Annotated in this window: 50 protein-coding genes, 1 other RNA gene and 2 pseudogenes (2 of these 53 only partly in view); 28 read left to right on the top strand and 25 right to left on the bottom strand. The window is 72.1% G+C overall.

What is annotated here, in order from left to right; translation table 11 throughout:
- From J7F03_RS23270 to J7F03_RS23255, 4 genes are all read right to left on the bottom strand, one after another.
- Nucleotides 1-153: the beginning of a class I SAM-dependent methyltransferase gene (locus J7F03_RS23270; RefSeq protein WP_214952462.1), read on the bottom strand. 492 nt of this gene lie to the left of the window's left edge; 153 of the gene's 645 nt are visible here — the first part of the coding sequence; its start codon is at nucleotides 151-153; the stop codon falls past the left edge of the window.
- 123 nt (nucleotides 154-276) lie between these two features.
- Entirely contained in the window at nucleotides 277-1,710 is a 1,434-nt protein-coding gene (locus J7F03_RS23265) for an FG-GAP and VCBS repeat-containing protein (RefSeq protein ID WP_214952460.1), read from the bottom strand.
- Between the two features lie 242 nt (nucleotides 1,711-1,952).
- Entirely contained in the window at nucleotides 1,953-2,399 is a 447-nt protein-coding gene (locus J7F03_RS23260) for a hypothetical protein (RefSeq protein ID WP_214952458.1), read from the bottom strand.
- Between the two features lie 195 nt (nucleotides 2,400-2,594).
- Entirely contained in the window at nucleotides 2,595-8,834 is a 6,240-nt protein-coding gene (locus J7F03_RS23255; RefSeq protein WP_214952552.1) for a DNRLRE domain-containing protein, read from the bottom strand.
- A 602-nt stretch (nucleotides 8,835-9,436) separates the two neighbouring features.
- Here J7F03_RS23255 and J7F03_RS23250 point away from each other — a divergent pair.
- On the top strand, nucleotides 9,437-11,569 hold the full coding sequence (locus J7F03_RS23250) for an acyl-CoA dehydrogenase (RefSeq protein WP_214952456.1): 2,133 nt from the start codon (nucleotides 9,437-9,439) through the stop codon (nucleotides 11,567-11,569).
- 83 nt (nucleotides 11,570-11,652) lie between these two features.
- Entirely contained in the window at nucleotides 11,653-12,840 is a 1,188-nt protein-coding gene (locus J7F03_RS23245; protein ID WP_214952454.1) for a lipid-transfer protein, read from the top strand.
- Nucleotides 12,841-12,947: 107 nt separating this feature from the next.
- On the opposite strand, the gene J7F03_RS23240 is transcribed toward J7F03_RS23245, so the two are convergent.
- The gene (locus tag J7F03_RS23240; RefSeq protein ID WP_251072356.1) at nucleotides 12,948-13,304 is read right to left on the bottom strand and encodes a DNA-binding response regulator; all 357 of its coding nucleotides are present in this window, start codon (nucleotides 13,302-13,304) and stop codon (nucleotides 12,948-12,950) included.
- A gap of 252 nt (nucleotides 13,305-13,556) precedes the next feature.
- Between J7F03_RS23240 and J7F03_RS23235 the strand changes: the two genes are divergently transcribed.
- Genes J7F03_RS23235 through J7F03_RS23225 form a run of 3 tightly spaced genes read left to right on the top strand, consistent with a single transcriptional unit; the run spans nucleotide 13,557 to nucleotide 16,543 of the window.
- Nucleotides 13,557-14,429 (top strand): MaoC/PaaZ C-terminal domain-containing protein, encoded by an 873-nt coding sequence (locus J7F03_RS23235; protein WP_214952451.1) that lies wholly within the window; start codon nucleotides 13,557-13,559, stop codon nucleotides 14,427-14,429.
- A 58-nt stretch (nucleotides 14,430-14,487) separates the two neighbouring features.
- Nucleotides 14,488-15,564, top strand: coding sequence for a Zn-dependent alcohol dehydrogenase (locus tag J7F03_RS23230; protein WP_214952449.1), 1,077 nt, complete (start codon nucleotides 14,488-14,490; stop codon nucleotides 15,562-15,564).
- A 34-nt stretch (nucleotides 15,565-15,598) separates the two neighbouring features.
- On the top strand, nucleotides 15,599-16,543 hold the full coding sequence (locus J7F03_RS23225; RefSeq protein ID WP_214952446.1) for a 3-oxoacyl-ACP reductase: 945 nt from the start codon (nucleotides 15,599-15,601) through the stop codon (nucleotides 16,541-16,543).
- A gap of 74 nt (nucleotides 16,544-16,617) precedes the next feature.
- Here J7F03_RS23225 and J7F03_RS23220 read toward each other — a convergent pair whose 3' ends face one another.
- A complete protein-coding gene (locus J7F03_RS23220; RefSeq protein ID WP_251072337.1) occupies nucleotides 16,618-17,757 on the bottom strand; it encodes a hypothetical protein in 1,140 nt (379 codons plus the stop codon).
- A gap of 156 nt (nucleotides 17,758-17,913) precedes the next feature.
- On the opposite strand from J7F03_RS23220, the pseudogene J7F03_RS23215 reads away from it, so the two are divergent.
- The 4 genes and pseudogenes from J7F03_RS23215 to J7F03_RS23200 all read left to right on the top strand — a co-directional run.
- Nucleotides 17,914-18,024 (top strand): annotated as a pseudogene (locus J7F03_RS23215) (iron-siderophore ABC transporter substrate-binding protein); the annotation flags it as partial.
- A gap of 97 nt (nucleotides 18,025-18,121) precedes the next feature.
- Nucleotides 18,122-18,982, top strand: a complete 861-nt coding sequence (locus J7F03_RS23210; RefSeq protein WP_214952442.1) for a Nif3-like dinuclear metal center hexameric protein — start codon at nucleotides 18,122-18,124, stop codon at nucleotides 18,980-18,982.
- Nucleotides 18,979-19,722: a zinc ribbon domain-containing protein gene (locus tag J7F03_RS23205; protein ID WP_214952550.1), complete on the top strand. Its 744-nt coding sequence runs from the start codon at nucleotides 18,979-18,981 to the stop codon at nucleotides 19,720-19,722. The genes J7F03_RS23210 and J7F03_RS23205 overlap by 4 nt, the downstream gene beginning before the upstream one ends.
- The gene (locus J7F03_RS23200) at nucleotides 19,722-21,059 is read left to right on the top strand and encodes a bifunctional RNase H/acid phosphatase (RefSeq protein ID WP_214952440.1); all 1,338 of its coding nucleotides are present in this window, start codon (nucleotides 19,722-19,724) and stop codon (nucleotides 21,057-21,059) included. The genes J7F03_RS23205 and J7F03_RS23200 overlap by 1 nt, the downstream gene beginning before the upstream one ends.
- Before the next feature lie 86 nt (nucleotides 21,060-21,145).
- On the opposite strand, the gene J7F03_RS23195 is transcribed toward J7F03_RS23200, so the two are convergent.
- Both J7F03_RS23195 and J7F03_RS23190 read right to left on the bottom strand, forming a co-directional pair.
- Complete coding sequence (locus tag J7F03_RS23195) at nucleotides 21,146-21,802, bottom strand: response regulator transcription factor (protein WP_214952437.1); 657 nt, start codon at nucleotides 21,800-21,802, stop codon at nucleotides 21,146-21,148.
- On the bottom strand, nucleotides 21,799-23,019 hold the full coding sequence (locus J7F03_RS23190; RefSeq protein WP_251072336.1) for a sensor histidine kinase: 1,221 nt from the start codon (nucleotides 23,017-23,019) through the stop codon (nucleotides 21,799-21,801). Before J7F03_RS23190 ends, J7F03_RS23195 begins: the two co-directional genes overlap by 4 nt.
- Nucleotides 23,020-23,152: 133 nt before the next feature.
- On the opposite strand from J7F03_RS23190, the gene J7F03_RS23185 reads away from it, so the two are divergent.
- Together J7F03_RS23185 and J7F03_RS23180 are read left to right on the top strand one after the other, a co-directional pair.
- Nucleotides 23,153-24,073 carry an ABC transporter ATP-binding protein gene (locus J7F03_RS23185; RefSeq protein ID WP_214952435.1) on the top strand — a complete coding sequence of 307 codons (921 nt, stop codon included), beginning with the start codon at nucleotides 23,153-23,155 and terminating at the stop codon, nucleotides 24,071-24,073.
- Entirely contained in the window at nucleotides 24,070-24,924 is an 855-nt protein-coding gene (locus tag J7F03_RS23180; protein WP_214952434.1) for an ABC transporter permease subunit, read from the top strand. Before J7F03_RS23185 ends, J7F03_RS23180 begins: the two co-directional genes overlap by 4 nt.
- An 87-nt stretch (nucleotides 24,925-25,011) precedes the next feature.
- Here the strand turns inward: J7F03_RS23180 and rnpB are convergent.
- From rnpB to J7F03_RS23165, 3 genes are all read right to left on the bottom strand, one after another.
- An RNA gene (gene rnpB, locus J7F03_RS23175) (RNase P RNA component class A) lies at nucleotides 25,012-25,413 on the bottom strand.
- A gap of 204 nt (nucleotides 25,414-25,617) precedes the next feature.
- Complete coding sequence (locus tag J7F03_RS23170; protein ID WP_214952432.1) at nucleotides 25,618-26,619, bottom strand: LuxR C-terminal-related transcriptional regulator; 1,002 nt, start codon at nucleotides 26,617-26,619, stop codon at nucleotides 25,618-25,620.
- A gap of 107 nt (nucleotides 26,620-26,726) precedes the next feature.
- On the bottom strand, nucleotides 26,727-27,632 hold the full coding sequence (locus J7F03_RS23165; protein ID WP_214952430.1) for a helix-turn-helix domain-containing protein: 906 nt from the start codon (nucleotides 27,630-27,632) through the stop codon (nucleotides 26,727-26,729).
- A gap of 291 nt (nucleotides 27,633-27,923) precedes the next feature.
- Here J7F03_RS23165 and J7F03_RS23160 point away from each other — a divergent pair, with 291 nt between their 5' ends.
- The 7 genes from J7F03_RS23160 (at nucleotide 27,924) to J7F03_RS23130 (ending at nucleotide 32,499) form a co-directional block, all read left to right on the top strand.
- Entirely contained in the window at nucleotides 27,924-28,253 is a 330-nt protein-coding gene (locus tag J7F03_RS23160) for a hypothetical protein (RefSeq protein WP_214952428.1), read from the top strand.
- A complete protein-coding gene (locus tag J7F03_RS23155) occupies nucleotides 28,250-29,011 on the top strand; it encodes a peptidoglycan-binding protein (protein ID WP_214952426.1) in 762 nt (253 codons plus the stop codon). The genes J7F03_RS23160 and J7F03_RS23155 overlap by 4 nt, the downstream gene beginning before the upstream one ends.
- A gap of 109 nt (nucleotides 29,012-29,120) precedes the next feature.
- Nucleotides 29,121-29,639 (top strand): hypothetical protein, encoded by a 519-nt coding sequence (locus J7F03_RS23150; protein WP_214952425.1) that lies wholly within the window; start codon nucleotides 29,121-29,123, stop codon nucleotides 29,637-29,639.
- A gap of 290 nt (nucleotides 29,640-29,929) precedes the next feature.
- Nucleotides 29,930-31,267, top strand: a complete 1,338-nt coding sequence (locus tag J7F03_RS23145; protein ID WP_214952422.1) for an IS4 family transposase — start codon at nucleotides 29,930-29,932, stop codon at nucleotides 31,265-31,267.
- 65 nt (nucleotides 31,268-31,332) lie between these two features.
- The gene (locus J7F03_RS23140) at nucleotides 31,333-31,665 is read left to right on the top strand and encodes a hypothetical protein (RefSeq protein ID WP_214952420.1); all 333 of its coding nucleotides are present in this window, start codon (nucleotides 31,333-31,335) and stop codon (nucleotides 31,663-31,665) included.
- Between the two features lie 14 nt (nucleotides 31,666-31,679).
- Nucleotides 31,680-31,904 (top strand): hypothetical protein, encoded by a 225-nt coding sequence (locus J7F03_RS23135; protein WP_214952419.1) that lies wholly within the window; start codon nucleotides 31,680-31,682, stop codon nucleotides 31,902-31,904.
- Nucleotides 31,905-32,097: 193 nt separating this feature from the next.
- The gene (locus J7F03_RS23130; protein ID WP_214952417.1) at nucleotides 32,098-32,499 is read left to right on the top strand and encodes a hypothetical protein; all 402 of its coding nucleotides are present in this window, start codon (nucleotides 32,098-32,100) and stop codon (nucleotides 32,497-32,499) included.
- A gap of 104 nt (nucleotides 32,500-32,603) precedes the next feature.
- Here the strand turns inward: J7F03_RS23130 and J7F03_RS23125 are convergent, their stop codons facing one another.
- Complete coding sequence (locus tag J7F03_RS23125; protein ID WP_214952415.1) at nucleotides 32,604-34,049, bottom strand: RNB domain-containing ribonuclease; 1,446 nt, start codon at nucleotides 34,047-34,049, stop codon at nucleotides 32,604-32,606.
- A gap of 106 nt (nucleotides 34,050-34,155) precedes the next feature.
- On the opposite strand from J7F03_RS23125, the gene yaaA reads away from it, so the two are divergent.
- Nucleotides 34,156-34,956, top strand: a complete 801-nt coding sequence (gene yaaA / locus J7F03_RS23120) for a peroxide stress protein YaaA (protein ID WP_214952414.1) — start codon at nucleotides 34,156-34,158, stop codon at nucleotides 34,954-34,956.
- A gap of 58 nt (nucleotides 34,957-35,014) precedes the next feature.
- Here the strand turns inward: yaaA and J7F03_RS23115 are convergent, their stop codons facing one another.
- Both J7F03_RS23115 and J7F03_RS23110 read right to left on the bottom strand, forming a co-directional pair.
- Entirely contained in the window at nucleotides 35,015-35,764 is a 750-nt protein-coding gene (locus J7F03_RS23115; protein ID WP_214952412.1) for a bifunctional DNA primase/polymerase, read from the bottom strand.
- A 247-nt stretch (nucleotides 35,765-36,011) separates the two neighbouring features.
- A complete protein-coding gene (locus tag J7F03_RS23110) occupies nucleotides 36,012-36,644 on the bottom strand; it encodes a TetR/AcrR family transcriptional regulator (RefSeq protein ID WP_214952410.1) in 633 nt (210 codons plus the stop codon).
- Nucleotides 36,645-36,741: 97 nt separating this feature from the next.
- Here J7F03_RS23110 and ddaH point away from each other — a divergent pair.
- Nucleotides 36,742-37,578: pseudogene (gene ddaH / locus J7F03_RS23105) on the top strand (dimethylargininase); the annotation flags it as partial.
- A 54-nt stretch (nucleotides 37,579-37,632) separates the two neighbouring features.
- Here ddaH and J7F03_RS23100 read toward each other — a convergent pair.
- Together J7F03_RS23100 and J7F03_RS23095 are read right to left on the bottom strand one after the other, a co-directional pair.
- Entirely contained in the window at nucleotides 37,633-38,652 is a 1,020-nt protein-coding gene (locus J7F03_RS23100; protein WP_214952406.1) for a small ribosomal subunit Rsm22 family protein, read from the bottom strand.
- Between the two features lie 95 nt (nucleotides 38,653-38,747).
- Nucleotides 38,748-40,046, bottom strand: coding sequence for a Bcr/CflA family multidrug efflux MFS transporter (locus J7F03_RS23095; protein WP_214952404.1), 1,299 nt, complete (start codon nucleotides 40,044-40,046; stop codon nucleotides 38,748-38,750).
- 107 nt (nucleotides 40,047-40,153) lie between these two features.
- Here J7F03_RS23095 and J7F03_RS23090 point away from each other — a divergent pair, with 107 nt between their 5' ends.
- The gene (locus tag J7F03_RS23090) at nucleotides 40,154-40,924 is read left to right on the top strand and encodes an SDR family oxidoreductase (RefSeq protein ID WP_214952402.1); all 771 of its coding nucleotides are present in this window, start codon (nucleotides 40,154-40,156) and stop codon (nucleotides 40,922-40,924) included.
- Nucleotides 40,925-41,008: 84 nt separating this feature from the next.
- On the top strand, nucleotides 41,009-41,869 hold the full coding sequence (locus J7F03_RS23085; protein WP_214952400.1) for a PhzF family phenazine biosynthesis protein: 861 nt from the start codon (nucleotides 41,009-41,011) through the stop codon (nucleotides 41,867-41,869).
- A 74-nt stretch (nucleotides 41,870-41,943) separates the two neighbouring features.
- Here J7F03_RS23085 and efeU read toward each other — a convergent pair whose 3' ends face one another.
- The 6 genes from efeU to J7F03_RS23055 form a co-directional block, all read right to left on the bottom strand.
- The gene (gene efeU / locus J7F03_RS23080; RefSeq protein ID WP_214952398.1) at nucleotides 41,944-42,786 is read right to left on the bottom strand and encodes an iron uptake transporter permease EfeU; all 843 of its coding nucleotides are present in this window, start codon (nucleotides 42,784-42,786) and stop codon (nucleotides 41,944-41,946) included.
- Between the two features lie 18 nt (nucleotides 42,787-42,804).
- Nucleotides 42,805-44,115 carry an iron uptake transporter deferrochelatase/peroxidase subunit gene (gene efeB, locus J7F03_RS23075; protein WP_214952396.1) on the bottom strand — a complete coding sequence of 437 codons (1,311 nt, stop codon included), beginning with the start codon at nucleotides 44,113-44,115 and terminating at the stop codon, nucleotides 42,805-42,807.
- 35 nt (nucleotides 44,116-44,150) lie between these two features.
- Complete coding sequence (efeO, locus tag J7F03_RS23070) at nucleotides 44,151-45,290, bottom strand: iron uptake system protein EfeO (protein WP_214952394.1); 1,140 nt, start codon at nucleotides 45,288-45,290, stop codon at nucleotides 44,151-44,153.
- 198 nt (nucleotides 45,291-45,488) lie between these two features.
- On the bottom strand, nucleotides 45,489-46,385 hold the full coding sequence (locus J7F03_RS23065; RefSeq protein WP_214952393.1) for a heme ABC transporter ATP-binding protein: 897 nt from the start codon (nucleotides 46,383-46,385) through the stop codon (nucleotides 45,489-45,491).
- Nucleotides 46,382-47,578 carry an iron ABC transporter permease gene (locus J7F03_RS23060; RefSeq protein WP_214952391.1) on the bottom strand — a complete coding sequence of 399 codons (1,197 nt, stop codon included), beginning with the start codon at nucleotides 47,576-47,578 and terminating at the stop codon, nucleotides 46,382-46,384. Before J7F03_RS23060 ends, J7F03_RS23065 begins: the two co-directional genes overlap by 4 nt.
- 1 nt (nucleotide 47,579) lies before the next feature.
- Nucleotides 47,580-48,596, bottom strand: a complete 1,017-nt coding sequence (locus J7F03_RS23055) for an ABC transporter substrate-binding protein (protein WP_214952389.1) — start codon at nucleotides 48,594-48,596, stop codon at nucleotides 47,580-47,582.
- Nucleotides 48,597-48,737: 141 nt separating this feature from the next.
- On the opposite strand from J7F03_RS23055, the gene J7F03_RS23050 reads away from it, so the two are divergent.
- The 3 genes from J7F03_RS23050 to J7F03_RS23040 all read left to right on the top strand — a co-directional run bounded on the left by J7F03_RS23050 (nucleotide 48,738) and on the right by J7F03_RS23040 (nucleotide 52,520).
- Entirely contained in the window at nucleotides 48,738-50,234 is a 1,497-nt protein-coding gene (locus J7F03_RS23050) for an HtaA domain-containing protein (protein WP_214952386.1), read from the top strand.
- A 190-nt stretch (nucleotides 50,235-50,424) separates the two neighbouring features.
- On the top strand, nucleotides 50,425-51,840 hold the full coding sequence (locus tag J7F03_RS23045; RefSeq protein ID WP_214952384.1) for an HtaA domain-containing protein: 1,416 nt from the start codon (nucleotides 50,425-50,427) through the stop codon (nucleotides 51,838-51,840).
- Nucleotides 51,841-51,860: 20 nt separating this feature from the next.
- Nucleotides 51,861-52,520: a PhzF family phenazine biosynthesis protein gene (locus J7F03_RS23040; protein WP_214952382.1), complete on the top strand. Its 660-nt coding sequence runs from the start codon at nucleotides 51,861-51,863 to the stop codon at nucleotides 52,518-52,520.
- 100 nt (nucleotides 52,521-52,620) lie between these two features.
- On the opposite strand, the gene J7F03_RS23035 is transcribed toward J7F03_RS23040, so the two are convergent.
- Nucleotides 52,621-53,268, bottom strand: coding sequence for a heme oxygenase (biliverdin-producing) (locus J7F03_RS23035; RefSeq protein ID WP_214952380.1), 648 nt, complete (start codon nucleotides 53,266-53,268; stop codon nucleotides 52,621-52,623).
- Between the two features lie 140 nt (nucleotides 53,269-53,408).
- Nucleotides 53,409-54,266: a type I methionyl aminopeptidase gene (gene map, locus J7F03_RS23030; protein ID WP_214952378.1), complete on the bottom strand. Its 858-nt coding sequence runs from the start codon at nucleotides 54,264-54,266 to the stop codon at nucleotides 53,409-53,411.
- 59 nt (nucleotides 54,267-54,325) lie between these two features.
- On the opposite strand from map, the gene J7F03_RS23025 reads away from it, so the two are divergent.
- The gene (locus J7F03_RS23025; protein ID WP_214952376.1) at nucleotides 54,326-54,565 is read left to right on the top strand and encodes a hypothetical protein; all 240 of its coding nucleotides are present in this window, start codon (nucleotides 54,326-54,328) and stop codon (nucleotides 54,563-54,565) included.
- 118 nt (nucleotides 54,566-54,683) lie between these two features.
- Here J7F03_RS23025 and J7F03_RS23020 read toward each other — a convergent pair whose 3' ends face one another.
- Complete coding sequence (locus J7F03_RS23020; RefSeq protein WP_214952374.1) at nucleotides 54,684-55,289, bottom strand: hypothetical protein; 606 nt, start codon at nucleotides 55,287-55,289, stop codon at nucleotides 54,684-54,686.
- Between the two features lie 123 nt (nucleotides 55,290-55,412).
- Between J7F03_RS23020 and npdG the strand changes: the two genes are divergently transcribed.
- Both npdG and J7F03_RS23010 read left to right on the top strand, forming a co-directional pair.
- Nucleotides 55,413-56,129 (top strand): NADPH-dependent F420 reductase, encoded by a 717-nt coding sequence (gene npdG, locus J7F03_RS23015; RefSeq protein WP_214952372.1) that lies wholly within the window; start codon nucleotides 55,413-55,415, stop codon nucleotides 56,127-56,129.
- Nucleotides 56,130-56,292: 163 nt separating this feature from the next.
- Nucleotides 56,293-56,306, top strand: the beginning of a protein-coding gene (locus J7F03_RS23010) for a hypothetical protein (protein WP_214952370.1). Its footprint extends 169 nt past the window's final position; 14 of the gene's 183 nt are visible here — the first part of the coding sequence; it begins with the start codon at nucleotides 56,293-56,295; its stop codon lies beyond the right edge, outside the window.

Here is a 56,306-nt window from a genome sequence, read left to right as displayed (position 1 = left end):
GCGGCCGCAGTAGGTCCCGACCTCCAGCAGCGGCAGCCCGAGCCGTCCCGCGTCGGCGGCGGCCGCGTACAGGGCGAGGCCCTCCCCGGCGGGCATGAACCCCTTGGCGGCCTCGAAGGCGGCGAGGGTCTCCGGCTTGGGGGTGGCGGCCATGGTTCCTCCGGCGGTGAGCTGGTATTCGGCGGCCCATGCTGCCCTACCGCCGGGTAGCGGTCCATGCCGGGGCCCTGTGGTTCCCGAGGGGTGCCCGCGTTCGTACGGGCACCCCCGCGGTGGTCAGTGGTCGAAGTGGGCGCCGAAGGCGAGCCCGCCCATCGGGGTCAGGCCGACCTCGGCGGGGAGGATCATCCGGGAGCCGGTTCCGCCGACCTTCGCCCCGCTGGACGGCAGGTAGGTGACGGAGCCGGCGTTGACGCCGTCCGCGTCGGACGCGCCGACGATCAGGTCCGCCTTGCCGTCCTTGTTGGCATCCGTCAGCTTGACCTTGACGCCGAACTGCTCGGCCCGCCGGGCGTCGCCGGGGACCCCCGCGGAGTTGCGGGTCAGCCCCACCACGCCGGTGCTGGTGACGAGGCCGGACGCCGATCCACGGAACAGGTGGACCCCTCCGGCGAGATCGGCCGTGTCGAGGGACTCTCCGTAGGATCCGACCGCCACGTCCTGGTACCCGTCGCCGTCGACGTCGCCGAGCGCGACGGAGACGCCGAAGCCGTCGCCCTGCTCGTCCGCGCCGGGCACTCCGGGCGTGTCCTGGTCGACGGCGACCGGCGTCGCGGACGGCCCGGCGGCCGAGCCGTAGGAGACGAGGATCTGGCCGCCCTTGGCCCCGTACCTGTTGCCGATGACGACGTCGCCGTACCCGTCGCCGTTGATGTCCCCGACGGCCGGGGCGTTTCCGGGCCCGACGGGCTTCGCGTCGGCCGGGAGGAGGCCGGTGGGGCTGCCGGGCACGAAGTGGTTCAGGCTGTTCGCGGTGCCGGCCAGCACCAGGTCGTCACGGCCGTCGCCGTTGACGTCCCCGGCCGCGATGCCTGCGAGGGACGTCGTGAGGCGCAAGCCCAGCTGGGTCTTGGCGGGCGCGGCCTGCGTGCCGGACTTCGCGAGGTTCTTGAAGGTGTAGAGCGTGCTGTTCACGTTCGCGTTGGCCGAGGCGGCCACGACGAGCTCGTCCTTGCCGTCCCCGTCGAAGTCGCCGGCGGCGAGCTTCGCGCCCCACGTGCGCCGGTTCTGGGGGGTCTGAGTGGCGAGCTTGTCGGGGTCGGCGAGCGCGACGCCGGTGGTCAGGCCGTCCTTGGACCCCCACACGACGGTGAGCAGGCCGGCGAGGTCGTCCTCGCCGTGTGCCGTCACGGCCAGGTCGGAGAAGCCGTCGCCGTCGAAGTCGCCGACCGCGCTGACGCCGCCGAAGCCGTCGCCGTCCTCCGGAGCACCGGGAATGCCGGGCGAGGCCTGGGTGAGCAGCTGGCGCTTGGCCGCCGTCACCCCGGCGGTGGACCCGTAGAGCACGACCGCCTGGCCGGCCGCCCGCACCTCGCCGACCTTCGCGTTCGGCGTGCCCACGACCATGTCGGCGAAGCCGTCGCCGTTGAAGTCGGCCTTCGGGGCGGGGATGGGGGCCGCGGCCGCCGTCCCCGCAGGCAGGAGCAGGCCGCCGCCGGTGACGGCGGCCACGGTGAGGGTGGCGAGGGTGTTCCGCAGGTACGGGCGCATGTACGGTCCTTCGGCTCAGCAGGGAGTTCGCTGGGGTAGACCGGCCGTGCCGTCGAATGGTTGTACGCGGTGTGGCCGGATGTACATGAAGATCCGGCGCGATCCAGTGCTCCGTTCCGCGCCCGCGCCGCGCCTCAAGTACCGCCGGGGCCGGGGGCGTCGCACTCGAACCACACCATCGGGACCGGTGCGTGCGGCTGGGCCCGGCCGGCCGTCGGCGGGTCCTTCGGTGTGTCCGGCACTCAGAGGTGCCAGAGTGCGAAAACGGCCGCGAAGAAGGCCACCGCCGACACCGGTACCACCCACGGCGTCCTACCGGACTCCCGGGCGGAGCGGGACCAACGCGCGAGGAGACGGGCGTTGAGCAGACCCGCGGCGAGGCAGTAGACCACCCAGAGGGGCTCGAAGAGCCAGGCGGGTGACTCGAAGTAGAAGTTGTAGCCGAGGAGCCACGAGTCGATCCGGGCCAGGGCGAGGAACAGGACCACGACCAGCAACCAGGGCATGGACAGGATCACCGCGAGGTGGCGGGCCGGCCACCACTCTGCGACCAGCCCGGTGCCGCCGGCCGCGGCCCACAGCGCGAACACAGCGAAAAGGCCCAGGTATGCCCGTGACACCGGCTCGCGCCAGGCGGATATCACCGTTCCTTTGACCCGGACGGGCACGATTCTGTTGACGGGTTTCATCGGGTACCCAGCCTCGTAATGTCGGTGAATCCAGAAGATGAAGCATATGAAGACGGGGGTGGTGCGCAGTATGTGCACACCACCCCCGTGAAGGGCGTCGTCTTTCGGCGCTCCTCAGTCGTACTCGTGAAGCGGTTGTCGGAATGCCGCGGTCAGAAAGCGACCGTCAGGCAGACGCAGGCCATCGGAAACCGGTTACCAGAGGATCCGGTTCAGGTTGCTGGCCAGCCTCTGCCAAGTGCTGCCCGCACCCCGCTTGTACATCCAGCCCGGGATCCAGCGGTCGGCCAAGGTGTTGCCTTCTGTGTGGCCGTGGACGTTGAGGTAGAGGTAGCCCCACCTTCCGCCGGTCCACCACTTGGTGATCCAGAACTCGACGTAGGAGTTCCGGCCGTAGACGACGCTGCCGGGGGCGGCCCAGAGCAGGAGGTAGGTGGAGCCGATGTAACCCACGCGGACGTTGAAGTTGATGACTCCGAAGCCGGCAATGGTGTCGCGCAGGGGCATGTACTGCCAGTAGTAGGAGACGCGGCCGGCGCGACCGGACAGGGGGAAGATCTTGCCGAAGTAGTTCATCCAGTAGCTGAAGACGCCCTGCGGCGTCGCGTTCCCGGAGCCGATGAAGAACGTGAAGCTGTAGTCCAGCAGGCCCGTCGTGTCCCAGCAGTTGACCGGGTCGCCCGAGCAGTACGCGTAGGCGTTGGCGCCGCCCTTGGGGTCCGCGTCCCGGGTCAGGAAGCGGCCGGTGGTCGGGTCGTACAGGCGCACGCCCATCAAGGTGAGGCCGCCGACGTTCTCGCTGGAGCGCTGCTTGCCGCCCAGCCAGTCGTAGCGGGTGTCCGCCTGTCCGGCACGCGGGTTGCCGTACTCGTCGGTGCTGATCGCCACCGGCGGCTGGGCCGAGTCCAGCGGGAGCTGGAGGGCCACGTCACCGTGGATGTTCGTCAGCTGGAGCACCGTGCCGCCCGTGGCGGTGGTGGTCGCGGCGAAGTCGCCGGGGGCCGAGTTCACGATGCGGGTGACGGTGCCCGCCCCGTCCTCCACGATCCAGCTCGGGCTGTCGCCGTCCGCCGAGTAGTGGTTGAGCTTGGACGCCGTCTGGGCCCATGAGCCGGAGGTGTTGCGTTCCACCGTCCACGAGCGGAAGCGCATGGAGGCGTCGAGCTCCCAGGTCTGGCGCTGATTGCCCGTGGTCTGCTGGCGGACCAGGTCGTTGGCGTAGTAGCCGATCGTGGAGCCGGGCAGGGTCGTGGTGCGGCCGAGGGTGTCGTAGGCGTAGCCGCTGTCGGTCAGCCGGTCGGCGCTGTCGTAGGTGTGGGTGACGGAGGTGCCGCCCGCGGCCGGGCAGGGCGCGCCGGGGGCGCCGGTCGCGCTGGTCTGTCCGGTCCGGTTGCTCCGGCTGTCGAAGGAGTAGGTGCGGGTGGTGCAGCCGTCCACGGAGTCGTCCCGGACGGACGTCAGGCGGCCGAGGCCGTCGTAGCCGTAGTCCTGCGAGGTCAGGCCCGAGTGCTCCAGGACCTGGCCGTGGATGGAACGGGTCACGCTGTCGGACAGGACGGCCGCGCCGTCGCTGGTGCGGGTGTACTCGCGCAGGAGGACACCGCCCGCCGGGTCGCGGCGCTGGGTGAGCGAGTAGCCGCCCGGGAGGGTCTCGGACACGACGCCGCCGTCGGCGTCGTACGCGACCTTGAAGGTGCCCGCCACCGAGTCGGTGGTCTGTGTGACCACACCGCGCGGCTCGGCCGCGTGGTCGTAGGTGTACGTCACCGAGGACGGGACGGAGTCGGTCTCCTTGACCGCGCGGTCGAGGAGGTCGTACTGGCTCGTGCTGACCCCGCCGTCCGCGTCGGTGTAGGAGACGACGCGGCCGAGCTTGTCGTAGGCGGTGGTGATCGTGCCGGCCGTGGGGGAGACCGTCTTGACGGCCCGCCCGGTGACCGGGTCGTACTCGGTCCGGGTCTCCGGCACGGCCGTGCCGAGGCCGCCGGTGATCTTCACGCCGGTCTGCCGGCTCGCGGCGTCGTACGTCTTCTCGGTGATCCGGGTCTGTGCGCCGACGGTCTCCGTGGACTTCGTCGGGTTGCCCCAGAAGTCGTACTCGGCGCCCACGGAGGGCCGCTCGCTCGGGTTGGTGCCGCCGCCGGTGATCGCGCCGGCGGGACGGGTGACGCAGGGACGGTCGGCCCATTCGGGGCGGCCCTTGCACTCGCCGGTACCGGTCGCCGACCAGTACGTGGTGAGCTGGGTGGTCGCGGCCTGGCCGCCACCGCCGGGGAGCGTCTCGCTGGTCGCCCGGCCCTGGTCGTCGTACTCGGTGGTCTCGACGAGCGCGACACCACCCGGGTCCTCGACCGTCTTGGTCTTCAGGCCCTTCACCCAGTCGTAGGTGTGCTCGGTGGTCCGCGGCTCCGCCATCAGGGACGGGTGGGCCAGGAGCTGGGCGCCGATCGAGACGCGGGTGATCTGGTTCTCCACCGTGGCGGAGCCGTCCGTGGGACGGCCCTCGTCGTAGGTGTTCGTCGTCCAGTTGCGCGCCACGACGGACTCGCCGGCCGCCACCAGGGTGGTCCCGCCGGAGGTCAGCGGCTGGGCGAGGGTGACCCTGCGCAGCGGGGCGAAGGCCTCGAGGCCCCGGGTCCCGGTGCTGTCGTACACCGTGCGGGCCGAGAGCAGTTCGGCGCGCTCCGCGGACGGCAGGTTCTGGATGCCCAGGTCGGCGAGGGCGGCCTGGTCGGACGCGCTGATGCCGAGGGCCAGTTCACGGTTGGCGGCGGACAGGCTGTGGACCGCGTTGCCGTACCGGTCGTACTCCTTGGTGGTGATGTGCCCGCCGGGTGCGGCGGAGTTCACCTCGCGCCCGGATGCGTCCGTGTACATGAGCGCGGCACGCGTGTAGTTCGACGCGGAGAGCTGGGCGCCGTCGCTGGAGGAAGGCACGCTGTCCGCCGGGAAGATGGCGGTGGCGTCGGTGACCAGCTGCTGCTGGCCCCAGGCCTGCACGTCGCCCGGACCCATCTGGTACGGGGCCTTCGTGCCGGTCAGCGGCACGTCGTAGACGATGGTGGTGGCGGAGGTGCCCTCCTCCACGTCGACCGTGCCCTGCTTCAGGCCGGGGCGCGACAGCTTCAGCAGCATGCCCTCACCGGAGGCGGCGCTGTTGCCGGCCTTGCCGTAGGTGAAGGTGTAGGGCAGCTCCGACTGCGACTTCAGCGAGGTGACGCGGCCCGCGGAGTCGTAGTCGTACTCGGCCATGGTGGACTGCGCCAGGTTGGGGTTCCACTGCTGGCGGAGTCGTCCGGTGCTGTCGTAGCGGTACGTGGACACCTGCTTGGAGGTGGCCGCTGTCGCGCCGGGCTCGGTGGACCACAGCTTGATTTCCTTGACCTGGTCCGCGAAGTCACCGAACGCGAGGGGCGTGGCCGTCGTGCTGGTGGCGTACGTGAACTCGATGACCCGGCAGCCCTTGGTGGCCGGGGTCGTGGCGCAGGTCGTCAGCGGGACCGCGGAGGTCGAACCGACCAGCAGCTTCGGGCGCGACAGCTTCTTGCCGCCGATGGTCACCGTCTCGGCGATCACCTTGGTTTCGCTGCCGGCCAGGCCTTCCTGCTCGGAGGTCGTCGCGGGCCAGGTGAGCTGGGCCGGGTCCTGCTTGGCGAACTCGGTGACGTGGCCGCCGTTGTCCTTCAGGGAGAAGGTGCCGGTGAAGGAGCCGGTGAGCGTCAGCTCCTCGGATCCGGGCTCGGCCTTCCAGCCGCCGCCCGCGACGGAGGTGAAACCGATCTCCAGTCCTCCGAGGGTGACCAGCGCGAGCGAGGTCTCGGAGGTCTTGCGGACGTGCAGCCAGGAGCTATTGCCGTCCAGCGCGGTGCCCGACAGCCACTCCTTGCCGAAGATCGGCACCGTCTCCGCGGCCGCCTGCGTACGGCCCCGGGACGCGGCGCTGCGGGAGACCGTCAGGCCGTAGGCGCTGGCGTCGGTGGCCGACACGACGTAGTCGCCGGTCAGCATGTTCAGCACACCCGGGCCCATGGTCTGGGTCGGGGCGGTGCCCGCGTTGCGGTCCACGGTCAGGGTGCGTGCGGGGGAGTTCGCCGTCTGGGCGCCGACGTTGAAGACCGAGCGGACCGAGACGGGACCGTCCTCGAGCAGCGTGTCGGTGATGTTCCACGTCAGCGCCTCGGGGCGGCCCTGCGGCGAGGCCAGGGGCCAGGACGCCACGGCGGAGCCGTCGGCGGCCTTGCGGACATCGGCGACCGGCACGTTCTGCCAGGCGTCGGTGTCACTGCGCCGGTACTCGTAGGTGACCCCGGTGTAGGTGGCCTGGCCCTCCGCGGCGAGAACGCTGCGGCGTGCGGTGCGGTCGCCCTCCGAGGGGGAGGTCAGAGCGGCGCCCGTACCGGCGGCGAAGGGGTACGAGGTCTCGACCGAGAGGTTGGCCGCCTTGTCCCGGGTCCGTACCCGCACGGTGTGCTGGCCGGCGCCGAAGGTCAGCTGCTCGGTGACGGCAGCCGTCGTGGAGAGGGTCGTCCAGGGCGCGCCGTCCAGCGAGTACTGGATGTCGCGGACGTCGGAGCCGGGGGGAGTGAAGGTGAACCCGCCGGAGAGCTTGCCGTCCGCGTCCGGGGTGCCGGACCAGGCATCACGGGGAAAGGCCGCCGAGGCGATGCCGGTCGCGGCCGGGGCGGTGGTGTCGACGGTGAAGGTCTTCCACGCCGACCAGCCGAGGTTGTAGTGGGTGCCGTCGTACGGGCTGGTGCGGAACTTGTACGTCTTGCCGTTGACCAGAAGCCCTGCGGGGACGGTCACCGAGGCGACCTGACCGGAGGGGACGAAGGAGGACCGCAGTACGTCTCCGACCTGGGTGTCGGTCGCGGAGTCGAAGATCTGGTACGCGCCCTGCACCTTGTCACCGTTCGCGTCGACGAAGGTGTCGCGCAGGGTGGGGGTCACGGTGTTGACCGTGTAGGCGCCGTCGTAGGAGAAGAACGGCGGGCCGGCCTCCTGGTTGGTGCCGGTGCGCGGCCGGTAGTTGTAGGTGACCGTGAGCTTGGGGACGTTGCTCGCGGCGTTGGCGGAGTTGACCCGCTTCCACTGCTTGGTGTTGTTCTCGTCCGTGGCCCGCAGGCCCATGCTGGAGAACGTCCACTTGTTGTTGGCCCAGTGCTGGACCAGGCTCGTGACGTCCGCGTTGATCCAGCCGTCGGGGGCCGACGTGCAGGCGGGGTTGCCCTTGGTCTCGGTCGACGTGGCCATCTTGGTGACCATCGCCGGCTGGTTGGTCCAGCGGGAGGCGGTGGTGGGGCCGTTGGCGGTCCACACCTCCCAGGGCTGGGCGGAGCAGTCGGTGTTGCCCGAGTGGAAGTCCCACAGCGACAACTTCGCGTCCGAGATGAGCGCGTCCGCAACCGGTGCCGTGTTCCAGGTGATGAAGGAGCGCGCGGTGCGGTACGTGCCGTTGGCGTTCTTCGTGCCCGGGTTGCCGAGGTCCAGCTCGGTGTCGTTGGACCAGTCGACCGTCTCGCCCTGCTGGACGTAGGTGTCGAACAGGTTGCCCAAGGCCGAGGTGGACGGGTCGACCGTCACCGGATACTTCGTCGCCGCGTCCGCGAGGAAATCCGCGTCCGGGGTGACGACCAGGTCGACGCCGTCCTTGGTCTTGACGACCTTCAGACCGACCTTCGCCCGCCGGGTGTGCTCGCCGGAGGCCGCATCGACGGTCGCGTCCCACATGACCGGGGCGGGCATCGTCGCCGTCTTCTTCGACTTCTTGTCGGTGAACAGCACACTGCCGTCCGCCTGCTGCTCGACCTTCAGACCCTTGGTCTTCAGCGGCAGCGTGTAGGAGAAGCCGGCTGCCGGCTTCGCCTTGACCTCGACGAACTGCTCGAACCCGGTACGCGTCGCCTCGACGACCACGTCCGCACCCGGCACCGCGTCCGTGTAGGTCGCCCGGGTGCCGTCCAGCTTCGGCGCGGGCAGTCCGCCACGCCACTGCAGCGTGATCGCCTCGTCGCCCTGGCCCAGCGTCACCAGGTCGCTGCCGGCCGTCGATTGGGCCGCGGCCAGCGACTGGGCCTTCGTCCCCGTCTTCCCGGACAGCCGCAGCCCCTGCGGGTGCGCCTTGGACACGATCGACCCGTCGGGTGCCGGGGTGAGGTCGACATCCACATCACGCCACTGGCCCGTGGCGTCCTTGAAGCGGATCGGGCCCGCCGCGACCTCGGAGGTCAGCGAACCATCCTTGTTCACCCACGTCGTCGACGTCTCCGTCCGCTCCGACAGGGCCTCGACCCGCTTGCCCGACAGACGGGCGGCCACACGGGCCGAGGGTATGTCCGCGGCGGATGTGGCGGCTGCCGCCTCGGGCGTCCCGGCGTGCGGCTGCTGGGTAGCGGCGAGGGCGGTTTCGGAGCCTTGGAGCCCCGACACCGCCATCACCAGAGCCAGGCCGGCGGCAGTGGCGCCGAACCGCGCCGCACCACCGGTCAATTGGCGGAAACGCCATATGGGCGTCCCCGGTCTCTTATGAAAATCCATAATCCCCCCAGGGAATTCATGTAATTGCTCGGCCGAAATCGGCGCGGCACCGGAGAAAAGTACCCGCTCCATCCAGGGCTAAATGGACCTAGAACAGCCGAAGTCGTTCTCCAAGTTGATCAAGAGTTATCGAAAAGTGAGCAACCGTCAAAAATGTCATGGCCACCACATTTAATGGAGCGAAAACCGGACAGTACTGCCCCGCCTTTCCTGCATTCCGAACGTGAACTGGCTTCACGTCGAGGCAGGTTCGATTGGCTGGTCGGTTCGGCCGACCGCGGGGGACTTCCGCGGGGCCCCGGCCGTGCGGGCCCGTGGCGCCAGGGGGCGGCGGCTCACCCTCCGTGGACCATCAAGGCCCGATCCCGCATCGGCCGGCCGCGGACGGTGCACCCCGCGAGGCGCGGCGGTCGCACCGGGCGCGGCCGAAGCGAGAACACGTTGCAGTTCTGCGCCTTCTGACCTTCCGTCAGAATGGAACGTGTTCTACTCTGCCGCGCATGGGCATCGGAATCACACAGGAACAGCGGGAGTTGGCCGAGGCCGTGCGCGGCTGGGTCGCTCGGGCCGTGCCGCCCGAGGAAGTGCGCAAACTCCTCGACACCCCGCCGCAGACCGGTTCGCGCCCCGCATACTGGGACGCCCTCGCCGCCTCCGGGCTGCTGGAGCCGCACCTGGACGGCGGGACCCTGCTCGACCTCGCCGTCGCCTTGGAGGAGGCCGCCCGGGCGGCGCTGCCCGGGGCGTACCTGCCGAGCGCGCTGGCCTCCGTACTCCTGGACCGGGCCGGCGCCGAGCCGCTCGACGGGCGGGTCGGGGCGGTCGCGCTCGGGCCCGGGGACCTGACCGCGGTGGCCGTCGAGGGCGGGTACCTGCTCGACGGGAGCGCGCCGCCGGTGCTGGGCGCGGGCGAGGCCGACCTCGTGCTGCTCGCCGCCGAGACCGCGCACGGCACCCGCTGGTTCGCCGTCGACGCCGTCGCACTGGACGTCCGCACCCACGACAGCGCCGACCCGACCCGCCCCACCGCCGAAGTCCAGGCCCGCGGGGTCACCGCCGGGCCCGACCGGCTGCTGGAGCTCGACGCCGGGCTCGTACGGGACCTCGCGTGCGTGCTCTTCGCCGCCGACGCCTGCGGCACCGCCGCCTGGGCGCTGCACACCGCGGCCGAGTACGCGAAGGTGCGCGAGCAGTTCGGCCGGCCCATCGGGCAGTTCCAGGGGATCAAGCACCTGTGCGCAGACATGCTGGTCCGCGTGGAACAGGCCCGGGCCCTGGTCTGGGACGCCGCCCAGGCCACGGAGGAGCCGGCCGAAGTGCGCTCGCTGGTGGCCGCGCTGGCCGCCGGCACCGCGCTGGACGCCGCGTACTCCTGCGCCAAGGACTGCGTCCAGGTGCTCGGCGGCATCGGCTTCACCTGGGAGCACGACGCGCACATCTACCTGCGCAGGGCGCTCGTCGCGCGCCAGCTCCTCGGGCCCGGCGACGGGCACCGGGTCCGGGCCGTGCGGCTCGCCGCCGCCGGAGCCCGGCGCGAACTGCGCCTCGAACTGCCCGCGCAGGCCGAGGCCCACCGCGCGAAGGCCCGTACCGCCATCGAGGACGCGCGCGGCCTCGACCCCGCCACCGCCCGCCGGGTGCTGGCACCCACCGGGTACGCGGCCCCGTACCTGCCGGCCCCCTACGGGCTCGGCGCCGGGCCCGTCGAACAGCTCGTCGTGCAGCAGGAACTGGGGGCCGCCGGCGTCAAGGTCGCCGACCTCGGCATCGCCACCTGGGTCGTGCCCTCGCTGCTGGCCTACGGGACCCCCGAGCAGCAGGAGCGCTTCCTGCTGCCGACGCTGCGCGGGGACATCACCTGGTGCCAGCTCTTCTCCGAGCCGGGCGCGGGCTCCGACCTCGCCTCGCTGCGGACCAAGGCGGAGCGGGCGGCATCCGGGGACGGGGCCTGGATCGTGAACGGGCAGAAGGTGTGGACGAGTTCCGCCCACAGCGCCGACTACGGCATCCTCCTCGCGCGGACCGATCCGGACGCCCCCAAGCACAAGGGCCTCGGCTACTTCATCGTGGACATGAAGACCCCCGGGATCGACATCCGGCCGCTGAAGGAGATCACCGGCGAGGCCCTCTTCAACGAGGTCTACTTCGACGACGTCACCCTTCCGGCGGACGCGCTCGTCGGGTTGCCCGACGGCGGGTGGAAGGTCGCCCGCAACACGCTCGGCAACGAACGCGTCCACATGGCCGACCAGATGACCTTCGACACCGGCCTGGAGGCACTGCTCGCCAACTCCGCCGAACTCGACAGCGGATACCGGGTCCGGATCGGGGCGCTGGCCGCCGAGGCGCACGCGCTGGCCTGCATCGGGCTCCGCACCACGCTCCAGCAGGTCTCCGGCCTGGAGCCGGGCGCGGGAGCTTCCGTACGCAAGCTCGTACAGACCCCGCACCAGCAGCGGACCGCCGAGCTCGCGCTCGAACTGCTGGGCCCGGCGGGCGCGGTGAGCGAGGGGGCGGGGAAGCGGGCGGTGCACGGGATGCTCATGTCCCGCTGCCTGACCATCGCCGGAGGCACCACACAGGTCCAGCTCAACGTCGTGGCCGAGCGCATCCTCGGCCTTCCCAGGGACTGACCGAAGCAGATCGAATCAGATCAAAACAGATCGAAGCATTGAATCGAAGCGTCGGATCGAAGCGCTGAAGGGGCTTACTCCTGATGAAGTCGTACATCGTGGGCGTCGGCATGACGAAGTTCGAGAAGCCGGAGTCCCGGGACTGGCAGTACTGGGACATGGCGAAGGAAGCCGGAACGGCGGCGCTGGCCGACGCGGGCGTGGCCTACGACCTGGTCGAGCAGGTGCCGGTGGGCTACTGCTTCCAGGCCTCCACGGCCGGCCAGCGGGCGGCGTACGAGATCGGGCTGAGCGGGGTCCCCGTCTACAACGTCAACAACAACTGCGCGACCGGGTCGACGGCGCTGATGATGGCGCGGCAGTTCGTCGAGGGCGGGATCAACGACTGCGTGCTCGCGCTCGGCTTCGAGAAGATGAAGAAGGGCGCGCTGGGCGGCGGGTCCGACGGGGGAGACTTCAAGACCTCCCCGGTCGCCCGGCACTACGGGGTCATGGCGGCCGGGCACGGCTTCGAGATGTCGCCGCCGACAGCGCAGATCTTCGGGAACGCGGCGCGGGAGCACATGAAGCGGTACGGGACCACGGCCGCGCAGCTGGCGGCGGTCGGGGAGAAGAACCACCGGCACTCCGCGAACAACCCGAACGCGCAGTTCCAGGACGTGTACACGGTCGAGGAGATCCTGGCCGCGAAGACGATCCACGAACCGCTGACGAAGCTCCAGTGCTCGCCGACGTCGGACGGGGCGGCGGCGGCGGTCGTCGTGTCGGAACGGTTCGTGGAGCGGCACGGGCTGGAGGAGCGGGCGGTGGCGATCGTCGCGCAGTCGATGACGACGGACACCGAGGCCTCCTTCTCGTCCGGCTCCTGCATCGACGTGGTCGGCAAGCCGATGACGGCGGCGGCCGGGCGGCAGGTCTTCGAGGCCGCCGGTTTCGGGATCGAGGACGTGGACGTGATCGAGCTCCACGACTGCTTCTCGATCAACGAACTGCTGACGTACGAGGCGCTGGGCATGTGCGAGGACGGGGCGTCGGGGGAGCTGGTGTCGTCGGGCGCGACGACGTACGGCGGGCGGTGGGTCGTGAACCCGTCCGGGGGGCTGATCTCGAAGGGCCACCCCCTGGGCGCGACAGGCTTGGCGCAGGCGGCGGAACTGGTCTGGCAGCTCCGCGGGCAGGCGGGTGCGAGGCAGGTCGCGGGAGCCCGGGTCGCCCTGGCCCACAACATCGGCCTGGGCGGTGCGGCGGTCGTCACGCTGCTCCGCAAGTAGCCCGCGCGGGCGCGTCCCCGGGGGCCTGCCCCCGGACCCCGCGCCTCGAACGCCGGCGGGGCCGGATGTGCGCGGAGTTCGCCCGGCGGACGCCGGATGTGCCCGGGCTAGAGCTGCAGAGCCGGGTCGATCACAGTCTCCCCCCGGGAGGCCCGGCGGATGGAGTCTGCCAAGTCTTCGACCGGGCCGTCCCGCAGGACCAGGCCCGCTCCGCCCGCGGCGAGCACCGCATCCGCGAGGCCCGCGTGCGCCGACCCCGTCAGGACCAGGACCCGGCACTCCGGATCCTCCCCGAGGAGGGCGGCGACGGAGTCCACCGACTCCGTCAGGGCCACCGCCGGGCGGGCGATCGCCGAAGCCACCACCTCGATGTCCGGCTGGAGACCGAGGAGCACGGCCAGCGCCGGGTTCGGCGGAGCCAAGAGCACCCGCAGGGACCGGGCGGAACGCTGGGAAACGGGCATTTCGTCCACCCGGAAAGGGTACGGCCGGCATGCCCGGCGTACGCGCAACACGCCCTGGGGAAACCTCATCTGACGTGAAGTCAGGAGTCTTCCCAACTGCTGGGACGTGCGTTATACATTCCTTCACCGGCAACCTAGAACGCGTTCTAGAGAGCCGGTCCCGCATACGACCTCGGTGCGGCCGACGGTGCGGACGGCCGCGCCGAGGTCTTCCACGGCCCCGGTTTTCCAAAGACAGGGAGCAGCACGCTCATGCCGATCGATGCCGCCAAGGCCCTCGCCGCCGAACCCCGCCAGGGGGACATCGCCTGGGACCACAAGGACATCCAGCTCTACCACCTCGGACTCGGCGCCGGAACGTCACCGAACAACCTCGGGGCCGCCACCGACCCCGACGAGCTGCGCTACACCCTGGAGTCCAAGCTCCACGTGCTCCCCAGCTTCGCGACCGTCGCCGGCGCCGGCATGGCCATGATGGGCGGCCTCGCCGCCCCCGGCATCGAGGTCAACCTCGCCGCCGTCCTGCACGGCGGCCAGTCCATCGAGCTGCACCGGCCCATCCCCGTCAAGGGCCGGGCCACCTCCTCCGCGAAGGTCGCCGCCGTCTACGACAAGGGCAAGGCGGCCGTGATCGTCCTGCGCACCGAGGTCGCGGACGCCGAGGGGCCGCTGTGGACCTCCGACGCGCAGATCTTCGTACGCGGCGAGGGCGGCTTCGGCGGCGACCGCGGGCCCTCCGTCAAGACGGAGCAGCCCGAGCGGGCGCCCGACCGGATCGAGGAGCGCAAGATCCGCGAGGAGCAGGCGCTGCTGTACCGCCTCTCCGGGGACTGGAACCCGCTGCACGCGGACCCCGAGTTCGCCAAGCTGGCCGGCTTCGACCAGCCGATCCTGCACGGTCTGTGCTCCTACGGGATGACCCTGAAGACCGTGGTCGACACCGTCCTGGACGGGGACGTGTCCCGCGTCCGCGCCTACCGCACGCGCTTCGCCGGGATCGTCTTCCCCGGCGAGACCCTGCGCATCCGGATGTGGCAGGAGCCCGGCCGCGTCCTCGTCTCGGTGACCGCCGTCGACCGGGACGACGCCCCGGTCCTCGCCGACACCGTCGTCGAACACGGCTAGGGCGTGTTCTAGCCGCCGAACACGCACCACCCGACAGACCCACAGAAGGAGCCGCACCGTGCGCGCAGCACTCCAGAGCGAGATAGGCCAGGACAAGCTCGAGGTCGTCGAGGACATGGAGGCCGTCGGCTTCGGCCCCGGCAAGGTCAAGATCCGCATCAAGGCCACCGGCCTGTGCCACTCCGACCTCTCCGCCATGAGCGGTGTCCTGCCGCAGCCCGCCCCCTTCATCCCGGGCCACGAGGGCTCCGGCGTGATCACGGACGTGGGCGACGGCGTGACCAGCCACAAGATCGGCGACCGGGTCCTGGTCTGCTGGCTGCCGCCGTGCGGCCACTGTCCCTCCTGCCGGCGGGGCCAGGGCCACCTGTGCCTGGAGGCCTTCGGCAACGTCGCCACCCCCAACTTCCAGCGGGGCGACAACAGCGTCTTCGGCTTCGCCGGCACCGGCACCTTCGCCGAGGAGATGGTGGTCCCGGCGGGTTGCGCCGTACCGATCCCCGACGACGTGCCCTTCGACATCGCCGCCCTGATCGGCTGCGGCGTGACCACCGGCCTCGGCGCGGCCATCAACACCGCCAAGGTGGAGGCCGGTTCCTCGGTCGCCGTCATCGGCTGCGGCGGCGTCGGCATCTCCGTCATCCAGGGCGCCAAGGTGCAGGGCGCGGCCCAGATCATCGCCGTCGACCCGGTGGCCTCCCGGCGCGAGGCCGCGCTGCGCTTCGGCGCCACCGAGGCCGTCTCCCCGGAGGCCTTCGCCGACGCCAGGAGCCGGATCACCGCGGGCGAGGGCTTCGACTACGTCTTCGAGGTCGTCGGCAAGTCCTCGACCACGCAGACCGCGTACGAGATGACCCGCCGCGGCGGCTCCGTCGTCGTGGTCGGCGCGGGCGCGCTCGACGACAACTACTCGATCAACATGTTCTCCCTCTTCTTCGACGAGAAGAAGATCCTGCCGTCCATGTACGGCGGCGGGGACGTGCTCCGCTCCTACGAGCGCACCATCGCGCTGTGGCGGGCCGGCCGCGTGGACCTGGCGGGCCTGATCACGCACCGCGTGCAGCTCGCCGAGATCAACGACGCCCTCGACCAGATGCGCACGGGCGTCGCCCTGCGCACCTGCATCGAACTCTGACCTGCTCCGACCCGTTCTGAGGGGAACCGTACGGATGTCACTGCCACTTGAGGGACTCTCCGCCATCGTCACCGGGGCCGGCCGCGGCCTCGGCCGGTCCGAGGCGCTCGAACTCGCCCGGCTCGGCGCGAGCGTGGTCGTCAACGACTTCGGCCAGGCCGGCCGCGACGGCTCCGGGGAGGCCTCGGCCGCCCCGGCGGAGGAGGTCGCCGCGGAGATCCGCGCGGCGGGCGGGCAGGCGGTGGCCCACCTCGGCGACGTGGCCGACTTCGAGCAGGCGCGCGAGCTGGTCGAGCTGGCGGTCAACAGCTTCGGCAAGCTCGACATCCTGGTCAACAACGCGGGCATCCTGCGCGACCGGATGGTCTTCTCGATGTCGGAGGCGGAGTGGGACTCGGTCATCCGGGTCCACCTCAAGGGCCACTTCAACACCACCCACTTCGCCTCCGTGCACTGGCGCGAGCGCTCCAAGGCGGCCGGCGGCCCGGTCTACGGCCGGATCGTCAACACCTCCTCCGAGGCCTTCCTCGGCGGCTCCGCCGGCCAGCCCAACTACGCGGCGGCCAAGGGCGGCATCGTGGGCCTGACCACCTCGACCGCTCTGGCGCTCGCCAAGTACGGGGTCACGGCCAACGCCATCTGCCCGCGCGCCCGTACCCGTATGACGGAGGACGTCTTCGCCGGCTTCCAGGTCCCGGAGGAGGGCAAGCTCGACGCCCTCGCCCCCGAGCACGTCTCCCCGCTGGTCGGCTACCTGGCCTCCCCGGCCTCGGCGAAGGCCAACGGGCAGCTGTTCGTCGTCCACGGCGGCATCGTGGTCGTCATGGAACGCCCGAAGGTGGCGGCGAAGTTCGACACCACCAAGGAGTCCTTCTCCTACGAGGAGCTCGACGAACTCCTCACCCCGCACTACGATTCCCGCCCGGCGAACGAGACCTTCGCCGCCGCGGAGGTCCTCGGCCTCAAGCACGACGGCTGACCGCCGCTCCGGCTGTACGCATGCACGCGCCGGGCCCGGGGTTCTCCCCGGGCCCGCCGCCGTTTCAGGGGGAGTCACCCCAGCGGAGCCTGCTGCAGGGGGACCGGGCGGGCCGCCCGGGGCGGGGCCGGGTCCAGACGGACCGGCGGGGGCGGGGAGACCGGCAGGGTCATGCCGAGGACTCCGCACGGCACGTCGGGGGTCGCGTACGGGAGGTGCAGGCGGCCCTCCGTGCTCCACCGGCCCGTCCCGCCGAGCCAGCCGGCGGGGGCGCCGAGCCGGAAGACGTGCCGGTCCGCGGGGCGCCACAGGGCGACCCCGGCCACGCTGCCGCCGTAGCCGTCGCCGGCCTCGTCCACCCGCAGCGCGACCCCGCAGGTCTCCGGCATCAGCACCTGCCCCGGCTGCACCGCGAACGGCGTCGCCGTGGCCCCGAACGACCGCAGGCACTCCGGAAAGCGCACCGGGCGGACACTGCCCAGGACCCCCCAGCCGAGCCGGGGTTCACCCGGCGCGTCCGAGCGGATCAGCAGCAGCCCGCTGTCGGGGTCGGCCAGCAGCAGCCGGTCGTCGCTGGCCTCGGCGATCTGGAGCAGCGGGGAGACCTCGCCGGCCCGCTGCAGGTCCACGGCCACCGCCTTGGTCACCGGCCCCCGCGGGCCGTCCAGTTCGCGGTCCAGGGCCAGCAGCCGGCCCGTCCGGTCCAGCCAGACCCCGCCCGAACAGCGCCCCGGGATCCGGGCGACCCGCTCCGGCCCGAAGGAGGTCCCGGCCACCTGCCACACCGTGGTGGCGGCGGCCCCCACGGCCAGGGCGAAGGCCCCGCGCCCGTCCGGCGACGGCGGCAGCAGGGTGATCCGTACGCCGTCCCCCGCCCCCGGGTCGTCCTGCGGCGAGATCGCGCCGAGCTCCAGCTCCCCGGTCCGCGGCCCGGCGCCCCCGGCGCCGCCGCCCGTCGGGTACAGCAGCGCGAAGGCGTGCCGCTCCGCCACCCGCCGGTGGATCAGTACCCGCCCGTCGGCCAGCGGCAGCACCTCGCTGTCGGCCTCCTCGGGCTGCGCGAGCGGCAGCGGCACCGCGTACGGCTCGGGCCCGGCCATCGTCCAGCGCTCCGGGTACCGGGCCTCGCCGTACCCGGCCAGCCGGGCGGCGTAGGACCCGTCCGCGGCGATGGTGAACGGGGCCGTCGTCGTCTCGATCGCACAGACAGTCATATGCGGGCACCTCCGCCGAGGAACGTAGTGATCGCGCTTGCCCCCGGACCCTGTGACAACACCCGCTTCACACATACGGGTGGCGGGGCCGTGATTCGGCTGTGGGGGAGGCGGGGATTGTGCTGTGCGATATCGGGGCGTTTGGGGTGAGGGGCGGCCGTCAAGCAGGGCCAGGCGAAGGACGTGGCGGACGAGACCTGGTACCCGGGCCTCGGCGTGACCGCCCCCGGCAAGGTCCTCGACGACCTGCGCGGCTTCCTCGTGAAGCAGCCGGCCGGGCCGCCCCGACCGGCCCCGCGCTCCCGCCCCGGATCCGCCGGGCTCGGAGCGCCGGGCCGGTCGATACGGACGGTAGCCTTGGCCTGTGCCCCGTCTCTCTGAAGTCATCGCCGCGCTGGACGCTCTCTGGCCCCCCTCGCGGGCCGAGCAGTGGGATGCCGTCGGCACCGTCTGCGGAGACCCCGACGCCGAGGTCTCCCGGGTCCTGTTCGCCGTCGATCCGGTCCAGGAGATCGTCGACGAGGCGGTGAAGCTGGGCGCCGACCTGGTCGTCACCCACCACCCCCTCTACCTGCGCGGCACCACCACCGTCGAAGCGGGCACCTTCAAGGGCCGCGTCGTGCACACGCTGATCAAGAACGACATCGCGCTGCACGTCGCCCACACCAACGCCGACACCGCCGACCCGGGCGTCTCCGACGCCCTCGCCGGCGCACTCGACCTGCGCATCACCGGCCCGCTCGTCCCCGACCCGAGCGATCCCACGGGCCGCCGCGGCCTCGGCCGGATCTGCGAGCTCGACCGCCCCGAGACGCTGAGCGAGTTCGCCGCCCGCGCCGCCGCGCGCCTGCCGCAGACCGCGCAGGGCATCCGCGTGGCCGGCGACCCCGACGCGAGGATCCGTACCGTCGCCGTCAGCGGCGGCTCCGGCGACAGCCTCTTCGCGCAGGTCCGTGCCGCCGGCGTCGACGCCTACCTCACCGCCGACCTGCGCCACCACCCGGTCTCCGAGGCCCGCGAGCAGAGTCCGCTCGCCCTCGTCGACGCCGCCCACTGGGCCACCGAGTGGCCCTGGTGCGAGCAGGCCGCGGCCCAGCTCGACGCCGTCTCCGAGCGCCACGGCTGGGGTCTGCGCACCCACGTCTCGCGCACGGTCACCGACCCGTGGACGGCGCACGCGCCGTCCGTCACACCCCCTTCTAGTACCTCTGGAGCCCCCAACTGAACGCCGAGCCCGCCGACCAGATCCGACTTCTCGACGTCCAGGCCCTGGACGTGCGGCTGTCTCAGCTCGCCCACAAGCGCAAGTCGCTGCCCGAGCACGCCGAGGTCGACTCCCTGGCCAAGGACCTCACCCAGCAGCGCGACTTCCTCGTCGCCGCCCAGACACAGGCGAGCGACGCCGCCCGCGAGCAGACCAAGGCCGAGCAGGACGTGGACCAGGTGCGCCAGCGCGCCGCCCGCGACCAGGCGCGCCTGGACTCGGGCGCCGGCATCTCCGCCCGCGACCTGGCCAACCTGCAGAGCGAGGTCGTCTCCCTCGCCAAGCGCCAGGGCGACCTGGAGGACGTCGTCCTCGAGGTCATGGAGCGCCTGGAGGGCGCGCAGGAGCGCGTCACCGAGCTGACCGACCGGGTCGCCGCCCTGGAGGCCAAGCTGACCGACGCCACCGCGCGCCGTGACGCCGCCACCGGTGAGATCGACGCCGAGGTCGCCGGCATCGGCAAGGACCGCGAGATCATCGTCACCGCCATGCCGGCCGCGCTGATCGCCCTGTACGAGAAGATCCGCGTGAAGCAGGGCGGCGTCGGCGCCGCCCGCCTGTCGCAGCGCCGCTGCGAGGGCTGCCGCCTGGAGCTCGACCTCGCCGAGGTCAACGAGATCAAGGCCGCCGCCCGCGACCAGGTCGTCCGTCACGAGAGCTGCGGCCGCATCCTGGTCCGTACGGCCGACTCGGGCATCTGATGCCGCGGTTCGTTGTGGAAGCCGACGGCGGCTCCCGGGGCAACCCGGGGCCCGCCGGCTACGGCTCCGTCGTCCTCGACCCGGCGACGGGCGAGACGCTGGCCGAGCGCGCGGAGTACATCGGCGTCGCGACGAACAACGTGGCCGAGTACAAGGGCCTCATCGCCGGGCTGCGGGCCGCCCGCGAACTGGACCCGGACGCGGTGGTCCTCGTCCGGATGGACTCCAAGCTCGTCGTCGAGCAGATGTCCGGCCGCTGGAAGATCAAGCACCCGGACATGAAGCCGCTCGCGGCGCTGGCGGCGACGATCCTGCCGCGCGCGCAGGTGACGTACGAGTGGATCCCGCGCGAGCGGAACAAGCACGCCGACCGGCTCGCCAACGAGGCGATGGACGCGGGCAAGCGCGGTGCGCAGTGGGAGCCCTCGAACTCCTCGGCCGCCCTGGACGCCTCGGCGGCGCGCGCCCTGGCGACCCCGTTGGCCGGCCCTCCCGGGGACGCGGCGAAGGGTGCCGCGGCGGTGCGAGCCGCCCTCGCCTCCTCGTCCCGTACGTCGACCGGCGCGTCGGAGTTCGTGGAGGCAGGGGCCGGCACCCTGTTCGCGGAGCCCGGCGCCGGCGCGGCGGGACCCGTTCCGCCCGCGCCGCAGCCGTCCGGCACGGCCTCGGTGGAGACCCCGGCCGCACCCACCGTCGGCTGGGGCCCGGACATGGGCACCCCGGCGACCTTCGTGCTGCTGCGCCACGGCGAGACCGCGCTCACCCCGCAGAAGCGCTTCTCCGGCAGCGGCGGCAGCGACCCGGAGCTCTCCCCGGCCGGCCGCCGCCAGGCCGCCGCGGTCGCGGAGTCGCTGGCTGCGCGCGGCACCATCCAGACGGTGATCAGCTCCCCGCTGCTGCGCTGCCGGGAGACCGCGCAGGCCGTCGCCGACCGGCTCGGGCTCACCGTCACCGTCGAGGAGGGGCTGCGCGAGGTCGATTTCGGGGCGTGGGAGGGGATGACCTTCGGCGAGGTGCGCGAGCGCTACCCGGAGGACCTGCAGGCGTGGCTGGGCTCCTCGAAGGCCGCCCCCACGGGCGGCGGCGAGAGCTTCGTGTCGGCCACCCGCCGCGTCTCGGCGACCCGGGACCGGCTGCTGGCCGCGCACGCGGGCCGCACGGTGCTGCTGGTCTCGCACGTGACGCCGGTCAAGATCCTCGTACGGCTCGCGCTGGGCGCCCCGCCGGAGGCGCTGTTCCGCATGGAGCTGTCGGCGGCCTCGCTGTCGGCGGTGGCCTACTACGCGGACGGCAACGCCTCGGTCCGCCTCCTGAACGACACGTCGCACCTGCGGTAGCCCGGCCGCGGGCCCGGTAGCCGTGAGAACCCCCGCCCACCGGGCGGGGGTTTCGACGTGGAGCGGGCGGAGCGGTGTTGCCCGCGTCATCGTGGCGGTGTGACCAGGCCTGCTTCGTAGGCGAGGATGACGAGGTGGACCCGGTCGCGGGCGGCGAGTTTGGACAGCAGTCGCGCCACGTGTGCCTTGGCGGTGGCCACACTGATCCAGAGCTCGGCGGCGATCTCGCTGTTGGACATGCCGCGTCCGACGAGTGTCAGTACCTCGCGCTCCCGCTCGGTGATGCCCTCGACCGGACGCGGCCGGGGGGTCGGTTCGGGTCGTGCGGCGAACTCCTCGATCAGGCGGCGGGTGACGCTCGGCGCGATCAGGGCGTCTCCGGCGGCGACCACGCGGATCGCGGTGAGGATGTCGTCCAAGTCCATGTTCTTGACGAGGAATCCGCTCGCACCGGAGCGCAGAGCGGCGTAGACGTAGTCGTCGTCCTCGTAGGTGGTGAGGATCAGGACCCGGGTCGTCGTGGAGCCTGCCGTGATCATCCGGGTGGCCTCGATGCCGTCCATTCCGGGCATGCGGATGTCCATCACCACCACGTCGGGCCGGACGTCCCCGACGAGCCGGAGTGCTTCGGTGCCCGTCGCGGCCTCGCCGACGACCTGGATGTCGGGGGTGTCGGCCATGAGCACGCGCAGGCCGGAACGCACCAGCGGCTGGTCGTCGGCGAGCACGACGCGGATCGTCATGGAAGGCGGACTCCTTCGGGCAGGGGAAGCCGGGCCGCTACACGGAAGCCGCCTCCGGGAATCGGACCGGCCGTGAACCGGCCGCGCAGCAGGACGATGCGCTCGCGCATTCCGACGATGCCCCAGCCAGTGGCGGCGCCGGTTTCCGGAGCGTGGCCGTTGCCGCCGCCGTTCTCGACCTCGACGGACAGTTCGTCGGCCCGGTAGTCGACGGTGACGTGGCAGTCACGGGTGCCGGCGTGGCGTGCGACGTTGGTGAGTGACTCCTGAACGATCCGATAGGCGGCCAGCTCTATGTCGGCGGGCAGCGGCCGTCGCTCGCCGAGCCACCGTACGTCGACACGGATGCCGGCGCCCTCCGCCGACGCGGCCAGGCGGTCGAGATCGTCCAGGCCCGGTGCCGGATCACGAGGTGCGCGATCCGCTCCGGCGCCCGCTCCGGCGCCCGCACCGGCGCCCGCACCGGCGCCCGTTTCGGCGCGGCGCAGCGCGCCCAACGTCCGCCCCAGACCGGCCAGGGTCTCCTTGCTCGTGGCCTCGATGGCGGCGAGCGCGTTGCGGGCCTCGTCCGGCTGCGTGTCGATGACCCGCCTGCCGACGCCGGCCTGGATGGCGATGACACCGACGCTGTGCGCGATCATGTCGTGCAGTTCGCGTGCGATCCGAAGCCGTTCCGCGGTGACGGCCTGAGCCGTGGCCTGGGAATACAGCGCCTCGGCGTGCTCCCGGCGTTCGCGGATCGAATCCCCGGCCGTCCAGGCGGCGGCGAGGGCCACGACGACGAACGCGAGCGTCTGGACGTACGCGCCCTGCCCGGACGGAAAGTAGAGCGCGGATGCCGCCTGCGTGCCGAGCGCCATGACGGCGCCGGTGAGCGAGGTGCGGCGCGGGCGCGTGGCCGCGATGTAGCCGACAGCGAGATCACTGATCAGCACCTGCAGGAAACCGACCTCCAGCATGGCCCTCGCAGCCACCGCGGCGAACCCGCCGGCGAGCAGCAGCGCGAGAGCCGGCAGCGGTCCGCGCCGCAGCAGACCGGCCGTCAGCACCGTGAGGACGGCGACCAACAGGAGCATCGGAGGAGAGAAGCCCTGCCAGCTGCCGCGCATCGTGACGTTCAGAACCACCGGGTACGCGATGGCTCCGCACCAGGGCAGGATCTCTCCGGCGACGCGCAGGGCGCCCCTCGGCAGTGGTGGACGGGCGATGGGGGGCATGCCTTGATCGTAGATGTCGTACTGCCCGGCGGGGTATTGGCCCGTGGGCGTACGCCCACGGGCTACCGGAGGACACGGGACTGTGGCCGACGGCCCGATGCCCCGCGGGCCGGCCCGCGGCACCGTTGGCCGGGTGATCGAAGTCAACGAACTGACCAAGCGTTACGGGCAGACCACGGCCGTGGGCGGCCTGACCTTCACCGTCCGCCCCGGCCACGTGACCGGGTTCCTCGGCCCGAACGGCGCCGGAAAGAGCACCACCCTGCGGATGCTCCTCGGCTTGAACCGTCCCACCAGCGGCAGCGCCACCATCGACGGCCTCCCCTTCCGGGACCGCCCCCGCGGGCTTCGCCATGTCGGCGCGCTCCTCGACGCCCACGACGTACACGGAGGCCGCACCGCGGTGGGGCACCTGTCGGCCCTGGCCCGCAGCAACGGCATCGGGCGGCGCCGGGTGGACGAGGTCCTGCAGGAGGTCGGGCTGTCCGGTGCGGCCCGGCGCCGTATCGGCGGGTTCTCCCTCGGTATGAAGCAGCGGCTCGGCATCGCCGGCGCACTGCTCGGCGACCCGCCCGTGCTGCTGTTCGACGAGCCGGTCAACGGATTGGACCCGGAGGGGGTGCTGTGGGTGCGCGGCCTGTTCCGTCGGCTGGCCGCCGAGGGGCGCACCGTGTTCGTCTCCAGCCACCTGATGAGCGAGATGGAGCACACGGCCGAGCACCTCGTCGTCATCGGCAGGGGCGAGCTGATCGCCGCGGAGAGCGTGAAGGATTTCGCGGCCCGCGGCACCCGCCTGAGCGTCACCGTGCGCACCCCGGACCCCGCCGCACTCACGGCGGTGCTGGCCGCCGAGGGCGCCTCGGTCCGGTCCGAAGGCCCGGAAGGAGCGACGGAGCTCAAGGTGACCGGCCTGAGCGCGGACCGCATCGGCGAACTCGCCCTCCAGCACCGCATCGTGCTGCGGGAGCTGGCCACGCGTACCTCCTCCCTGGAGGAGGCCTTCATGGAACTCACCGCCGACAGCGTCGAATACCTCGCAGGAGAACCCCGATGACCCCGATCCACCCGGCGCCCCTGCGGAAGGCGGCCGTGTCCACCGCCGCACGCGCCCGTTTCCCGGACCTCCTCGCCGCCGAATGGATCAAGCTGTGGTCGCTGCGCTCCACACCCTGGGCCTTCGGGGTCGGCGTGCTGGTCGTCATCGGCATCAACGTGAACGCCGCCGTCGCCGACTACGACAACTATCCGAACTATCCCCAGGGCACCAAGGACCTCTTCGTGCCGATCTGGGCGATGCGCGACGCCTTCACCCTCGGCGCCGGCATGGTCCTCATGCTTGCCGCCGGCAGCATCGGGGCACTCACGGTCGTCAGCGAGTACAGCACCGGACAGATCCGTACGACCTTCGCCGCCGTCCCCGCCCGCCGCTCGGTGGTGGCAGCCAAGACCGCCGTCGTGACAGCGATCACGCTGGTCTACGGAGCGGTCGTCGCGACCGCCTCTTTCGGCGTGACGCAGGCCGTCCTGTCCGGGCGGCACGTCGGCCTCCCGCTCGACTACCCCGGCGCGCTCCGCGCCACCGCGGCGTCCGCCCTGCTCGCGCCGGTGTGCGCGCTCGTCGGCATGGGCCTCGGAGCCCTGATCCGGCACACGGCGACGAGCATCGTCACGATCACGGGCGTCCTCCTGCTGCTGCCCTCCCTGATCAACGACCGCGACGCATGGTCGGCGGCGCTCCTCCACGCCCTGCCCCGGGGTGCCTGGGACCGGCTGACCGAGGTGGGCGACTCGCCCGTGCCGGTGCTCTACCCGGCGACGCTCACCGGGGCGTGGATCGTGTACGCGGCCTGGCCGCTCGCGGCCGTGGCCATCGCCACTGTCGTCGTCCACCGGCGCGACCTGTGAACACCCGCCGGGGGGTTCCCCGTGCGGCCGGGACGTGAAAAACCGCCCGGCCCCGGGGAAGACCCCGGGGCCGGGCGGTTGTGGCGCAGACCGACGCAAGCTGTACGCCGGGTTCTGTCGCCCGGCGACCTCGCGGTCGCCGGGGAGACGGCCATCCATCTAGGACCGGTGTTGCCACCGGCCTCGTGCGGTCTACCCGCGAACTCGGGCGAGCAGCCCTCGAACGTCCGCGCAGAGCCGTCCGGAGACGACCCTTCTTGACCTTGCTCCAGGTGGGGTTTACCTAGCCGCCTGAGTCACCTCAGGCGCTGGTGGTCTCTTACACCACCGTTTCACCCTTACCGGGGGCCGAAGCCCCAGGCGGTCTGTTTTCTGTGGCACTGTCCCGCGGGTCACCCCGGGTGGCCGTTAGCCACCACCCTGCTCTGTGGAGCCCGGACGTTCCTCGGCGGGATCCGGGGATCCCGACGCGGCCGTCCGCTTGCGTCGTTCTGCGGTGACCATGCTACCGCCGCTCGGGTGAGGTCCTCGACCTTGACGCAGCGGCAGGGTTTCCACTTGCCCGTATGCGCCTCGGAGAGCTCGCCGCACCGCGGCAGCCCGCACCCCCGTGACGGGCTGCCGCAGTGCTGCTCTTGTCCCCCTTGGCGCCGTGTCCCCCTTGGCGCCCTGGCGCCCAGCGGGGCTCCCCGGTCAGAGCCACCCGCGCTGGGCCGCGCGCAGGCCCGCCTCGAAGCGGCTGCGCGCGCCGAGCCGTTCCATCAGGGCCGCCATGGAACGGCGGACCGTACTCAGCGAGACCCCCAGCTGGTGGCCGGCCGCCTCGTCGGTCATGCCCTGGCTCAGCAGCCGCAGCAACTCGCGCTCGGGCGGGTTCAGGCCGGTGCCCTCGTCGCGCGGCCGGTCGCAGCCCAAGGGCAGCGACGCCTCCCAGACCTGCTCGAAGAGCGCGGTCAGCGCCGCGACCGCCCCCGGCAGGCGCAGGACGACGGCGCCCGCGCGGGTGTCGGCCGGGTCCAGCGGCACCAGGGCGTGGGCCCGGTCGACGAGGATCATGCGCAGCGGGAGCGTGGGCACGGTCCGCACGCCGCCGCCGTTGTCGGTGAGCCAGCGGGCGTAGTCGAGGGTCGGCGGGTTGCCGCGCACGCTGTCCAGGCAGACCGTGCGGACGCCGACGCCGCGCGCCAGCAACTGGGCGTCGTTCTCGCGGGCCGCCTCGATGGCGGCCGCGGACTGGCCGCCGCCCGGCATGAACGTACAGATCTCCGACCCGGCCTGGTCCGCGATGAGTTCGAGGCGGGCCTGTACGGCGTCGATGCCGATCAGCCGTTCCCCGCCGCCGTCCCCCTCCGGGCCGATGGCCGGATGCGTACCCTGGCGCAGACCGGAGATCATCCGGGACACCGTCTCGTGGCTCTCGGCGATCTCCCGCTGCCGCCGGTCCAGCTCCTCCTGATGGCGGCGGAGCATCAGCTGCATCCCGAGCTCCGGGCTGACCGCCCGCCAAGTGCCGGGGACCGCCCGCGACCGGCGCAGCAGCGAGACCTCGGCGAGCCGGTCCAGAGCCTCCCGTACGTCCGTCTCGGTGGACCCGAGGTCTGCGGCGATCTGCTCGACGCCCCAGCCCTCCGGGCGGGTGGCCATCAGTCGGTAGACGGCTTCGGTGGCCGGATCGAGCCCGAGGGTGGCGAACAAGGTGATCCTCCGTGGGGGACGAGGAGTCGTGCGCCGAGCGTGGCAAGCCCGTGCGCCCCTGTCTTGTCAAAATCGGCACGCGGGAGCGGCCGGGCCGCCGGGGCGGCTCACCCCGACAGCATCACGCTGCTGACCCGGCCCGGCATCCGGTCCAGCACCGAGCCCGGCGGCAGGCCGCCCCGGAGCCGTATGTACTGCGACGGGGGCAGGCCCGTCATCGACTTCACCTCGCGGCTCAGGTGCGCCTGGTCGTGGTAGCCGCACACCGCGGCCACGTGCGCGGGCGGTGTCCCCGCGGCCAGCAGGCCCAGCGCGTGCTGGAGCCGGAACACCCTGGCCACGGCCTTGGGGGACAGGCCCACCTGCTCGCGGAACCGCGCCCGCAGGGTGCGCGCGCTCCACCCGGTCTCGGCGGTCACCCGCGTCAGCGAGCGGCTGTCCGCCCACAACCGGGAGAGCGCGCCGCGGACTTCGGGCGCGGGCGCCGGGCCGCGCTCCAGGCGCGCGCAGAACACCTCGTCGAGCAGGGCGAAGCGCTCCGCCCACGAGCCGAGCGAGTGGAGCCGCTCGGTCAGGTACCGGCCGCCCGGGCCGAGCACTTCCCCCAGGTCCACGTGCGCGTCCTCGAAGCGCCACATGGGGACCCCGAAGAGCCGGTAGCACCCCAGCGGGCTCATGTTCACTTCGAGCCCGCGCACGACGCCCGCGTGGACCCCGATCGCCGGCACCGTGCGAGGGCCGCTGATCATGGCCCCGGAGGCCGGCCGGAGCAGTGCCTTGGCGAGTTCCTCCGTACGCGTCACCCACAGGCCTTCGGAGAAGGTGAAGACCAGCGTCACATACCCCGTGGGCAGCTCCAGCCGGCGCCTCGGCGCGGTGAACTCGGTATGGAATCCCGTGTAGTTGACGATAAGTGGCCGTAGCGGGACGGCCGGCCGTCGGCGGCGTGCCGAGCGGGCGCCCACCTCGGGAGCGGCCGTTCCCTGTACGTCGAAGACGTCGACGGACCCCATCGCGGGCCCTCCCCCTGCTGTTGCGCGGTCGGTCGTACCGCGCCGTCGGCCGATGATGGCAGGCCCCGAGGGCGGTGGCCAGATCATTCCGGGCCGTGACACCAAGCGTTCAGGACCACTTGCTCTCACCCTGAACACCTTCCGGGGGGTACCGCGTGGCGGCGATGCTTCTGCTGCAGCCGGAGAACACCGGTTGAAAGCAACAGGAACCCGCCGAGACGGACCGGAAAGAAAGGGAGTGGCCCGCCATGTTCTTCGCCTTCTTCGGCCTCATCTGGGACTGACGCCCCCGTGTACCTCGCGATGGCGGCGGTCGAACTGACGGCAAGTCCGCAGGCCCCGCACCAACGCCTCGACCCGAACCTGCTGACCGATGTGCTGTGGGCCTGTGCCGAACCGGCCGACCGGCCGGAGCACTTGACCGTACTGACCGGGGACGGACGGGCCGATCTGGTCCTCTACTCCCTCGCCGACTCCGCGCAAGCGGCCCGCGCCGCGGCGCTGCACGGCGTACGGCGCGCCCTCGCCACCTCCCCGCTGCTGTCCGGATGGACGGCGCGGGAGCTCCCCCTCGACATCCTCGACCCCTTCGGCACGCCCGACTTGGAGACACCACCGTGAGAGGCAACGTAGTGAGCGCCGCCCCCACCGCGTCCCGGCTCCGGATTCCCGCCGCGGCCGCCGCACTGCTCGGCGCCGCCCTGCTCGTCCCGGCGCTGGGCACCACCCAGGCGCACGCCGTGGACTCGGTGCGCTGGGAGCAGACCAACCTGGCCGGCCTCGGATACCTCGCCTCCAGCGGTGTCGACGGAGTCGACGGCCCCGGCACCCGGGCCGCGCTCAAGGAGTTCCAGCAGGACAACGGCCTCGCCGAGGACGGCGCTTACGGGGACCGCAGCGAGCTCGCCCTGCACCGCCAGGTCGAGGCGGTCCAGCGCAAGGCCGGTGTCGCGGCGGACGGCCTGTACGGCGACGGCACCAAGTCGGCGGTCAAACGCCGGCAGAGCGCGCACGGCGAGGGCGCCGACGGGATAGCCGGCCCGGCCACGATGTCGGACATGGGCGTCCCGCGCACCCTCTACCAGGTCGCGCAGAGTCAGTTCGGCGCGCACGGCTGGACCGTGTCCGCGCAGTTCGGCTGCCTGAAGAGCCTGTGGATCGGCGAGAGCAACTGGAAGGTGTACGCCACCAATCCCAGCAGCGGGGCATACGGGATCCCGCAGTCGCTGCCCGGCAACAAGATGGCCGTCAGCGGCGGCGACTGGGCCGACAACCCGGTCACCCAGATCAAGTGGGGCCTCAAGTACATCGACGAGCGGTACGGCACCCCGTGCAAGGCGTACGACACCTGGAAGGCCCGTTCGCCGCACTGGTACTAGGCGCCGCCGCACCCCTGCACCCCCCCGGCACCCCTCCCTCAGTGAAACCCCTCCGGGCACCCGTGTGCCCACACCGACCTGCTTTATCCCCATAAGGAAGGACACCATCATGCGCATCAACCTGCGCCGCGCCACCATCACCGTCGGATCCATCGCCGCCGCGACCGTCCTGGCCCTGCCCGCCAACGCCTTCGCCGTCACCAAGATGTCGCAGTCCACCGCGAACTCCGCCCTCAGTTCCGTCGGCGTCACCCACTCCTCCAGCGGCGGCTGCACCATCCGCTCCAACGGAACCTGCACCTCCTACGACCAGATCAACCAGGCCACGGTGGAGGGGCTGAAGACCCTCAAGACCGCGAGCGGCTGCGCCATCAACGTCACCGGCGGCACCGAGGTCGGCCACGCGTCGGGCACCTACAGCCACTACAACGGCTACAAGGCGGACATCAACCCGAACACCTGCATCACGAACTACATCCGCAACAGCTTCACGAAGATCTCCACCCGCGGTGACGGCGCGGAGCGCTGGCGCTCCGCGGCGGGCAACGTCTACGCCCGCGAGAGCAACCACTTCGACATCACCTTCTGCGGCGGCTCCACGGCCTGCACGAAGGCGGCCAGCGCCTGATCCCGCGGGTCTCCCTCCCCCCAGCGCACCCGGCGCACCCCCGCGCCCTCAGAGACACTCTCGCGTTCCCGAAAGGCATTCCCCATCACTGATCTTGCGTGGGTATCCCCTGCTTTAGCTCAAGGCCATGAAGTTAAGGGCTGATCGGCGTAGTCAAGGGGGTTGGGTGGGGAGTTCGGTGGTCGTCGAGACGTAGGAAGCGGAGCCCCGGTAGAACTGGCAGTCGACCAAGACAGCCGTTCACGTCACCGGAGGCTCCGCTGTCGGACCAGTGTGTCATCAGCCGCGAAATGTCGGTAGCCGCAGGGGTGTTCGCGCCGGGGCATCTGGGTGAGCTGACCCAGATTGTGCCGTTCGAGATGGTCGATGCGGTGCTCGTCGAGTGTGGGTCCGTCCAGGAACGGATACGCAAGCTCCCCGCCCGGGTCGTGGTCTATGTCTTGCTCGCGGCGGGTCTGTTCGAGGAGTGCGGATACCCCGCGGTATGGCGCAAACTGACGGGCGCCTTGTCCTGGGTACCGGTGCCGCGGGTGACCGCCACGGCACTGTGGCAGGCCCGCTGCCGGCTCGGGGTGCGTCCGATGCGGGCCCTGTTCGACCTGTTGCGCGGACCGGCCTCGGCGGTCCGCACGGCCGGGGCCCGGTGGGCGGGGCTGCTGGTCGTCGCGGTCGACGGCACTCATCTGGATGTCGCTGACGACCGGGAGGTCCGTGCGAAGCTGGGTAAAACGTCCAACCAGTACACCGATGCCTCGGGATATCCGCAGGTCCTGCTGGTCGCGTTGGTGGCCTGCGGAACACGGGCGGTGATCGACGCGGTGTTCGGTCCCGGGAAACCAGGCGAGTCGATCCTGGGCCGCCGCCTGGCGCGGTCCATGCACCCCGGAATGCTCGTCCTGCTCGACCGCGGCTTCGCCACCACGGGCTTCCTGAACACGACCGCTTCCAGCGGCGCCCACTTCCTGGCCCGCCTCTCCTCCCACTGGAAGCCTCCGATCCTGGCCCGCTACCCCGACGGCTCCGTCCTCTCCCGCATCGCAGGCATCGAGGTCCGCATCGTGGCCTGCGAGATCACCATCGCCACCAACCAGGGACAGCGCACCGGGATCTACCGGCTGGCCACCACCCTGCTCGATCACCACCGCCACCCGGCGTTCGAGCTGGTCAGGCTCTACCACGAACGGTGGGAAGTGGAATCGGCCTACTTCGAGATCAAAAAGACGATGCTCGGACGCCGCGTCCTCCGCTCCCGCACCTGGCCCGGCATCGCCCAGGAGATCTACGCCCTCCTCAGCACCTACCAGCTGATCAGGACCGCGATCTCGGACGCAGCCCACACCGCCGGCACCGACCCGGACCGGTGCAGCTTCACCACCGCCCTGAACACGGCCCGCGACCAGGTCACCCAGGCCGCGAACGTGATCGCCGACACCGTCATCGACCTGATCGGCGCCATCGGCCGCGCCGTCCTGGACCAACCCATGCCAGCCCGACGCGTCCGCCTCAGCCCCCGCGCAGTCAAACGCCCCATGTCCCGCTACGCGCACAAAAGTCTCCGCGTCGACCGCCACACCTACAAAGCCACCATCAACATCAACATCCTGTTGACAGAACCGATCAGCCCTTAACTTCACGGCCTTGTTCTTTAGGAGGGGGAGGAGTCACGAAGCTCTCCCTCCGCAAGAAGCTGTCCGTGACCCTCGGCGCCCTGGCCATCGCCGGAGCCGGCCTGGTCGTCGCCCCGGCGGCGCAGGCCGACGGGCTGGGCTGCGGTGACAACGCCGTCTGCTTCTACAAGGGCTACTCCACCTGGACCGGCGCGTTCCACGACGTCACCTCCGGCTACCAGACGCTCGTCGGCAGCAAGGGCGCCGACAAGGCGTGGAGCAACCGCGGCAGCGGCGGCACGCTCCTGCACTTCACCAACGGCAAGACCATCTGCCTGAAGGCGGGCCAGCTGCGCGAGGACCTGAAGAGCATCGGGACCGTCGACAAGGTACGCCTGACCAACTCCGCCGGCTGCTGAGCGGGGAAGGCGACATGAGAGACGTCCGGCGCGGCCCGCGGGCCCTCGCGGCCGCCGCGCTCCTGGCGGGGGCCGTCTCGGCCCTCGCCGGCCCGGCGGCGGCCGCGCCCGCCGCGGCCCCGCCCGCCGACTGCGGATACCCGTACGTCTGCCTCTACATCGGCGAGAGCGAAGCGGGCCGCTTCAAGGACGTCACCTCCGGCTGGCAGACCCTCACCCGCAGCCGCGGGGCCGAGTAGGCCGACAACCACCGCAACGACGACGGGGCCCTCCTGCACTTCACCGACGGGCACACGTACTGCCTGAAGCCCGGCGGTCACGCCCTCCTCGGGCCCATGGGCACCGTCGACAAGCTCCGCATCACCGACTCGCCGGCCTGCCGGGTCTGACCCTCCCCTCCCACTGGTTCACACAGGAAGAAGCCTCACGATCATGCGGATCCTCCACGGCACCAAGAGCAAGGTCCTCGTCACCGGTGCGGCCCTGGCCGGCGCGCTCGCCCTCGCCTCCGGACCGGCGTACGCGTCCTCCACGAACGTCTCCGGCCAGGTCGGCGGAAGCTACACCTACTACGGCACCGGGCGCACGATCACGTCCAACGGTTCCAACGTGTACATCCAGATCAACAACCCCGGCGGGGCCATGGTGGTCAAGTGGTACAAGTGCGACAACCGCTCCGTGCACGGCGCGGACGTGGAGGTGGGGGACGGCCGCCGCCACCTGATCGGCTCCAACTTCAAGGCGGGGACGGTCTTCTGCCTGGCGGCCGCCGCCGACGTCAGCGAGATCAAGCTCAACTGGAGCGGCACCCTCAACTGGAACGTCTACTCCTGACCCCTCGCGCTGGGTCCACTGACCCGAGGCCCGCGCGTAGCCGGAGGGGTGTCACCTCGCCGGGTGACACCCCTCTTCCGCGCGGCCTATCCGAGGAAAACGGCCTAGACCGGGGCGAAGAGCACCTTCGACGTCCCCGGGTCCGCCTCCGTCAGCCGGACCGTGATCCGGTCGCCCAGCGGCAGGCTCCCGCCGGGCGCGGCCTCGACGCGGCCCACCACCGCCGGGTCCGCCAGGTGGACCGTGCCGACCAGCGGCTCCAGCTCCTTGACGTCGATGACCGTCGCCTCGAAGGTCTCCCCGACGTGGTCCTTGAGCAGCGCCGCCTCCACCAGGTCCACGGCCTCCCGCTCTGCCGAGTTGGCCAGCCGGCTGCCGTCCGCCATCTCCTTCGGCAGCCCGGCCAGGGCGTCCAGCGCCCACTGCGGGGGCTCGGCCCCCGCGGTCGCCGCCACGCACAGCTCGCCCGTGTACCGGTCGACGAGCCGGCGCAGCGGGGCGGTGCAGTGCGCGTACGGGGCCGCGACCGCCGCGTGCAGCAGCGGATCCGGAATCGCGCCGCCGGTGAAGACCGTGTAGCCGGCGCCCCGCAGCAGGGACGTGCACTCCTGCAGGAAGGCCGCGTGGGCGGGGCGGTGCGGATCGAGGGAGCGCACGAGCTCCGCGTACGGGACGTGGTGCGGCCACTCGATGCGCAGGGCCTTCGCCGCCCGGCGCAGCCGCCCGACCGCCCCGTCCGGGGCGCTGGGCAGAGTGCGCAGGATGCCGGTCCCGGCGGCGAGCATCAGCTCGGCGGCGGCCATGCCGGTCATGAGGGAGATCTGCGCGTTCCAGCCGTCGGCCGGCAGCGGGGCCCGGTAGGCCAGGCTGTACGAGCCCTCGTACGCGACGATCTCCTGCTCGGGCACGTTCAGCGAGATCCCGCCGCGCTCCACCTCCAGCGCCTCGCGCAGCCGGCCGATGTCCCCCAGGAGGGCCAGCGGCTCCTCGGCGGTGCCGGTGTCGATGGCCTTCTGGACGCCCTCGTAGTCGAGCTTGGCCCGGCTGCGCACGAGCGCGCGGCGGACGTTGGTGTGCTCCACCCGCCCCTCCGCGTCCAGGTCGAGCCGCCACAGCAGGGCCGGACAGGTCTGGTCGGGCAGCAGGCTGGCCGCGCCCTCCGAGAGCACGGCCGGGTGCAGCGGGACCTTCTCGTCCGGGAAGTAGAGGGTGGTGACCCTGCGGTGGGCCTCGGCGTCCAGCGCGCCGCCGGGGGTGACGTAGGCGGCGACGTCGGCGATGGCGTAGTGCACGCGGTAGCCGCCGGAGGAACGCTTCGCCAGGTGCATGGCCTGGTCCAGGTCGCGCGAGGTGGGCGGATCGATGGTGAAGAGGGGAATGCCCGTGGCGTCGAAGTCCGGCAGGAGCGGACGCGTGACCGCCCGCTCGGCCTCGGCGAGTACGGGTGCCGGGAACTCCCGGGGCACCTCCAGCTTCGTCCGCAGTTCACGCAGAGCGGCCCGCAGAGCAGCCCCGTCTGCGCCGGTCATGATCATGTGACGGCGTGGCATGAGCCGAGCCTATGGCCGGTGGGCCCGGGCGGCACGGCGAGCCGTCTACCCTGGGCTGGGGCCGCACCCCCGCCGCTGTGCCATGCCCGTCCGAAGGAGAACCACCGTGCTCGTGCTGCTGCCGCCGTCCGAAGGAAAGGCCGCCGGCGGCTCCGGCGCACCGCTGAAGCCGGAGTCGCTGTCGCTGCCGGGGCTGGGCCCGGCGCGGGCGGCGGTGCTGGAGGAGCTCGTCGAACTGTGCGTGGGCGACGAGCTGAAGGCGCGGGAAGTCCTGGGCCTGAGCGAGGGCCTGCGCGGTGAGGTCGCCAAGAACGCGGAGCTGCTGTCGGCGGTCGCCCGCCCGGCGGGGGAGATCTACACGGGTGTCCTCTACGACGCCCTGGGCCTGTCGACCCTGCCCCCGGCGGCGGTGTCCCTCGCCGCCGAATCCCTGCTGGTCTTCTCCGGCCTGTGGGGAGCGGTCCGGGTCACCGACCGCATCCCCTCCTACCGGTGCTCGATGGGCGTGAAGCTGCCGGGGCTGGGGGCGCTGGGCGCGTTCTGGCGCGAACCGATGGCGCAGGTCATGCCGGAGGCGGCGGGGGAGGGCCTGGTCCTGGACCTGCGTTCCTCGGCGTACGCCTCCGCGTGGAAGCCGAAGGGCGAGGTCGCGGGCCGTACGGCCACGGTGCGGGTGCTGCATTCGCAGATGGTGGACGGCGTGGAGAAGCGGTCGGTGGTGAGCCACTTCAACAAGGCCACCAAGGGCCGCCTGGTCCGCGACCTCCTGGTATCGGGCGCGATCCCCGCCTCCCCGTCGGACCTGGTCACGGCCCTGCGCGACCTGGGGTTCACAGTGGAGGCCGAAGCCCCGGCGAAGCCGGGCAAGGCATGGTCCCTCGACGTGGTCGTGACCCAGATCCACTGAGCGGCCGCGCCTCGAACGCTGCCTTGCGGGGCTGGAACATCCAGCCCCGCGGGCGGGCCTAGCGGCCCAGGGGCCAGGCGACCGTGGCCGGGGTGTGCTCCGAGGCGCCCGCGTACGTCGCGCACGCGTCCGTCAGGGTCTCCAACAGCGTGAGCGGGTCGGGGAGCCCGTGCTCCATCCCCCGCAGCCAGGTCACCGCGAGGTCACCCGGCAGGGCGGCCGGCGGGACGAGGACGTAGCTGCCACGGCAGTGCCATCGCAGGCCGGGGTGTTCGTCCATCGTCTCGGGGTGACAGTCCAGTTCGCAGGGCCACCACTCGTCCTCGTCCTCGGGCGTCCCGCGGGTCGCCGTGAAGAAGAGCATCCGGGCCTGGTCGCCCGTGCCGCCCGACTCCGCGACCGGCCCGACCTCGATCCCGGCGGCCAGCAGGCGTTCCAGGGCGCTGCGGCCGGCCTCGAGCGGGACGTCCAGTACGTCGTGGACCATGCCCGTCGCGGTGATGAAGTTGGCCGCGGGCTGGTTGCGCGCCCAGCGCTCGATCTGCGCGCGGTCGGTGGTCGACTGGGTCTGCCAAGCGAAGGAGAGGGGGTGTCGTGCGGGCGTCGGACAGCCGATCCGGTCGCACGAACACCGGTAGCCCGCGGGGTGCGCGGCGGGGGAGAGCGGCAGACCGGCCGCGGCGACGGCCAGCAGCAGGGCCTCGCGTTCTCGTCCGGGGTCCTGGGCGTCGGGTTTCGGCTTGCGGCGCAGCCACTGGGAAATCCTGCTCTGCTCGCCGCGTTTGACGCGGCCCGACTCAGACCCCATCTATCCCCTATCCTCACCGTTGCCCCGGCAGACCCTCACATGGTCCCACCATCCTGGGCGCCGGGTGACCGCGCCCCCAGGCCGGGGCCCCCACAAAACCACAGAATTCGGCCATTTGTTCTCGGCCATCAAACCGGCCATGACTTTTCCCACCCCGGTCCCACCGCGGTCCCACCCGGTCCCGGCCCTGCTCCCGCCCTGCTCCCGCCCTGGTCCGGGCCGTGCTCACGCCCCGGCGCGGGCCCGCTCAGGCCCCCGCGCCGACCCCGCCCAGTACCGAGTCCACCAGCGCGTCCGTATATGCGTGCGTGAGCGGCGCCGTGCGCAGCAGCCACCGGTACGTCAGCGGCCCGAGCAGCATCTCCACGACCAGCCGCAGGTCCGTGTCCGGTGCGAGCTGCCCGGCCTCGCGGGCCGCCCGCAACCGCTCCTCGTACAGCGCGAGCTGGGGCTCCAGCAGTTTTTCGTTGAAACGGGCGCCCAGTTCCGGGTCGGTGGCGCCGGCCGCGGTCAGGGCGCGCGCGGGGGCCGCGTACCTCTCGTCGGCGAACTCGTCCGCCGTCGCCCGCAGTACGGACTTCAGGTCGGCGGCCAGGTCCCCGGTGTCGGGGAAGCCGGTCCAGCCGGATCCGGACCCGGCGTCACCGGCAAGCGCCAGCGCGGCGTCCAGCAGTACCGCCGCCTTCGAGGGCCACCAGCGGTAGATGGTCTGCTTGCCGACCCCCGCGCGGGCGGCGATGGCCTCGATGGTCAGCTTGTTGTAGCCGACCTCCCCGACCAGGGCGAGCGCGGCGTCGAGGATGGCCCGCCGGGAGCGGTCGCTGCGGCGCGCCGCGTCGGGAGGCCGGGGGGAGGTACTGGGCTGCGGACTGGCGCTCATTTCGGCAATTTATCAACCCGGCACCCCGCGTCTTTCAGCCGTTCCGGAAACCACCCGATCAGTCCACTGCGCCGTCTCCCTTGAGGAGAGACGATTCTCTCCTCATCACCGTGAGGAGCCCTCGTTGCGTAGAGACGCCACACCCCGGCGCTACCTGATGTGCCCGCCCACGCACTTCAAGGTCACGTACTCCATCAACCCGTGGATGGACCCCGCGAAACCCGTGGACCTGCCGCTGGCCCAGGCCCAGTGGGAGGACCTGCGGGACCGCTACCTGGCCCTCGGCCACACCGTCGAGACCCTCGTCCCCGACCGCGCGCTGCCCGACATGGTCTTCGCGGCGAACGGCGCCCTCGTCGTGGACGGCCGGGTGCTGGGCGCGCGGTTCGCCTATCCGGAGCGGGCCGCGGAGGCCGAAATCCATCTGGACTGGTTCCGGAACAACGGTTTCCGGGACGTCCACGATCCGTCCCACATCAACGAGGGCGAAGGCGACTTCGCCGTCACCGCCACCTACATCCTGGCCGGCCGGGGCTTCCGCTCCAGCCCGCTCTCGCACGACGAGGCGCAGGAGTTCTTCGGCCGGCCGGTCATCGGCCTGGACCTGGTCGACCCGCGCTTCTACCACCTGGACACGGCGCTGTGCGTGCTCGACGGCGACGAGATCATGTACTACCCGCCCGCCTTCTCCGAGGGCAGCCGGGCGGTACTGCGCCGGCTCTTTCCGGACGCGCTGATCGCGGAGTCCCAGGACGCGGAGGCCCTCGGGCTCAACGCCGTGTCGGACGGCCGGCACGTCCTGCTCCCGCAGGCAGCCACCGGACTCCTCGAACCCCTGCGGGCGCGGGGGTTCGAACCGGTCCCGATGGATCTGGGAGAGCTGCTCAAGGGCGGCGGCAGCGTGAAGTGCTGCACCCAGGAGCTGCGGCCCTAGCCCGCCCTAGCCCGACAGGGCCCGGGCCCTGTCGGCCCCGGAGGCGGACCTGCCTCAGGCCCCCTGGGAAGGCGGCCACTCCTGGCCCCAGTCGGCGTCCCGCGCCGCCTTGTAGAGGTCACCGTGGCGCTTGGTCACGTTGACCCGGGTCAGGCCCTCGCCTTCCGGGCCGCACAGCTCCAGCAGGACCAGCCCCTTCCGGATCTGCGGCCTGCGCGTGATCCGGGAGGCGGCCGGCTCCACCGGGAAGCGGGTCGCGGCCACGTAGCTGAACTTCTCGTCCTCGTACGAGAGGGAGCCGCCCTTGACCTGCCGGTGCAGGGACGAGCGGCTGACCCGCGTCGAGAAGTGGCACCAGTCCTGCCCGACCTCGATCGGGCAGGTCCCGTCGTGCGGGCACGGCGCCGCGACCCGCAGGCCGGCCTCGATCAGCTGCTCGCGGGCCTCGCGGATGCGCAGGTAGCCCTCCGGCGTGCCCGGCTCGATCAGCACCACGGCCCGGCCGGCCCGCGCCGCCTCGGCGACGACCGCCCGGCGGGCCTCCGGGGTCAGCTCGCCCAGCACGTACGACACCGTCACGAGGTCCGCGTCGGGGATCGTCATCCCGCCGCCGATGACCGCCCGGCGCCACTCGGCGGCCCGCAGCGTCGGCGAGGCGGAGGCCGCCGCCAGCTCCTTGCCGAGGACCAGGGCCGGGTCGGCCCAGTCCAGCACCGTGGTACCGCGCGGCCCGACCCAGGTGGCGTCCACCGCCCAGATCGCGGCTCCGGTCCCGCCGCCGACGTCCACGTGCGAGGCGGGGGACCACTGCGGCGCCGCCTCGGCGAGGCCGTCCAGGGCGGCCCGTACGGCCTCGAAGGTGGCGGGCATCCGGTAGGCCGCGTACGCCGCCACGTCCGAGCGGTCCCGCAGCACGGGGGCGTTGGTCGGGGTCTGCCCGCGGTAGTTGGCGATCAGCCGTTCCACCGCGGCCGTGGCCTGCTTCTGCGGGAGCCCTTCGAGCAGCCGGCCGAGGGCGGCGCGCAGGGTCTCGGCGGTGGTGGGGACGGAGGCGGGGACCGGGGAGGCGTTCACCCACGAAGTTTACGGCGCCCCGCGCGCCCGCCCGCCGCTCCGGCCGCCGCTCCGCCCGGCGCTCTCGCCGGCCCGAGCTGTCCGCCCGCCCCGCCTTACGCCGCCTGCGCCTCGGGTTGGCGCCAGGGCCGGCACAGGCCCACGAAGCAGCCGACCGCCAGCAGCGAGCACGTCAGCTGGACCAGCGCCATCGGCACCGCCGTGTCCTCGCCGGCGATACCGACCAGCGGCGAGGCGACCGCCCCGACCAGGAAGGAGGAGGTGCCCAGCAGCGCGGAGGCCGAGCCGGCCGCGTGCGGGGCGCGCATCAGGGCCTGCGCGTTGGTGTTGGGCAGCACCAGGCCCATGGCGGACATCAGGACGAAGAGCCCCGCGCAGACCGGCAGGAGCCCGACCTCGCCGAACACCCCGGCCGACATGAGGAGCAGGGCCACCGAGGCGGCCGTGATGACCGCGAGCCCGACCGCCAGGACCTTGTCCATGCTGACCCGGCCGACCAGCAGCTTGCCGTTGACCTGGCCGACCGCGATCAGGCCGACGGAGTTGACGCCGAACAACAGGCTGAAGGTCTGGGGCGAAGCTCCGTAGATCTCCTGCACCACGAAGGGCGAGGCCGATATGTAGGAGAAGAGCACCGCGAAGGAGAAGCCGCCGGCCAGGGTGTAGCCGGTGAAGACGCGGTCGGCGAAGAGCCCGCGCATGGTCGACAGGGCGGCGCCGACCCCGCCGGTCTGGCGGCGCTCGGGCGGCAGTGTCTCTTCGAGCTTGCGCCAGACCATGAGGGTCAGGACGGCGCCGACGACGGTGAGGACGACGAAGACGCCGCGCCAGTCGGCGAAGCGCAGCACCTGGCCGCCGATGAGCGGGGCGATGACCGGGGCCACACCGGATATGAGCATCAGGGTGGAGAAGAACCGGGCCATCTCGACCCCGTCGTACAGGTCCCGTACGACGGCTCGCGCGATGACGATCGCGGCCGCGCCGGCCAGGCCCTGGAGCAGGCGGAAGCCGATCAGCAGCTCGGCGGTCGGGGCGAAGGCGCAGGTGGCGGTGGCCAGGACGTAGACGACCATGCCGATGAGCAGCGGTGTGCGCCGGCCCCACTTGTCGCTCATCGGGCCGATGACCAGCTGGCCGAGCGCCATGCCGGCGAGGCAGGCGGTGAGGGTGAGCTGGATGGTGGCGGCGGGGCTGTGCAGTGCGGTGGTCACCGCCGGCAGGGCCGGCAGGTACATGTCCATGGACAGCGGGGGGAGGGCGGTGAGCCCGCCGAGGATGAAGGTGACGAGCAGCCCGGTCCTGCGGGCGGCCGTCAGGGGGGCGGAGCTGGTGGGGGAGGGGTTCGTGGGCGACGAGTCCTTTGAGGGCGCTGTCGCGGGGCCGCTCTCCGGCATACGGAACTCCAGTCTTATCGTCTTCTCTTCGCACCCCTGCCGCCCCATGTTCTCAGCAATCGGAACGTCCCGGGGCAGATACCACATGTGACGTAGCCTGCGGCCCCATGAACGCACGTGTGAAGAAGATCGCCGTAGTGACCGGTGCCGGCTCCGGTATCGGCCGCTCCGTGGCCCTCACCCTCGCCGCTGCCGGATGGTCGGTGGCCGTGGCCGGACGCCGCGTCGAACCGCTGGAGGACACCGCGCGGGCGGCCCGGGCCGCGGGAAGCGACGCCGACGTGCTGTGCGTGCGCGCCGACGTGAGCGATCCGGACGACGTGGCCGCGCTGTTCGCAGCCGTGCGCGAGCACTACGGGCGGCTCGACCTGCTCTTCAACAACGCGGGCACCTTCGGCCCGGCAGGCGTCCCGCTGGAGGACATCACCTACGAGGCCTGGCGCTCGGTGGTCGACGTCAACCTCACCGGGGCGTTCCTCTGTGCGCAGGCGGCCTTCCGGGTGATGAAGGCCCAGGACCCGCAGGGCGGCCGCATCATCAACAACGGATCGATCTCGGCGCACGTGCCGCGGCCGAACTCGATCGCCTACACCGCGACCAAGCACGCCATGACCGGCCTGACGAAGTCGCTGTCGCTGGACGGGCGTCCGTACCGCATCGCGTGCGGCCAGATCGACATCGGCAACGCGGCCACCGAGATGACCGAGCGGATGCAGACCGGGATCCTGCAGGCCAACGGACAGCTCGCGGTGGAGCCCGTGATGGACGCCGCCGACGTGGCGCGCACCGTGCTGCACATGGCGGAACTGCCGCTGGGGGCGAACGTCCAGTTCGCGACGGTGATGGCGAGCGCGATGCCGTACATCGGCCGCGGCTGACCCCGCCCGACCCCGCTCGATCCCGCTCGATCCCGCTCGATCCCGTCCGGGAATGCCGGACCGGGGGCGGAGGTTGGGACGATCATGACTGACGTGCTGCGTTACACCGCCTTCTCCGACGACCCGGCCGGCGGCAACCCCGCCGGTGTCGTGCTCGATGCCGCCGGCCTCGACGAAGCCGCCATGCTGGAGATCGCCGCCGGACTGGGCTACAGCGAGACGGCCTTCCTCACCGCCCCGCCCGAGGGCCTGGGCGGCGCCGAAGGCCGGGCCTTCACCGTGCGCTACTTCAGCCCGAAGGCGGAGGTCCCCTTCTGCGGGCACGCCACCGTGGCCACCGCCGTGGCGCTGGGCGAGCGGATCGGCCCGGGCGAGCTGCTCTTCGCGACCAAAGCGGGCACGGTGCCGGTGTCGGTGACCGATGGCGGGACGGGCGGCCTGCGGGCCGTCCTGACCAGTGTCGAGCCGCACACCGAGGACGTGGACCCGGCCGACCTCGCCGAGGCACTGGCCGCGCTCGACTGGCGGGCCGCCGACCTGGACCCGCGGTTCCCGGCGCGGATCGCCTACGCCGGAGCCCGCCACCTGGTGCTCGGCGCCGCCACCCGGGCCCGGCTCGCGGACCTCGCGTACGACTTCGACCGGCTGGAGGCGCTGATGCGGCGCCTCGACCTGACCACCGTGCAGCTCGTCCACCGGGCGGGCCCGGCACAGTTCCACGTACGGGACCCCTTCCCCGTCGGCGGCGTCTTCGAGGACCCGGCGACCGGCGCCGCCGCGGCCGCCTTCGGGGCGTACGCGCGCGAGGTCGGCCTGGTCCCGGCCGACGCCGTCCTCACCCTCCACCAGGGCGAGGATATGGGCCGCCCCGGCCTGCTGACCGTGGAGCTGCGCTCGGACGACCCCCGGGTCCGGGTGGGCGGCGCGGGCACGCGGATCCCGTAACGATTGCCCGGGGTACGACGAAGGCCGCGCGGACGGTGTCCTCGCGGCCTTCACCTGTACGTCCGGGTCCCGCGTCAGGAGTTGCTCGGCTCCCGCTTCGGCTCCGCCAGGGTCCGCTTGGCCAGCGACGGGGCCAGGAACAGCGCGAGCACCGGAATCAGGTACAGCGCCCACACCACGACCTGGAGCACGGTCGGGTCCGGCTGGAAGTTGAAGGTGCCCTTCAGCAGGGTCCCGTACCAGCTGTCCGGCGGGATCGTCTCGCTGATGTCGAAGGCCTTGTTGCCCAGGCCCGGCAGGAAGTCCGCCTCCTGCAGGTCGTGCACGCCGTAGGCGAGCACGCCCGCGGCGACCACGACGAGCATGGCGCCGGTCCACGTGAAGAACTTCGACAGGTTGATCTTCAGCGCGCCCCGGTAGAACAGCCAGCCCAGCAGGATCGACGACCCGATGCCGAGCAGCACGCCGATCAGCGGGCCCGCGCCGTCACCGGCCGCGTGCACCGAACGCCACACGAACAGCGAGGTCTCCAGGCCCTCCCGGCCGACGGCCAGGAACGCCGTCGCCACCAGGGCGCCGGTGCCCATCGCGAGCGCCGCGTCGAGCTTGCCCTGGAGCTCGGCCTTCAGGTGCCGCGCGGTGCGCTTCATCCAGAAGACCATCCAGGTGACCAGACAGACCGCGACGATCGACAGGGAGCCGCCGATGGCCTCCTGCGCCTTGAAGGTCAGTTCCTGGGTGCCGAATTCGAGACCCGCGCCGAAGGCGAGCGACAGGGCGGCGGCCAGGCCGACGCCCAGCCACAGCGGCGCCAGCCTGTCCTTGTTGCCGGTCTTCACCAGGTACGCGACGAGGATGCAGACGACGAGGCTGGCTTCCAGCCCCTCGCGCAGCCCGATCAGGTAGTTGCTGAACACTTGGGTTCTCTCCGTCCCTTACGCGAACAGCGTCCGGCCCCACCAGTCGTCCTTGTCGCGGACGCCCGGCGGGACGGCGAAGACGGCCGAACCCACGTGCTGGATGTATTCGTTGAGGACGTCGGACTTCGCCAGCTTGCGCTGGATCGGCACGAAGCCCTTGCGCACGTCGCGCTGGTAGGCGAGGAAGAACAGGCCCGCGTCGAGCCGGCCCAGTCCGTCCGTGCCGTCGGTGAAGGAGTAGCCGCGGCGCAGGATCGTCGCGCCGTCGTTGCTGTCCGGGTGGGCGAGGCGGACGTGCGCCTCCGGCTTCATCGCCTTCAGGAACGGCTCGTCGCGCTCCTTGGACTTGCCTACGGGAGCACCCTCGCCCTTGTCGCGGCCGAAGATGTCCTCCTGCTCCCCGAGCGGGGTGCGGTCCCAGGTCTCGATGTTCATCCGGATCCGGCGGGCCACCAGGTACGAGCCGCCGGTCAGCCAGTCGCTGCCGTCGCCCGCGCCGACCCACACGTGCTTCTCCAGGGCGGCGGTGTCGGTGCCCGAGATGTTCCGGGTGCCGTCCTTGAAGCCCATCATGTTGCGCGGCGTCTGCGCGTCGGGCGTGGTCGAGGAGGTCTTGCCGAAGCCCAGCTGCGACCAGCGCACCGCCGTCTTGCCGAAGCCGATGCGGGCGAGCTGGCGGATGGCGTGCACCGCGACCTGCGGGTCGTCGGCGCAGGCCTGGACGCACAGGTCGCCGCCCGAGCGGGCAGGGTCGAGGTTGTCGCCGGGGAAGAGCTCCAGGTCCACCAGGGCGTCGGGGCGCTTGCCCTCCAGCCCGAAGCGGCCCTTGGCGAACAGCCCGGGACCGAAACCGATGGTCAGGGTGAGGCGGGAGGCCTTCAGGCCCAGCGCCTCGCCCGTGTCGTCCGGCGGGGCCTCCGGGAGGCCGCCGAAGCCGCCCTCGCCGACCGGCAGGCCGGCCGTCATCAGCCGGGCCGCCTCGGTCCACTCCTTGAGGAGCGCGATCAGCTCGGCGCGGTCCTTCGTCTTCACGTCGAAAGCCGCGAAGTGCAGGCGGTCCTGGACGGCGCTGGCGATACCGGCCTGGTACTCGCCGTGGAACGGCACGGCCGCCCCGGCGGAGGCCGCCGAGACCATGTCCGGTCCCGAGGTGAGGGCCATGGCGGTGCCGCCGGCCGCGGCGGCGCCGAGCGCGAGGCCCGCGCCGCCCCAGCCGAGGACGGCACGGCGCGAGGGCGCGCCCTTGGCCTGCTCCTGCGGGGAGTCCGGCGCCGGGCCCGGCTCCCGGCCCTGCCCGGGTTCCTGTGCGGACACTGACTCGCTCATTCCAAGATCTCCCGCCTGCTCTGCCGTTACCGGAACTACTTGGCGACCGCGGCGGCCAGCTTCGAGAGCGGCTCCGCCAGCGCGTTGACGCCGTCGGAGAGCTCCTTGCGCTCGGCCTCGCCGACCTTGTCGTACGAGGTGTACTCGTACGCGGCCTTGTTCGGGCGGTACTTCTCCAGCAGGTTGTTCAGCGCCGCGAACTGCTTGTCCAGCTCGGCGGAGAGCGCGGGGTCGTTCTTCACGGCGACCGGCTTGAGCAGCTCGTACGCCTTCTCGGCACCCTCGACGTTGGCCTTGAAGTCGACCAGGTCGGTGTGGCTGTAGCGCTCTTCCTCGCCCGTCACCTTGCCGGTGGCGACCTCGTCGAGGAGCTCCTTGGCGCCGTTCGCGATCGAGGTGGGGGTGATCTCCGCCTGGCCGACCTTCTTCTGCCAGTCGGTGAGGTCGGCGATCAGGGTCTCGGCGAGCTTCTTGTCCGCGTCGTCGATCTTGTTGTCGGCGAAGAGGGACTTCTCCAGCTTGTGCCAGCCGGTCCACTCCTGGCCGGGCTCCAGGCCGTCCTCGCGGACGTCGACCTTCGGGTCGATGTCGCCGAAGGACTCGGCGACCGGCTCGGTGCGCTCCCAGCCTACGCGCGAGGGGGCGTACGCCTTCTTCGCGGCCTCGACGTCGCCGGCCTTGACCGCGTCCGCGAAGGCCTGGGCCTTGGGGAGGGTCTCGTCGGCCTGCTCCTGCACGTACTTGCGGTACGCGGCGACCGCGGCGTCGGCCTCGGGGCTGCGCTTCTCCGCGGTGCCCGTGCCGGTGGCCTTGACCTGCTGGCGGATGCCGTCGCCCTTCATGCCGGGCTTGCAGGCGATCTCGTAGTCGCCCGCCTTGAGCTCGGCGGTGATGGTGGCCTTGGTGCCGGGGCCGATGTTCTCGCGCTCGGTGACGATGCGGTCGTCGGGGAAGAGGACGTAGAGCTCGGTGACCTTGGAGCCCTTGTTCTCGACCTCGATCTGCACCTTGCCCGCGGGAAACTCCTTCGTGGAGACCTCGCAGGCGCTGTCGGAGGCCTTCACGCGGATCGTGCCGTCGCCGGACGCGTCGCTCTTCTCGGAGCAGCCGGTGACCGCGGTGAGGGCGGCCACGACGGCGGCCGCGGTGACGACGGTGAGGCGGGCGGGACGCATAGGGGGCTCCTGGCAGTCTGGCGTTCGGCAGACGACCGCCCCGATCAGGTGGGTACGGCCGGTGAGGCGGACCTAACTTAACCGAGGCTTACCTGACCTATACCCGCGCGTCCAGTGATTCAGCCCACACCTTTCGCCGCCGGACACGGAGCCGTCACGGTCGACCCAGCCCCGGCCCATGGCCGGGTCAAGCGGAGGTCAAGCCGTAGTCGCCGTTCCGTACCGCGGAACGGTCTCCTCCCGGGCGTCGGCCCGGTGCCCGCCGCGTACGGGGACCACCAGCGGCGCCCCCGTACGGGGGTGCGGGAGAACTTCCACCGGCTGGCGGTACACCCGGCTCAGCAGCCCGTCCTCGAACACCTCGGAGGGCGGCCCGTCCGCGGCGATCCGGCCGTCGTGCAGCACGGCGACCCGGTCCGCGTACGCCGCCGCCAGCCCGAGGTCGTGCAGGACCACGACGACCCCGTCCCCGGCCGCCGCCCGCTCGCGGCAGATCCGCAGCACCAGCTCCTGGTGGCGCAGGTCCAGGGCGGCCGTCGGCTCGTCGAGCAGCAGCAGCGGGGCCCGTTGGGCCAGTACCCGGGCCAGCGCGACACGGGCCCGCTCGCCGCCGGAGAGCGCCGAGAAGGGGCGGGCCGCGAAGTCCGTCACCTCGGTGGCGGCCATGGCGGAGGCCACCGCCTCCTCGTCGGCGTCGGCCAGCGCGGTGCCCGCCCAGGGGGCGCGGCCCATCCGTACGACGTCCTCCACCGGAAAGGGGAAGGCCAGTGCGGCCGATTGGGGGAGTACCGCCCGGCGCAGAGCCAGCTCGGGGGCCGACCAGTCGCCCACCGGGCGCCCGTCGATCCGGACCACCCCCGAGGAGACCGGCAGATCCGCCGACAGTGCCGCGAGCAGGGTCGACTTGCCCGCCCCGTTCGGCCCGACCAGGGCCAGCACCTCACCGGCCCGCACGGTCAGCCCGATCCCGGCGAGCACCTCGCGCTCCCCGAGCCGTACGTGGACCTCCGCGGCCTCGGCGAGCGGCGCACCGGGGGCCGGACGGGCGGGAACGGTCCGCTTGTTCCTGCGGAGTGCGGCGAACAGGACGCTCACGCCCAGCCTCCTTGCTTGCGGCGGGTGCGGCGCAGCAGCCAGAAGAAGAAGGGGCTGCCGAGCAGGGCGGTCAGTACGCCGAGCGGCAGCTCGGCGGGCTGGGCGAGGGTCCGCGCCGCCAGGTCTCCGGCGACCAGCACCACGGCTCCGGCGAGCGCGCTGCCGGGCACCAGGAAGCGGTGGCCGGGGCCGTTGGCCATGCGCAGCAGGTGCGGCACGAGGAGGCCGACGAAGGTGATGATCCCCGCCACGGCGACGGCGGCCGCCGTCAGCAGCGCGACGACCAGGATCAGCGCGAGCCGCAGCCGCTCCACGTCGACGCCGAGGTGGCGGGCCGGCCGTTCGCCGAGGGAGAGCAGGTCCAGCTTGCCGGCGTGGAAGGGGGCGAGCAGCAGGCCGGCCAGCGCGCAGGGCAGTACGGCGAGGACCTTGGGCCACGTGGCCTGGGCGAGGGAGCCGAGCTGCCAGAAGGTGATCTGGTTGACCTGGCCGCTGTCCGCGAAGAAGACGAACAGGCCGATCAGGGCGCCCGCGAAGGCGTTGACGGCGATGCCGGTGAGGATGAGGGTGACGACCTCGGTCTTGCCGCCGTTGCGGGACAGCAGGTAGACGGAGGCGACGGTGACGAGCCCGGCGACGAACGCGCACGCGGTGATGGTCCAGTTGCCGAAGAAGCTCAGCCCGAGTCCGATCGCCGCGACCGCGCCGACGGCGGCGCCCGCCGAGATCCCGATGACCCCGGGCTCGGCCAGGGGGTTGCCGAACACCCCCTGCATCAGCGCTCCGGCGCACCCCAGGCTGGCCCCGACGAGCAGCGCGAGCACCACGCGGGGCAGCCGTACGTTCCACAGCACGCTCTCCCCGACCCGGTCGAGGGCGGCGCCCCCGAGCCCGAGGCGGTGCCGCACCGATCCGAGTACGTCCCCGAGCGGGATCTCGTAGGCGCCGACCCCCGCGGACACGAGCGCGAGTACGAGCAGGACGGCGCCGAGCCCGGCGGTGAGCAGCAGCGACCGGGCCGGCCGGAGCCCGGTGCGGCCGGCGGCCGGTCCGGTGCCGGTCCGGCCGTCGTCCCGGCCGTCGTCCCGGCCGTCCCGGGCGTCGTCCCGGGCGCCGTCCCGGGCGTCGTCCTGCGGGCCGGGGGCCGCGCCGTGCGGCGCGGCCCCCGGCTCCTTGTCGTAGGAGGTCGTCACATCACGCCTTGCCGTAGAGCTGTGTGATCAGCGAGGTCAGGACCTGGTCGGTGCGCGGCCCGTAGTTGAGCAGCACCCCGTCGTCGACGGTGATCACCCGCCGGTCCATCCCGGCGGGGGTCTGCGCGATGCCCGGGATCTTCACCAGGCCGTCCACGCCGCCGACCGACTCCAGGCCCTTGGCCATGACGAGGATCGCGTCGGGCGCGGCGGCCGCCAGGGCTTCGCTCGTGATCGGGGTGAAGTCCTTGCCGAGCCCCGACTCCGGGCCCGTGTCCACCGCGCCGGCCGCGTCCAGCAGCGAGCCCGCACCGGAGTCGGAGCCGCCCATCAGATACACGGAGGCGGTGCCGCGCAGGTAGAGGAAGGCCACGCGCGGCTTCTTCCCCGAGGCGGGCAGGCCCTTGCGGGCGGCGGCGATGCGCTCGGCGGTGCGCTGGTTCAGCAGGGCTCCGGCGTCCTTGACGCCCAGCGCGGCGGCGACCGCGTCGGTCCGCTTCGCCACGTCGTCCAGGGACTTGGCCGGGGCCACCACCAGCAGCGGGATGCCCGCGTCGCGGATCTGCTCGATCGCCTCGGCGGGGCCGGAGGTGCTCTCGGCGAGCACCAGCGTCGGGCGCAGCGACAGCACGCTCTCGGCCGAGACGTCGTGGCCCCGCGTCACCACCGGGAGGTCCGCGGCCTGTTCGAAGGTGGCGGTGATGTCCCGGGCGACGACCTTGGGGCCGAGTCCCAGGGTGTGGACGATCTCGTTGAGGCTGCCCGTCAGCGGCACCACCCGGTCCGCCGAGGCGATGGTGACCCGGGTGCCGTCCGCCGAGGCCACGGTCGCGGGCAGCGCGGGGACGGGCGCCGGGGCGAGCGGTTCCACCCGGTCCGGGACGGCGGGGGCGCCGGCGCCGGCGGTGTGGGCGGGGGCGGCCGTACCTCCGCAGGCCGCCACACCGAGTGCCAGGACCAGGGAGGTCACGGCAAGGGCGAGTCGGGGCGCGCGGGTTGACGCGGCGGGCGTAGGCACGAAGGCACCGTCCTGATCGTCCGACTGGAAGTGGGGTGGCCCGGTTCGAAGTTCGAGTTCCGGGGACCGGGGGGTTTCGCACCCGGCCGGATGTAGCTTAGGTTAGCCTAACCTCACTTGCTAGACCCTGGAGGGGCATTCATGTCCGCAAGACCCACCCGTGCGTCCGCCGTCGCCCTGCTGGCGACCCTGGCGGCCCTGCTGGGAGTCCTGCTCCCGGCGACCGCCGCGCAGGCTGCGGGCCGCACCGTGGAGGGCGGCCGGCTTGACTGGGGCATCAAATCCTCCTTCCAGAGTTACGTCACCGGCCCGGTGGCGAAAGGCGCGTTCAAGCTGAGGAACGGCGCCGCCACCGTCGGCGGAAGCCTGTTCCGCTTCCACTCCGCGAACGGCTCCTACGATCCGGACACCGGCTCCCTGCAGGCCTCCTTCAGCGGCGGCGTCGCCTTCCAGGGCCACCAGAAGCCGGACGGCTCGTACGAGCTGGACCTCGGCGTCAGCCGTCCGACCGTCAAGATCAGCGGCGGCAGCGGCACCCTCTACGTGGACGTCTCCAGCAAGGCCAAGGAGGGCGGAGCGGTCACCACCGCCTCCCAGGTGCCCTTCGCCAAGCTGAGCCTGGGCGGGGTGAACATGAAGGGCGGCGGCAGCCCGATCGTCCTCACCAACATCCCGGCCACCCTCACCGACCAGGGCGCCCACTCCTTCGCCGGCTACTACGCGGCCGGCGCGCAGCTCGACCCGATCTCGCTCTCCGTCGACGTCAAGGCCGCCCCCGCGGCCGAGCAGCCCGCTCAGACGCCGAGCGCTCCGTCCGAGGCAACGGAGGCCTCGCAGTCCCCGCAGGGCGCCGGAGCGTTCACCGACGCCGCCGTGGACTGGGGGGTGCGGCGCACCTTCCGCGAGTATGTCTCCGGCTCGATCGGCCAGGGCAAGTGGGAGCTCGCCGACGGCGCGCAGGACGGCGGCGCGCTGTTCCGCTTCCCGCAAGGCAAGGGCGCATACGACGGCGGGAAAGGCACCCTTGACGCCGCGTTCGGCGGCTCCGTCCACTTCACCGGCGCCCACCTCGACATGAAGCTCGCCAAGTTCACCGTCAGGGTGGAGAACGGCAAGGGCGTGCTCTCCGCCGACGTCACCACCGGGGCCGACACCAAGAGCGCCGTCGCACTCGTCGAGTTCGACGCCAAGGGCCTCAAGGCCGAGGGCGGCCTCGCCACCCTCGCCGAAGCCCCGGCCACCCTCACCGAGGGCGGAGCCCAGGCCTTCAACTCCATGTACAAGGCCGGCACGGAAATGGACCCCGTCTCGCTCGCCGTAGTCCTCGACGGCGCCGCGAAGCTCCCGGCCCTGCCGAACCTCGGCTCCACGGCCACGCCCGCGGCCCCCTCGGCACCGGCCCCGGCCGCCGCCGAGGAGACCGAAGACGCCTCGAACACCGGCCTGTACGCCGCTCTCGCCGTGGCCGTCCTCGTACTCGCAGGCGGAGCCGCCTTCCTGGTGGTCCGCAACCGGCGTACGGAGCCGGTCGCGGCCGCCGGACCGCCTGGCGCCGAGGCCGCCGGGCCCACCGAGGCCTCCGGCTCCGCCGGCTCCTCCGGCTCCGCCGGAACCGATGGGGCTGCTCCTCGGGGCTGACCCGCGATCCGGACCCCGTACCGCCGCAGCGCCCGTACCGCACCGCCCGCACCGCCCGCAGCGCCCCGCACCGCACCGCCCGGGCTCGCTTTGCCCTGCCCTGCGCCCCCCGGTCTTCCCTCCTCCTCCCTCCTCCTCCCTCCTCCTCCCTCGCTCCTCCTCCTTCGCCCCGTTTCAGGAGATCTCTGCCATGTCTTCCACCCGCCGCCCCATCGCCATAGCGGCCGCCATCGCCACCGCCGCGGCGATCGGCGCCACCGCGTTCGTCCTGCCCGCCACCGCGGCGGGCGGCGCAGCCGCAGCGCCCGCGGCGGAGGCGCCCGCGCCGACCCCGGTCATCGGCGGCACCCTCGACTGGGGAGTCCTGGAGAGCTACCGCACCTACGTCACGACCATCGCCCAGGGCGAGATCACCGTCGCGGACGGCGCCACGAAGACCGACAAGGGCTTCAGGTTCGGCGGGGCCACCGGCCAGTACGACGGGACCAGCCACGTCGTGACCGCCGCCTTCAAGGGCAGCGTCACCTTCAAGTCCGCCGCGCACCGCTTCGAGGTGAAGCTCGCGAACCTGCGCGTCGACACCGGCACGAAGAAGCTCCTCGTCGACGTCACCCGCGACGGCAAGCTCACCGCGGACGTCCCCTTCGCGGACGTGGCCTTCGGCCGCGGGCCGATGACCGACCTGGTCACCACCCTGACCGCGGAGGCCGGCAAGCTGCTCGGCTCCGACACCTACGCGGGCAAGACCGGTGACCCGTTGACGGCCGTCCTGGAGTTCCCGCCGCAGCCCTCCCCGTCCCCGTCGACCTCCACGTCCGCGTCCCCGTCGCCGTCCGCGTCCCCGTCGAAGTCGGCCTCCCCGTCGGCCTCCGTGGGCTCCCCGGCCGCCGAGGGCCCGCAGCAGATCCTCGGCGGCAAGCTGGCCTGGGGCGTCAAGGAGTCCTTCCGCAACTACGTGCAGGGCGCGGGCGGCACCGTCACCCCGGCGGACGGCGCGGTCGCCAACGGCGACAGCTTCGCCTTCGGCGGCGGCAAGGGCACCCTGGACACCAAGAAGCAGAAGCTGAACGCCTCCTTCGCGGGCAACCTGCGCTTCCAGTACGCGGCCCACCGCATCGACATGACCTTCGGCAACGTCCGCATCGACACCGAGGGCGCCACCGGCACCCTGGTCCTGGACGTGAAGACGGCCACCGCCACCCAGGCGAACGTCCCGTTCGCCACGCTCGACCTGTCGAAGGCCGAGTACAAGACCAAGGACGGCCTGCTCGCCCTGGACGCCGTCCGTACGGCGCTCACGGCCGAAGGCGCCGCAACCTTCGCCAACGACACGAACGGCTCCATCTACAAGGCCGGCGACCGGGTGGACGACGTCAACCTGACGGTCTCCGTGGACAAGGACGCCGTCCTGCCCACCAGCACCCCCACCACTACCGCCACGACCCCGGCCGCCGCGGGCGGTTCGGGCGGCAGCGTCGGCGGCAACCTCGCCTCCACCGGCGCCGAGATCCCGGCCGGTGCCCTGCTCGGCACCTCCGGAGCCATCGTCGCCGCGGGTGCGGGCGCGGTGTACATCGCGCGCAGGCGGCGTACGGCCCAGGGCTGAGCCGTGCTTCAATTTCCCGCGTGAACGATCTGGACGTCCTGAGGGTCTTCTGCGCGGGTGACGGCAGCCACGGCAACCTGCTCGGCGTCGTGCGCGACGGCCGAACCTGCCCCGACGACGCGTCCCGGCAGGCGCTGGCCGCCGAACTCGGCTACAGCGAGACGGTGTTCGTCGACGACCCCGAGCGCGGGGTCGTCGACATCCGCACCCCCGGCACCCGCATGTCCTTCGCCGGGCACCCGCTGGTCGGAGTCGCCTGGCTGCTCGACATCGAGGAGCTCCAGCCCCCGGCCGGCACCGTATGGGCGCGCGACGACGGGGAGTTCACCTGGATCACGGCCCGCCCCGAATGGGTCGAGGGCAAGCGCACCGAGCAGTACGCCGACGCCGCCGAGGTCGAGGCGCTGCCCGCGCCCCCGCCGGGCGAGGGCTGGCTGTACGCCTGGGCGTGGGAGGACGAGGCCGCGGGCCGGATCCGGGCCCGCGGTTTCCCGCGCCGTCCCGACGGGGCGATCACCGAGGACGAGGCCACCGGCTCGGCGGCCGTCCTGCTGACGGCCGAGCTGAACCGCTCCCTGAACATCACCCAGGGCGCGGGCTCCCAGATCCTCACGGCCCCGGGCCCGGACGGCACGATCGAGATCGGCGGCCGAGTCCGCTTCGCCCCGAACACCAACTGACGCCCCCCACGGCCGGCGCCCTGCCCCGCGGCCCGGGGACACGGAAGGGGGTGGGCCCGTAAGGGCCCACCCCCTTCCTCCGTTCAGCTCGCCGCAGGCGCTACGCGCTGAGGGGGAACTGCTCGCCCAGCTCCCGGAACACCGCCCCGTTGAAGTCGAAGGCGCGCTTGCACTCGTCGATGATGCGCTGCTTCTCCAGGTCGTCCGCCGCGATCGTGTCCAGCAGTTCGCGGTAGGTCCGCTTGAAGGCGGCCGGGTTGGAGATGTCCGTGAAGACGTAGAAGCGGACGCCGTCGCCCTTGCGCTCGAAGCCCCAGGTCCGCTCCGCCTTGTCACGGATGATCTGGCCGCCGGAGAGGTCGCCCAGGTAGCGGGTGTAGTGGTGGGCGACGTACCCGCCGGGCCAGGAGCCGGCGCACTCGGCCACGCGGGCCGCGTAGGCCTCGGTGGCCGGCAGCGCGACCAGGGTCTCGCGCCAGTCGGGACCCCGCAGGTGGGCGAGGTCGCGCTCGATCTCGGCCACGCGCATCAGCTCGGGCTGGATGAACGGCCCGGCCACCGCGTCGTCCTTGAGGGCCTCGGCCGCGTCCTCCAGAGCCCGGTACACGAACCACAGCTGCTCGGTGTAGCGCGTGTACGCGTCCACTCCGAGCCGGCCGCCGAGCAGGTCGCTCATGAAGGTCGAGGTCTCTGCCTCGGTGTGCTGCTCGTGCGAGGCGACACGGATGACGGTGGAGAAGGCGTCCAAGGCGGACCTCCGAGGAATCGGAAGGAAGGGGCAAGCAGGAGTGGCGGCCGTGCCGCCACACCCGATCCTCCTACTTAGGCTTACCTAAGTCAATGTGTTCCCGACGCCTTGTCGGTAAAATCTGAAAGTGCTCTTCGGGGTCACGGCAGCGTCAGGATCTCCACCCCGGTGTCCGTGACCACCAGTGTGTGCTCGAACTGCGCGGTGCGCTTGCGGTCCTTGGTGACGACCGTCCAGCCGTCCTCCCACATGTCGTACTCGTGGGTGCCCAGGGTCAGCATCGGCTCGATGGTGAAGGTCATCCCGGGCTCGATGACGGTGGTGGCGTGCGGGCTGTCGTAGTGCGGGACGATCAGGCCGGAGTGGAAGGACGAGTTGATGCCGTGCCCGGTGAAGTCACGGACCACGCCGTAGCCGAAGCGCTTCGCGTACGACTCGATGACCCGCCCGATGATGTTGATCTGGCGGCCCGGCCTGACGGCCTTGATGGCCCGGTTCAGGGCCTCGCGGGTGCGCTCGACGAGCAGCCGCGACTCCTCGTCCACGTCGCCGCACAGGTACGTGGCGTTGTTGTCCCCGTGCACCCCGCCGATGAACGCGGTCACGTCGAGATTCACGATGTCGCCGTCCCGCAGGACGGTCGAATCGGGGATCCCGTGGCAGATGACCTCGTTGAGCGAGGAGCACAGGGACTTCGGGAAGCCGCGGTAGCCCAGCGTGGACGGGTAGGCGCCGTGATCGCACATGTATTCGTGGGCGACCCGGTCCAGCTCGTCGGTGGTCACCCCCGGCTTGATGAGCTTGGCGGCCTCTTCCATCGCCTGGGCGGCGATCCGGCCGGCGATGCGCATGGCCTCGATCGTCTCGGCCGTCTGCACCTCCGGTCCGGTGTACGGAGTGGGCGCGGGCTTGCCCACGTACTCGGGCCGGCGGATGTTTCCGGGAACGGAACGGACGGGAGTGAGCTCGCCTGGTACGAGCAGCGACTGGCCAGACATACGAGCGAGTGTATCGACCGGGTATGGGGCAGCATGGCGACAGAGAGAGGAGCCTGACGATGGCCCTGTTCAAGAAGCGCCAGGTGGGCAAACCGGGCGAGTGGTACTACTGCCTGGTCCACAAGAAGGTCGAGGAAGGCCCCGAGTGCCCGGCGAAGGACCGCTTCGGCCCTTACGGGACGCCGGAAGAGGCGAACCACGCCATGGAGACGGCGCAGGAGCGCAACCTCGAATGGCAGAACGACCCGAAGTGGAACGACAAGACCCGCGAGGAAGAGGAAGGCGAAGCCACTCCCTAGCCCGCAGGCCCTCCCCGCGGCCCGGCGGCCCTCCCCGGCCCACGCCCCTTCCCGGCCCCGCGCCCCTTCCCGGCCCGGCGGCCCCTCCCGGGCACGCCCCTTCGGGGGTGCCCCGGGTCTACCAGCGGCTGGGCGGCGGCGCGGTCAGCTGGTCGGCCAGCCGCGCCAGCCGGTCCCGGAAGCGCTTGCGTCCGCGCTGCACCGGCAAGCCGTTCTCCCCGGCCGCCGCGCTGACCAGGTGCTGCACCGTGTCCAGGTCCAGCTCGGCGGCGCCGTCCGGCACGGACAGCACGTCGTGCGCGAGCGCCCCCAGGTCCGGATCCCCGCCGTCCAGGGACAGTACGGTCGCCCCCGCGCGCCGGGCGTCGTGGACGCGCTCCAGCAGCCCCTCGCCGGGCTGCTCCGGAGCCACCACCAGCAGCGTGTGACCGCGCCGGGCCGCCCCCAGCCGGCTCAGGCCGACCGAGAGGTGCGGGGCGTCGCCCGGCAGCACGCGGTGGCGTACGAGCGTGGGCGCCAGCTCCGGCAGCCCCGACCAGGCGGCCTCGTCGACCAGGTGGGCGGCCAGGTGCCAGGGCTCGTACCCCTCGGTCCCGACCAGCAGCAGGTTCCCGCCGGCCGGCACTACGGAGCGCCGCAGCGCCCCGGCGAACCTGCGCGCGGCACCGGGCCACTCCGTACCGGCGAGTACCTCGCGCAGCAGCGCGACTCTCACGGCGTCCATACCGGCATCCTGCCGCATGGAAGGGACATACGGGAGCCGTTCCCCCCATCCCCACTCCTCTCCGGCCCATCTCACCCCCACCGCCCATTCGACTCTGCCGGTCCCGGCGTTACCCTCGCCCCCATGACCTCCACAGACAGCACGCAGCAGCCCCCCGCGAAGGCTCCCGCCAAGGACCCGTGGGACCTCCCCGACGTCTCCGGCCTCGTCGTGGGCGTCCTCGGCGGCACCGGCGACCAGGGCCGGGGCCTCGCCTACCGGCTCGCCCGGGCCGGCCAGAAGGTGATCATCGGCTCCCGCGCCGCCGACCGCGCGCAGACCGCGGCCGACGAACTGGGCCTCGGCGTGGAGGGCGCGGACAACGCCGAATGCGCGCGCCGCAGCGACATCGTCATCATCGCGGTGCCGTGGGAGGGCCACGCCAAGACCCTGGAATCGCTGCGCGAGGACCTCGCGGGCAAGCTCGTGGTGGACTGCGTCAACCCGCTCGGCTTCGACAAGCAGGGCGCCTACGCGCTCCAGGTCGAAGAGGGCAGCGCGGCCCAGCAGGCCGCCGCCCTCCTCCCGGACTCCCGCGTCACGGCCGCCTTCCACCACCTCTCGGCGGTCCTGCTCCAGGACGCGTCGATCGACGAGATCGACACCGACGTGATGGTCCTGGGCGAAGCCCGCGCGGACACGGACATCGTCCAGGCCCTGGCCGCCCGCATCCCGGGCATGCGCGGAGTCTTCGCCGGCCGCCTGCGCAACGCCCACCAGGTCGAATCCCTGGTGGCCAACCTCATCTCCACCAACCGCTGTTACAAGGCCCACGCGGGCCTGCGCGTAACGGACGTCTGACCCCCACCCCGCCCGGCCGCCCCCTCCGAGGGCGGTCGGGCGGCCCCGCTCAGCCGAAAGATCATGAGAAGCCGGAAAACGGCCGGGCCGGAGTGGGGTGGGGTGGGCATGGGGGACACTGGGAGGGCTTGAACCGCTTCAGTGTCTTCGAGGAGCTCCAGACATGCCCCGCCTTGC

Source organism: Streptomyces sp. ISL-43, from assembly GCF_018614195.1.
GTDB lineage: Bacteria > Actinomycetota > Actinomycetes > Streptomycetales > Streptomycetaceae > Streptomyces.
This window is presented reverse-complemented; position numbering and strand designations above follow the sequence as displayed.

Coding starts and splice junctions, on each gene's coding strand:
- J7F03_RS23145 (WP_214952422.1), top strand. CDS start 29,930: ATGTCGGTAGCCGCAGGGGTGTTCGCGCCGGGGCATCTGGGTGAGCTG.
- J7F03_RS23180 (WP_214952434.1), top strand. CDS start 24,070: ATGACCCCGATCCACCCGGCGCCCCTGCGGAAGGCGGCCGTGTCCACC.
- J7F03_RS23085 (WP_214952400.1), top strand. CDS start 41,009: ATGACTGACGTGCTGCGTTACACCGCCTTCTCCGACGACCCGGCCGGC.
- efeB (WP_214952396.1), bottom strand. CDS start 44,115: ATGAGCGAGTCAGTGTCCGCACAGGAACCCGGGCAGGGCCGGGAGCCG.
- J7F03_RS23050 (WP_214952386.1), top strand. CDS start 48,738: ATGTCCGCAAGACCCACCCGTGCGTCCGCCGTCGCCCTGCTGGCGACC.
- J7F03_RS23115 (WP_214952412.1), bottom strand. CDS start 35,764: ATGGGGTCTGAGTCGGGCCGCGTCAAACGCGGCGAGCAGAGCAGGATT.
- J7F03_RS23190 (WP_251072336.1), bottom strand. CDS start 23,019: ATGCCCCCCATCGCCCGTCCACCACTGCCGAGGGGCGCCCTGCGCGTC.
- J7F03_RS23045 (WP_214952384.1), top strand. CDS start 50,425: ATGTCTTCCACCCGCCGCCCCATCGCCATAGCGGCCGCCATCGCCACC.
- efeO (WP_214952394.1), bottom strand. CDS start 45,290: ATGCGTCCCGCCCGCCTCACCGTCGTCACCGCGGCCGCCGTCGTGGCC.
- J7F03_RS23245 (WP_214952454.1), top strand. CDS start 11,653: ATGAAGTCGTACATCGTGGGCGTCGGCATGACGAAGTTCGAGAAGCCG.
- J7F03_RS23135 (WP_214952419.1), top strand. CDS start 31,680: ATGAGAGACGTCCGGCGCGGCCCGCGGGCCCTCGCGGCCGCCGCGCTC.
- J7F03_RS23195 (WP_214952437.1), bottom strand. CDS start 21,802: ATGACGATCCGCGTCGTGCTCGCCGACGACCAGCCGCTGGTGCGTTCC.
- J7F03_RS23110 (WP_214952410.1), bottom strand. CDS start 36,644: ATGAGCGCCAGTCCGCAGCCCAGTACCTCCCCCCGGCCTCCCGACGCG.
- J7F03_RS23250 (WP_214952456.1), top strand. CDS start 9,437: ATGGGCATCGGAATCACACAGGAACAGCGGGAGTTGGCCGAGGCCGTG.
- map (WP_214952378.1), bottom strand. CDS start 54,266: ATGTCTGGCCAGTCGCTGCTCGTACCAGGCGAGCTCACTCCCGTCCGT.
- J7F03_RS23255 (WP_214952552.1), bottom strand. CDS start 8,834: ATGGCGGTGTCGGGGCTCCAAGGCTCCGAAACCGCCCTCGCCGCTACC.
- J7F03_RS23260 (WP_214952458.1), bottom strand. CDS start 2,399: ATGAAACCCGTCAACAGAATCGTGCCCGTCCGGGTCAAAGGAACGGTG.
- J7F03_RS23150 (WP_214952425.1), top strand. CDS start 29,121: ATGCGCATCAACCTGCGCCGCGCCACCATCACCGTCGGATCCATCGCC.
- J7F03_RS23265 (WP_214952460.1), bottom strand. CDS start 1,710: ATGCGCCCGTACCTGCGGAACACCCTCGCCACCCTCACCGTGGCCGCC.
- npdG (WP_214952372.1), top strand. CDS start 55,413: ATGACCTCCACAGACAGCACGCAGCAGCCCCCCGCGAAGGCTCCCGCC.
- J7F03_RS23125 (WP_214952415.1), bottom strand. CDS start 34,049: ATGCCACGCCGTCACATGATCATGACCGGCGCAGACGGGGCTGCTCTG.
- J7F03_RS23020 (WP_214952374.1), bottom strand. CDS start 55,289: ATGGACGCCGTGAGAGTCGCGCTGCTGCGCGAGGTACTCGCCGGTACG.
- J7F03_RS23090 (WP_214952402.1), top strand. CDS start 40,154: ATGAACGCACGTGTGAAGAAGATCGCCGTAGTGACCGGTGCCGGCTCC.
- J7F03_RS23225 (WP_214952446.1), top strand. CDS start 15,599: ATGTCACTGCCACTTGAGGGACTCTCCGCCATCGTCACCGGGGCCGGC.
- J7F03_RS23235 (WP_214952451.1), top strand. CDS start 13,557: ATGCCGATCGATGCCGCCAAGGCCCTCGCCGCCGAACCCCGCCAGGGG.
- J7F03_RS23130 (WP_214952417.1), top strand. CDS start 32,098: ATGCGGATCCTCCACGGCACCAAGAGCAAGGTCCTCGTCACCGGTGCG.
- J7F03_RS23025 (WP_214952376.1), top strand. CDS start 54,326: ATGGCCCTGTTCAAGAAGCGCCAGGTGGGCAAACCGGGCGAGTGGTAC.
- J7F03_RS23240 (WP_251072356.1), bottom strand. CDS start 13,304: ATGCCCGTTTCCCAGCGTTCCGCCCGGTCCCTGCGGGTGCTCTTGGCT.
- J7F03_RS23165 (WP_214952430.1), bottom strand. CDS start 27,632: ATGGGGTCCGTCGACGTCTTCGACGTACAGGGAACGGCCGCTCCCGAG.
- J7F03_RS23220 (WP_251072337.1), bottom strand. CDS start 17,757: ATGACTGTCTGTGCGATCGAGACGACGACGGCCCCGTTCACCATCGCC.
- J7F03_RS23200 (WP_214952440.1), top strand. CDS start 19,722: ATGCCGCGGTTCGTTGTGGAAGCCGACGGCGGCTCCCGGGGCAACCCG.
- J7F03_RS23095 (WP_214952404.1), bottom strand. CDS start 40,046: ATGCCGGAGAGCGGCCCCGCGACAGCGCCCTCAAAGGACTCGTCGCCC.